The 45,004-nt window shown below is 27.6% G+C and carries 40 protein-coding genes and 1 pseudogene; 8 read left to right on the top strand and 33 right to left on the bottom strand.

The genetic code is table 11. The features are described from left to right. From H9660_RS08435 to H9660_RS08375, 13 genes are all read right to left on the bottom strand, one after another. A partial coding sequence (locus H9660_RS08435) for an ATP-binding cassette domain-containing protein (protein ID WP_191749938.1) occupies nucleotides 1-173 on the bottom strand: 173 nt, incomplete at its 3' end. 76 nt (nucleotides 174-249) lie between these two features. Next, complete coding sequence (locus H9660_RS08430; protein WP_191749937.1) at nucleotides 250-1,344, bottom strand: BMP family lipoprotein; 1,095 nt, start codon at nucleotides 1,342-1,344, stop codon at nucleotides 250-252. Nucleotides 1,345-1,728: 384 nt separating this feature from the next. After that, nucleotides 1,729-3,330 (bottom strand): CTP synthase, encoded by a 1,602-nt coding sequence (locus H9660_RS08425; protein WP_191749936.1) that lies wholly within the window; start codon nucleotides 3,328-3,330, stop codon nucleotides 1,729-1,731. 179 nt (nucleotides 3,331-3,509) lie between these two features. Further along, a complete protein-coding gene (locus H9660_RS08420; RefSeq protein WP_191749935.1) occupies nucleotides 3,510-3,812 on the bottom strand; it encodes a hypothetical protein in 303 nt (100 codons plus the stop codon). A 132-nt stretch (nucleotides 3,813-3,944) separates the two neighbouring features. Further along, nucleotides 3,945-4,361 (bottom strand): YwiB family protein, encoded by a 417-nt coding sequence (locus H9660_RS08415; protein WP_191749934.1) that lies wholly within the window; start codon nucleotides 4,359-4,361, stop codon nucleotides 3,945-3,947. Between the two features lie 108 nt (nucleotides 4,362-4,469). Then, entirely contained in the window at nucleotides 4,470-5,096 is a 627-nt protein-coding gene (gene spoIIR / locus H9660_RS08410) for a stage II sporulation protein R (protein ID WP_191749933.1), read from the bottom strand. Nucleotides 5,097-5,154: 58 nt separating this feature from the next. Then, nucleotides 5,155-5,997, bottom strand: coding sequence for a 4-(cytidine 5'-diphospho)-2-C-methyl-D-erythritol kinase (gene ispE / locus H9660_RS08405; protein WP_191749932.1), 843 nt, complete (start codon nucleotides 5,995-5,997; stop codon nucleotides 5,155-5,157). A 110-nt stretch (nucleotides 5,998-6,107) separates the two neighbouring features. After that, nucleotides 6,108-8,732 (bottom strand): cyanophycin synthetase, encoded by a 2,625-nt coding sequence (gene cphA / locus H9660_RS08400; RefSeq protein ID WP_191749931.1) that lies wholly within the window; start codon nucleotides 8,730-8,732, stop codon nucleotides 6,108-6,110. Next, nucleotides 8,713-9,549, bottom strand: coding sequence for a cyanophycinase (locus H9660_RS08395; protein ID WP_191749930.1), 837 nt, complete (start codon nucleotides 9,547-9,549; stop codon nucleotides 8,713-8,715). The genes cphA and H9660_RS08395 overlap by 20 nt, the downstream gene beginning before the upstream one ends. A 204-nt stretch (nucleotides 9,550-9,753) precedes the next feature. Beyond that, nucleotides 9,754-11,337: a DUF3794 and LysM peptidoglycan-binding domain-containing protein gene (locus H9660_RS08390; protein WP_191749929.1), complete on the bottom strand. Its 1,584-nt coding sequence runs from the start codon at nucleotides 11,335-11,337 to the stop codon at nucleotides 9,754-9,756. A 385-nt stretch (nucleotides 11,338-11,722) separates the two neighbouring features. Next, the gene (locus tag H9660_RS08385; RefSeq protein ID WP_191749928.1) at nucleotides 11,723-11,959 is read right to left on the bottom strand and encodes a Veg family protein; all 237 of its coding nucleotides are present in this window, start codon (nucleotides 11,957-11,959) and stop codon (nucleotides 11,723-11,725) included. Between the two features lie 192 nt (nucleotides 11,960-12,151). After that, a complete protein-coding gene (gene yabG, locus H9660_RS08380; protein ID WP_191749927.1) occupies nucleotides 12,152-13,042 on the bottom strand; it encodes a sporulation peptidase YabG in 891 nt (296 codons plus the stop codon). Between the two features lie 166 nt (nucleotides 13,043-13,208). Beyond that, complete coding sequence (locus tag H9660_RS08375) at nucleotides 13,209-14,210, bottom strand: CotS family spore coat protein (protein ID WP_191749926.1); 1,002 nt, start codon at nucleotides 14,208-14,210, stop codon at nucleotides 13,209-13,211. 105 nt (nucleotides 14,211-14,315) lie between these two features. Here H9660_RS08375 and H9660_RS08370 point away from each other — a divergent pair, with 105 nt between their 5' ends. Then, nucleotides 14,316-15,434 carry a glycosyltransferase family 4 protein gene (locus tag H9660_RS08370; protein WP_191749925.1) on the top strand — a complete coding sequence of 373 codons (1,119 nt, stop codon included), beginning with the start codon at nucleotides 14,316-14,318 and terminating at the stop codon, nucleotides 15,432-15,434. 40 nt (nucleotides 15,435-15,474) lie between these two features. Here H9660_RS08370 and H9660_RS08365 read toward each other — a convergent pair whose 3' ends face one another. Genes H9660_RS08365 through H9660_RS08355 form a run of 3 tightly spaced genes read right to left on the bottom strand, consistent with a single transcriptional unit; the run spans nucleotide 15,475 to nucleotide 18,291 of the window. Beyond that, nucleotides 15,475-16,521, bottom strand: coding sequence for a CotS family spore coat protein (locus tag H9660_RS08365; protein WP_191749924.1), 1,047 nt, complete (start codon nucleotides 16,519-16,521; stop codon nucleotides 15,475-15,477). An 11-nt stretch (nucleotides 16,522-16,532) separates the two neighbouring features. Then, on the bottom strand, nucleotides 16,533-17,285 hold the full coding sequence (locus H9660_RS08360; RefSeq protein WP_191749923.1) for a hypothetical protein: 753 nt from the start codon (nucleotides 17,283-17,285) through the stop codon (nucleotides 16,533-16,535). Nucleotides 17,286-17,295: 10 nt separating this feature from the next. Further along, complete coding sequence (locus tag H9660_RS08355) at nucleotides 17,296-18,291, bottom strand: CotS family spore coat protein (protein ID WP_191749922.1); 996 nt, start codon at nucleotides 18,289-18,291, stop codon at nucleotides 17,296-17,298. A gap of 124 nt (nucleotides 18,292-18,415) precedes the next feature. On the opposite strand from H9660_RS08355, the gene H9660_RS08350 reads away from it, so the two are divergent. Next, nucleotides 18,416-19,537 (top strand): glycosyltransferase family 4 protein, encoded by a 1,122-nt coding sequence (locus H9660_RS08350; protein ID WP_191749921.1) that lies wholly within the window; start codon nucleotides 18,416-18,418, stop codon nucleotides 19,535-19,537. Here the strand turns inward: H9660_RS08350 and H9660_RS08345 are convergent. Beyond that, a complete protein-coding gene (locus H9660_RS08345; RefSeq protein WP_191749920.1) occupies nucleotides 19,534-20,655 on the bottom strand; it encodes an ABC transporter substrate-binding protein in 1,122 nt (373 codons plus the stop codon). The two genes, H9660_RS08350 and H9660_RS08345, sit on opposite strands and share 4 nt — an antisense overlap. 169 nt (nucleotides 20,656-20,824) lie before the next feature. On the opposite strand from H9660_RS08345, the gene H9660_RS08340 reads away from it, so the two are divergent. Then, a complete protein-coding gene (locus H9660_RS08340; RefSeq protein ID WP_191749919.1) occupies nucleotides 20,825-21,712 on the top strand; it encodes a LysR family transcriptional regulator in 888 nt (295 codons plus the stop codon). 8 nt (nucleotides 21,713-21,720) lie between these two features. Here H9660_RS08340 and H9660_RS08335 read toward each other — a convergent pair whose 3' ends face one another. The 4 genes from H9660_RS08335 to H9660_RS08320 form a co-directional block, all read right to left on the bottom strand. Then, a complete protein-coding gene (locus H9660_RS08335) occupies nucleotides 21,721-22,686 on the bottom strand; it encodes a polyprenyl synthetase family protein (RefSeq protein WP_191749918.1) in 966 nt (321 codons plus the stop codon). Between the two features lie 44 nt (nucleotides 22,687-22,730). Next, entirely contained in the window at nucleotides 22,731-23,246 is a 516-nt protein-coding gene (locus H9660_RS08330; protein ID WP_191749917.1) for a Gx transporter family protein, read from the bottom strand. Nucleotides 23,247-23,255: 9 nt separating this feature from the next. Then, nucleotides 23,256-23,636, bottom strand: coding sequence for a NusG domain II-containing protein (locus H9660_RS08325; protein ID WP_191749916.1), 381 nt, complete (start codon nucleotides 23,634-23,636; stop codon nucleotides 23,256-23,258). Between the two features lie 113 nt (nucleotides 23,637-23,749). Then, nucleotides 23,750-25,627: an FAD-dependent oxidoreductase gene (locus H9660_RS08320; protein ID WP_191749915.1), complete on the bottom strand. Its 1,878-nt coding sequence runs from the start codon at nucleotides 25,625-25,627 to the stop codon at nucleotides 23,750-23,752. A gap of 315 nt (nucleotides 25,628-25,942) precedes the next feature. Between H9660_RS08320 and H9660_RS08315 the strand changes: the two genes are divergently transcribed. Then, on the top strand, nucleotides 25,943-26,356 hold the full coding sequence (locus H9660_RS08315; protein ID WP_191749914.1) for an FMN-binding protein: 414 nt from the start codon (nucleotides 25,943-25,945) through the stop codon (nucleotides 26,354-26,356). Between the two features lie 139 nt (nucleotides 26,357-26,495). Next, nucleotides 26,496-27,539, top strand: a pseudogene (locus H9660_RS08310) (FAD:protein FMN transferase). Between the two features lie 24 nt (nucleotides 27,540-27,563). Here the strand turns inward: H9660_RS08310 and eutH are convergent. From eutH to tsaD, 5 genes are all read right to left on the bottom strand, one after another. Next, nucleotides 27,564-28,664: an ethanolamine utilization protein EutH gene (gene eutH / locus H9660_RS08305; RefSeq protein WP_191749913.1), complete on the bottom strand. Its 1,101-nt coding sequence runs from the start codon at nucleotides 28,662-28,664 to the stop codon at nucleotides 27,564-27,566. Between the two features lie 99 nt (nucleotides 28,665-28,763). Next, nucleotides 28,764-29,165: a carboxypeptidase regulatory-like domain-containing protein gene (locus H9660_RS08300; protein WP_191749912.1), complete on the bottom strand. Its 402-nt coding sequence runs from the start codon at nucleotides 29,163-29,165 to the stop codon at nucleotides 28,764-28,766. 189 nt (nucleotides 29,166-29,354) lie between these two features. Then, nucleotides 29,355-30,590, bottom strand: a complete 1,236-nt coding sequence (locus H9660_RS08295; RefSeq protein WP_191749911.1) for a S1C family serine protease — start codon at nucleotides 30,588-30,590, stop codon at nucleotides 29,355-29,357. Nucleotides 30,591-30,681: 91 nt separating this feature from the next. Then, nucleotides 30,682-31,710, bottom strand: coding sequence for an alpha/beta fold hydrolase (locus H9660_RS08290; protein WP_191749910.1), 1,029 nt, complete (start codon nucleotides 31,708-31,710; stop codon nucleotides 30,682-30,684). 21 nt (nucleotides 31,711-31,731) lie between these two features. After that, complete coding sequence (tsaD, locus tag H9660_RS08285; protein ID WP_191749909.1) at nucleotides 31,732-32,742, bottom strand: tRNA (adenosine(37)-N6)-threonylcarbamoyltransferase complex transferase subunit TsaD; 1,011 nt, start codon at nucleotides 32,740-32,742, stop codon at nucleotides 31,732-31,734. A 253-nt stretch (nucleotides 32,743-32,995) separates the two neighbouring features. Here tsaD and H9660_RS08280 point away from each other — a divergent pair, with 253 nt between their 5' ends. Then, nucleotides 32,996-33,622 carry a RusA family crossover junction endodeoxyribonuclease gene (locus H9660_RS08280; RefSeq protein ID WP_191749908.1) on the top strand — a complete coding sequence of 209 codons (627 nt, stop codon included), beginning with the start codon at nucleotides 32,996-32,998 and terminating at the stop codon, nucleotides 33,620-33,622. A 14-nt stretch (nucleotides 33,623-33,636) separates the two neighbouring features. Further along, nucleotides 33,637-34,215, top strand: coding sequence for a GDSL-type esterase/lipase family protein (locus H9660_RS08275; RefSeq protein WP_191749907.1), 579 nt, complete (start codon nucleotides 33,637-33,639; stop codon nucleotides 34,213-34,215). A 50-nt stretch (nucleotides 34,216-34,265) separates the two neighbouring features. On the opposite strand, the gene H9660_RS08270 is transcribed toward H9660_RS08275, so the two are convergent. Continuing rightward, on the bottom strand, nucleotides 34,266-35,219 hold the full coding sequence (locus tag H9660_RS08270; protein ID WP_191749906.1) for an NAD(P)/FAD-dependent oxidoreductase: 954 nt from the start codon (nucleotides 35,217-35,219) through the stop codon (nucleotides 34,266-34,268). A gap of 170 nt (nucleotides 35,220-35,389) precedes the next feature. Here H9660_RS08270 and H9660_RS08265 point away from each other — a divergent pair, with 170 nt between their 5' ends. Beyond that, complete coding sequence (locus tag H9660_RS08265; protein ID WP_191749905.1) at nucleotides 35,390-37,255, top strand: LTA synthase family protein; 1,866 nt, start codon at nucleotides 35,390-35,392, stop codon at nucleotides 37,253-37,255. Nucleotides 37,256-37,398: 143 nt separating this feature from the next. Here H9660_RS08265 and H9660_RS08260 read toward each other — a convergent pair whose 3' ends face one another. From H9660_RS08260 to H9660_RS08235, 6 genes are all read right to left on the bottom strand, one after another. Beyond that, a complete protein-coding gene (locus tag H9660_RS08260) occupies nucleotides 37,399-38,742 on the bottom strand; it encodes a metallopeptidase TldD-related protein (RefSeq protein ID WP_191749904.1) in 1,344 nt (447 codons plus the stop codon). A 13-nt stretch (nucleotides 38,743-38,755) separates the two neighbouring features. Continuing rightward, complete coding sequence (locus tag H9660_RS08255; RefSeq protein ID WP_191749903.1) at nucleotides 38,756-40,135, bottom strand: TldD/PmbA family protein; 1,380 nt, start codon at nucleotides 40,133-40,135, stop codon at nucleotides 38,756-38,758. Between the two features lie 3 nt (nucleotides 40,136-40,138). Beyond that, entirely contained in the window at nucleotides 40,139-41,620 is a 1,482-nt protein-coding gene (locus H9660_RS08250; RefSeq protein WP_191749902.1) for a hypothetical protein, read from the bottom strand. Nucleotide 41,621: 1 nt separating this feature from the next. After that, nucleotides 41,622-43,025, bottom strand: a complete 1,404-nt coding sequence (locus H9660_RS08245) for a sensor histidine kinase (RefSeq protein WP_341479583.1) — start codon at nucleotides 43,023-43,025, stop codon at nucleotides 41,622-41,624. Further along, nucleotides 43,007-43,687, bottom strand: coding sequence for a response regulator transcription factor (locus H9660_RS08240; protein WP_191749901.1), 681 nt, complete (start codon nucleotides 43,685-43,687; stop codon nucleotides 43,007-43,009). Before H9660_RS08240 ends, H9660_RS08245 begins: the two co-directional genes overlap by 19 nt. A 136-nt stretch (nucleotides 43,688-43,823) precedes the next feature. Then, nucleotides 43,824-44,753, bottom strand: a complete 930-nt coding sequence (locus H9660_RS08235; RefSeq protein ID WP_191749900.1) for a polysaccharide deacetylase family protein — start codon at nucleotides 44,751-44,753, stop codon at nucleotides 43,824-43,826. Nucleotides 44,754-45,004 lie beyond the last annotated feature (251 nt).

Raw genomic sequence — 45,004 nt, 5'->3', positions numbered from 1 at the left:
CCATCTGGACTATACATTCCAAATAGCATTCCCATTAATGTAGATTTACCTGCTCCATTTTCTCCTAAAAGAGCATGGATTTCTCCTCTTTTAAGTTGTAAAGTAACATTATCATTTGCTATAATACCAGGAAATTCTTTTCGAATATTAAGCATCTCTACTACATAATCCATATAATTCACCACTTCCTTTTATACTAATAAGGAAATTTAAAGGATAACCCCTTAAATTTCCTTAAATCATCATTTATTAAGGTTCAATTAAATTGTCTGCTTTATCTGAAACAATAATTTTTCCTTCTTTAATTTGGTCTAAAACTTCATTAACTTTATCTTGTGTTTCCTTTGAAAGATTTGGATTTTCAGCTGGAATACCTACTCCACCACTCTTTGCATCAAAGACTAAAGTTTGTCCGCCCTTAAAGTTTCCATCAAGTTCACTCTTAATCATATCAAATGCTGCTGCCTCTACCTTTTTAACTGCTGAAGTTAAAATAATTGATTTATTGTTAGCTTCATCATAAACACCATCTTGATATTGATCAACGTCAACTCCTATTATCCAAGCTTCTTTACCATTTGTAGCTCTATCTTTAGCTTCTTTTATAGAACCAACTCCAACTCCACCAGCTGCAGTAAATATAGCTTTAACTCCATTATCGAACATAGTAGCTGCTATTTGTTGTCCTGCTGCTACATTATCAAAAGTTCCTTGGTAAACAACATTTTCTTTTTTTATGTTCATATTAGTTCCTAAATTTTCATTGGCATACTTAACTCCTTGTTGGAATCCCCAATTAAATTTTTGAACTGCAGGTAACTTCATACCACCAATAAATCCTAATTCACCTTCTTTAAGTTCAAGAGCTGCTGCAACTCCTACTGCAAACCCAGCTTCTTGCTCTGCGAAATATATAGCAATAGTATTATCACCAACTTTTTCTACTCTTTCTTCTCCATCCTTACCATTGTTAGGTGAGCCATCTATAATAACAAATTTTGCTTCTGGATATTTATCTTGTGCTTGGAATAAAGCAGTTTCAAATTTAAATCCAGGAGTTACTATAAACTTATAACCAGCATCATAAAGGTTTCCTATTTCCTTCATATAATCTGCCTCTGTATTTCCTGACGGCTTTAAATAACTACTGTCAATTCCAAGTTCTTCCTCAGCCTTTAAAATCCCTTCCCAAGTTCCTTGATTAAATGACTTATCATCAATAGTTCCAGCATCAGTAACCATACCTACCTTAAGGCTCTTTTTTGCTGTTTCACTATTTCCACAGCCTACCAAGCCTGTTATCATAAGAGCTGAAAGTGTTAGTGCTATTAACTTTTTTTTCATTAAAAATCCCTCCATAAAAATAATATATAGCAATACTCGTTAAACAAAGTACTACATAAAATTAATAATTTCTTCTTACACTTTATATTATATATCTATTTTACTTACTTATACTAGAGTTAAATCTACTTCTCATATCTTTTAATAACTTTCTCAATAAATGCTCGATATTATTGAAAATTTTTTAAATTATTTATATAAAATTTATTTATTTGATGTTAATTTCAAAACCTTTTCTTATTTTTCTCATTTAACTTTCGTTTTAAAACAAACTTTACCCCATGATTTTGCATTTAATGTGCGTGTTTTTTCTTTTGTATTTTTATATTTTTACTATAAATATAAAATTAAGGAGCTGAATTTTCCAGCCCCTTAGTTTTGTTATTATTTTTGTTTTAATGCAGCATTTACCAATCCTACGAAAAGAGGATGAGGTCTATTTGGTCTAGATTTTAATTCCGGATGGAATTGAACAGAAACATACCATGGGTGATCTTTTATTTCAACAATTTCCACTAAACGTCCATCTGGACTAGTACCTGTAATACTCATACCATTTTCTATTACAGCTTTTCTATACTCATTATTAAACTCATATCTATGTCTATGTCTTTCATAAATTAAATTTTCTTTATATACATCGTACGCTTTACTCTCTTCATCTAATTTACACGGATAAAGCCCCAATCTCATTGTTCCACCTAAATCTTCAATATCCTTTTGATCTGGCATTATATCTATAACAGGATACTCTGTATTTGAATCTATTTCCGCACTATTAGCACCTTTATAACCTAGTACATTTCTTGCAAATTCAATTACTGAACACTGCATACCAAGACATATACCAAGGAAAGGCTTCTTGTTAACTCTTGCGTATCTTATCGCTTCTATTTTACCTTCTATCCCTCTATCACCAAAACCACCTGGAACTAATATCCCATGACAATCTCCTAATAATTCCTCACTATTTTTTTCATTAACTTCTTCCGCATTAATCCACTTTATTTCTACATTAGAATCATTAGCTAATCCTCCATGATTTAATGCTTCAACTATAGATATATAAGCATCATGTAATTCTACATATTTTCCTACTAATGCAATTTTTACATTTTCTTTTAAATTTTTAACTTTTTTAACCATATCAATCCATTGACTATTATCTATATCTCTACATCCTAGTTCTAATTTTTCACAAACTAATCTGTCTAAGCCTTCTTTATGTAACATTAATGGAACTTCATATAAATGTTCAGCATCTAAGTTTTGTATAACACACTTTGCTTCTAAATTACAGAATAATCCTATCTTAGCTTTTAAGTCATCAGTTAATTCCTTTTGTGATCTACATACAATTATATCTGGTTGAATACCAATACTTCTTAATTCCTTAACAGAATGTTGAGTAGGTTTGGTTTTTAACTCTCCAGCCTTTCCAAGATAAGGTACTAAAGTAACATGAATGAAACAAACATTTTCTCTTCCAACTTCATACTTTATTTGTCTTATAGCTTCTAAAAAAGGTTGGGATTCTATATCTCCTACAGTTCCTCCTATTTCAGTTATAACTACATCTACTTCTTTTTCTTTAGAAACTCTATATACTCTTTCTTTAATAGCATTAGTTATATGAGGAATTACTTGAACTGTTCCACCTAAGTATTCGCCTCTTCTTTCCTTGGATATAACAGACCAATAAATTCTACCTGTAGTTACATTGTTGTTTTGACTTAAATTTTCATCAATAAATCTTTCATAATGACCTAAATCTAAATCTGTTTCCGCTCCATCATCAGTAACAAAAACTTCTCCATGTTGATATGGACTCATAGTACCTGGATCAACATTTAAATATGGATCAAATTTTTGTATAGATACTTTTAATCCTCTATTTTTTAATAAACGACCTAATGACGCTGCTGTTATTCCTTTTCCTAATGAAGATACAACTCCTCCAGTAACAAATACATACTTAGTTTTCATTCTCTTCCTCCAAAAAAATAAAATTTATTTATTTTCTTGACACTAATCCCCATATTTGATATAATCATAATTACCTCACTATTTATGATGGGTTTATAATGTCTAAATTCAATAAGTGATATGATATCATATATAAAACAAAAAATCTATATTTTTTTGTTTTATTTTTGTTTTTATTTTTATATTATCTTATTTAATCCTTCTTGTATTTCAAAATACCTTTCTCTAAATTCTTTATTCACAAGAAACTTCTCTTGAGCTTTATCCATATTGCTTTTATAACTTTTATCGCTTATTATTTCCAAAGCTTCCTTCGCCCTATCTTTTTGTAGACACTTATAATTTTTAAGTAATAAAAGAAATATATACCTATTTTCTCTTTTTCTTAACTCCTTTGACATCTCACTCATATCAACTTCTAAATAAGAAGCTAATACATTCATCACTATTGTAACTTTATCAAGACCATTACTATATCTCAAAAGAAATTCACCCCCTTATTTTTCTATATTATCCCCAGCTATCACTTAATTTATTCACAAAATTATAATCTTATTTTTAAAAATTATAATTAAATAAAAAATAAGTCGCCATAAAGACAACTTATCTTTTATTTAATTTATTTTAACTTTTACTGCTAATTTAGTTGTAATAGGTGGTTGTCCAGCTAATTCCATAGAATATTCAGCTGTAATGTCTCCTCCATTTTCATTTATATTAACATTCAAATCTTCAGTATGAATTTGTAGGTCTAAAACTCCATAAGGAGTATTATATAAAGATACAGAAGTTTCTCCTTTTTTAAAATCCATTTTAGCACTTATGTTTCCTTCTCTTTCAAGAACTAACTTATCATCTAGCATAGTTAGCGTTGTTGTAGTTCCACTCATTCCTGATAACTCTGTTTCTTCATATATAGCTTTAAATCCATTATCAGTCACTAAAAACTCACCTGGAGTTACAACTTCTATTACATCATCTTTATCTAAATCATTAAAACTTCTTAAAGATATAACTGCTTTTTTTCTCATATAGATTCTAGATAAACAATAAAATTTATCTAGGTCCCCCTTTCATTAAGCTCTTGCTTTTTTTTCCTTTATACATATCATATAGTTTAATTATTTATTCTAATTTAATCAAGCTTTATTTTTAAACAAAATTTCAAATATTTTAAACTTAAATTTTACTTTATTTTTATTAGAATCTTCATCTTTATTACTCTCTAAAGAATTTATTATCTTATTAGAATCTACAACTTCTTTAGTACCATCAACAAAACACAAAGGCGGAAACATAACACACCACCAATTTTCTCCCTTTGCCTCTCCTATAAGAATTCTATAAGCTTCATATTCTCCTTGAGGAAAAATTACATCTCCATATACTTTATCCGGAAAATTTTCTCTTGATAAAGCACTAGTAACATCGTATGAATATCCATTTTCTTTTACTACTTCTTTAGCTATTTCTTCTATTTTTGATTTATTATCTATAATAAATTCCCTAGATTCATCTATGCTTGTACAATCTTTCAAATTATATGAAACAAACTCAATTACTTTATCCCTAACCTTTAACTTTAAGTTTTGATCCTCTTCTGAATTGCTATTAGCTATAACATGAAATCTAATAATCTCATTAACTATATCCTCATATACTAATTCATCATTATAACTTACATTTTCTCTACCATTTAAATTTGTACAACTAATAAAACCTGTATTTATTAACATAACTATAATTACTAAAATAATCTTCTTCATATCAAAACCCCCTATAGAATTAATCTTTGCCACTTTTAAGGAGGTTTATACTTACTTTTTAAATTGTTCTTGTTATAAATACATCATTGTATCTAGTTTTCATTTTTTCAAAACACTTTTGAGCCTTTAACATATCATCAAAGAAAGCAAAAACAGTCGGGCCACTACCACTCATCATAGTCCCACTTGCTCCGTATCTTTTCATTTCTTCTTTTATATTAATTAAAATTTTATGCTTTCTCAATGTTACATTTTCCAATAAATTTTTCATATTATTTGAAACTAAATGTAAATCATTATCCTCAATAGCTTTAATTAACAAATCCGTATTCGGATGGCTTCTTACTTTATTTAAATCAAATTCTTGATATACGCTTTTAGTTGAAACTCCAAAAGGTGGTTTAACTAAAACCACAATTTTATCCTTAAAGCCACTTAATTCTGTTACATCTTCACCAATCCCCTTACATAAAGCAGTTCCACCCTTTATGCAATAAGGAACATCAGCACCAAGTTTCAACCCTAATTCCATAAGTTCTTCATCACTAGCATTAACATTAAAAAATTTATTCATAAGTTTTAATACAGCAGCTCCATCCGTACTCCCACCAGCTAATCCTGCACATACAGGAATATTCTTTTTAATATTTATAGAGACTCCACTATTTATATTGTATTTTTCCATAAATATTTTTGCTGCTCTATAAGCTAAATTTCTTTCATCTGTAGGTACATAAGGTTTATTACATTTAATTGAAATACCTTCTTTTTGCTTTTCTATATTAATTTCATCATATAAATCTATAGCCTGCATTATCATCTCTAATAGATGATATCCATCTTCTCTTTTACCTATTATATCTAAGGATATATTTATTTTAGCATAAGCCTTTATTCTCATACTTTTATTTCCTTTCAACTAAATAATTTTAAATAAACTTCAGAGTTTAACTCTGAAGTTTATTTTTATTATATATTTTTTTAATAATATAGTAAACTAGAAGACATTGTTTAATTTAACGCTTCATACCTATTATTTAATATTTTATTTTTATAACTAATATATTCTTCAATTATATCTGTTAAAGATTTCAAATCTTCAAAGAAAATAACTACAGTATCTCCTTTAGTAGCCATACTTAAAACTTTTATTAAAGCTTCTTTTTCATTTAAAATTACTTCATATTTTTTATTTTTATCTTCTTTAACTATTCCATTAACAATTAACCCTGCTATTTCCCCTGAATTTCTTCCTCTTAAATCTTTATCTTCTTTAACCATAATATAATCAAAATATCTTGCAGATATTGCACCAATTTCTTCTGCTGATTTATTCAATCGATCTCCTGGTATTCCAACTATTCCAAATAGTTTTTTACTTTTCATCTTTTTTACACATTCTAATACAGCATTGTACCCATCAGCATTATGACCATAATCTAATATAACATTCACTCCATTTACATCATAACAATTAAATCTTCCAGAATTCATTTTAGAATTCAATAAATAAGTTGTAATTCCATTTTTTATCATACAATAATCTATTTTCATTGCAACTAAAGCACTTGTTGCAGCCAAAATATTCTCTATATTAAACTTTAAAATTCCATTTATTGTTATAGGCACTTCATTAACATTACATAAATTATATTTTTTCTTCTCATTTATTATAACTATTTCATCATTTTCTAAATATACATAAACATCTTCTTCATTTATATTTTTTAATACTTCATTATTAGAATCTAATGTAAAATATACCTTTTTACTCTTTATTCTATTTAAAATAGTCTTACTCAAATTATCATCAGCATTTATTACAACATATCCATCACTTTTAACTGCTTCTCCAATTAATGATTTTACATAACAAAGATCTTCCATAGTATTTATTTCATCAATTCCAAGATGATCTTCTCTTATATTGGTGATTACAGCAACGTCAGCTAAATCATAAGCTAAACCTTTTTTAATAATGCCTCCTCTAGCAGTTTCTAAAACAGCAATATCTACTTCAGGGTTTAAAAGAATTGACTTTGCACTTTCAAAACCTGTATCATCTCCACTATCCATACACTCATCATTTATATAAATTCCACTGCTACTTGTCATCCCAACACAATATCCCATTTTAGAAAGAGTATGACTTATTAATCTGGTTGTAGTTGTTTTTCCATTAGTACCAGTAACTGAGATTACAGGAATATTATAAGGCTTATCGTTATACATCATATTTACAATTTCTTTTCCTATATTCCTTGGTTTTCCTTTACTAGGATTTAAATGCATTCTCAAACCCGGAGCAGCGTTTACTTCCATTACAACACTATTATTATCTAGAGGTTTACTCAAACTATCAGAACATATATCTATCCCACATATATCTAATTTTAAAATCTTAGCTATTCTCTCACATAGTTTTATATTTTCAATACAAATTTCATCTGTATAGTCTATAGCTTCTCCACCAGTAGATAAATTTGCATTTCTTCTTAAATAAATTTTTTCATCCTTATTTAAAACTTCCATTAAAGTTTTTTCTTGTTCTGATAAACATTCTATTACATCTTCATCTATTTTTATTTTAGTTAAAGGCTTTTCATGATCTTCGCCTCTCATACTATTTTCATTTAATTTATTTATAAGTTCAAATACTGTATCTATCCCATTTCCTATTACAAATGGAGGTATTCTAAGAGATGCAGCAACAACTTTATAATTAACTACACAAACTCTAAAATCACTTCCACTATGATACTTTTCTATAATAATATCCTTAAATTTATCTTTAATCTTTCTATATGCATTTAACAATTCTTTTTCATTTTTTAAATTTAAAAAGACACCATTACCCTTATTCCCAAATTGAGGTTTAAGAACTACAGGGTATCCTATTTCTTCTGCTTCCTTTAACAAATTAATTATATTGTTAACTTTACTTCCTCTAGCTACAGGTATGTTTTGAGCACTTAATAACTCTTTGGTTAACATTTTATTACAAGCAATATCAACTGACACACAATTTGTATTTGGTCCTATAGAAGCTTCTATTATTTTTCCCTGCTTTCCATACCCTATTTGATAGTACTCACCATTACCCAACTTAATTATTGGAAGCCCTATTTCTTCAGCATAATCACAAATCGATTTAGTACTCGGCCCAAGAATTTCATTACTTAAAATTTCTTTTAAAAATTCTACTCTTTCTTCATAATTAATTGGCACTTTATTAATTAAAGCATTGATAATATCTATAGCCAAATTAGCTATTTCCAAGGCTGTATTTTCATAAATGTATTGAAAAACTATATAATAGTGGTCATCTTTTATTTCTCTAGACTTTCCATAATGAACATCTATACCTAACTTATTTTGAATAGCTATAATTATATGCTCACAAATATGAGCTAAATACGTGCCTTCTTTAAGCCTTTTTATAAATCCTTCATCCTCATCAATCCCACATCTATGAGTTCTTAATTCCGGAATCATATTAACTAAATTAAAATTAAAATCCTCAATATCTTTACTAGGTGTTTCACAATACCCCTGTAAATCAACATCCATTCTAATACATTTCTTAAGGGAATAGATATTTTTTCCTTTAAAGACTCTAGTGTCTATTACTTTCATTTTTACTTTTATCCTCCTCAAAAGGTAACCTACTTAAGAGATTATATTTATCTCCTTCTTTTAATACATGTAATTTCACATTAAACATACTTAATACTTCATTATAATTTTGTTCTGAAACATTGCTATAAGTTATATTTCTAGCATCTAAAAAATAAACTGCTCCACTTCCTATAACTTGTGCATCTCCATTATCTCTTACTAATAGAGCTGTATCCTCATCAATACCAACCCCTAAAACTTCAGGATTTTGAGCTATTCCTGTTAATAGCCTCCCTATTCTTCCTCTTTGAGCAAAGTGTTGATCTATCATCACACCCTCTAAAAGTCCTAATCCTGGTGCCATCTTTAATGTAAATTTTCTTGGAGATTCTTCATCCTCTCCATTAACAATCATAGTATCACTCATAACAGATGCTCCTGCTGAAGTACCAACTATCATACATCCATTTTCACTAGCTCGTTTTAAAGCATCATAAATAGAAGTTCCACCAACTAAGCTAGTTATTCTTAATTGATCTCCACCTGTAAAAAATATAAGCTCTGCTTCCTCTATCAATCTAATATTATTTTCATTTAAAGAATCTTCTCTTTCTTCTACATTTAAACCTTTTATATTTTTAACTCCTAAATTTTCAAAAATCTTCTTATATTTCTTAAAAGCCTCTTTAGGATATTCAGTTGCAATTGTTGCAATCAGTATGATATCTTTATCCTTATTTATAGAATTACATACCTTTTTTAAAATTTCTTTATCGCCTTCTTTATCCTCAGCGCCACCTATAATAATTAAATCACCTTTTATTTTTTCTGCCATATTTTCACCTCTTATCATGCATTTCTTATTTTATCCACCTAAAGTCAATATTATTCACAATAACACTTCAAAACTTAATGATGAAAAGTATAAATAGTTAATAACAAGACACAACTCTTTATACTTTCATATAAATAAAAAAAGACCATAATGTATTCTTAAGATTACATTACAGTCTTTTTAAATTTAAATTATATTATAATTTTAAAATATTGCTCTTCCTGGAATAATTAGCTTAGTTCCAGAGATTATTTCTCCATTTTCTTCTAAGTCATTTAATCTTTCTAATTCAGTAATAGTTGTGTTATATTTTTTAGCTAAATCCCAAAGAGTCTCTCCATCTCCAACTACATATATTATTACAGATGCTTTTTTTTCTTTTATTTCATCAGACCCTTCAGAAATTCCTATTATATAATCTTTAGTAATGTTATGATAGGTTTTAATACAAAGCCCTATAGTAGCTTTAACAGATACTGCATTACCTTCTACTCCAGCATCTATATTTTCTAAGTAAGGTTTAATAACAACATTCATATCCCTTTTTAATCCTTTAACGTCAATATTAGAATTAAAAGGAATCTCCCCTACTAAAACTCCATAATTAAAATCTTCTCCTGATATTTTATATACTATATAAGACTTAACTACACCTTCTATTTTTACTCTGTCATCTTCCACTATCTTATCTTTTATAATAGGCTGTCCAGATACTATTATTACATCCTCTACCCTATCTTCTTTATTATTAATTTCTAATATTCCCTTTGCCGTAACTTCTGAATTAAATATAGAATGGATTAAAGTAAGTTCCTTATTTCCTTTATCTAATTCAAAATTCATTGTTGGCGAGTAAGCATCTTTTAATATTTCAACTTGTTCATTTGAATAAACTTTAATATTACCCTTCACAAGGAATTCAACATTTATAACTCTATTTTCACCAACATCATCTAAATTTACAGTATATTGTTCATCTACAATTGCTAATTCTAATGTACTTATCATTTCCCCATTTATTCCTGTTAACTCTTCTTCTTTAGATAAATATATATCATCTTCTATATATTCAAACTCTTTATTATCTTTCCCTCTATAAAGTACAGATATCTTACAATAGCAGCCTACATAAACTTTTCCTTCAACTGCTTTAATTTCCTTTTTATGCAGATTCATCTCGCACTTTAATATCTCATCTATTTCAGGTTTATCCATTGTAACTTTCAACATGGACTTACCCATTAAATCCATATCTTTTTCGCCTTTAATTCCATTTAAAGTTTCAATTTCCTTTTTTGTTTGAACATCTTCTTTTCCTTCAATATCCTTAACATATTCAAACTCACCATTTTTATAAAGTTCCCATTTTAAAGTTAATATTCCATCAATACTAACTTTTCTTTCATTCATCCAGTTAGCTTCAATATGTTCTAATTCACACTCAACATTACATACAGTATTATGTTCATCGTTATTAAGATCCAAGTAATTCGAAAACTTATCATTAAAAATAACGGAATGTATTTTATTTGTTGGTGAATCATCAGTAATTTCTTCTTTAGATACATAAAAAATTATATAATCTAAGTTCCCTTCTACCATAACCTTATCTCCAACTATTTCTTGGTTAGTTATAGTAGCTTTTGCATCTACTCCTAATACTTCTTTCATATCAGGATACTGTGAATCTCTTAATAAATGCTCACCTTTTACAGCTTGATTTTTTAAACCTTCTCGTAGTAATTGCTCATAGCGGACACTTTCTTTTATTACATCTATTTGTGACATATAATCCCTCCCATACGATACCTATTAATAAATATATTGCTGACTATATATATTTATTCAATAATTATCCATTTGCTTCAAAAATATTTTTTTCAAATTTCTACATTTTTATTACTCTTTTTTACATGAAAGTACTATTTATCTAATTATATGTCGAATTTTACGATAAATATTATATATTTTCTTTTTACTTCTAATTTTTTTTAAAAAATATGTTGACACCAGTTTAAATATGTCGTATTATAAATATGGTTATTGACCATATAACCTCTCATAAATTCTCAATACCCTTTTATACCATAGTTGAAAGATGGAAACCCACCATCTTTCTTTTTTTTATTAAAAAAAAGAAAAAAATTAGAGCTCTATATGTTGAGCTCTAATCCTATAATGCAAAATATAATTGTACTGTCTTTGTTAATACATCCGAATAACTATATGTTACCTTTCTCGGAATATCATTGTCTAATCTCACCACAAAAATGCTTGGATGTGCACTTTCTATTACTCCGTTGTTTATAAGGATCTTTTTTCTTCCACCGTTTGCCTTTAAAGTTACTTTTTCTCCTATATGATTCTCTATGTTTCTCTTTATAGACTCGATAGTCTTAACACTTTCCACATAAACACCTTCTTTCTTAATTATAATTATACACTTTAATCCAATTTGTGTCAAGTAAAAGTTATAATTTTACCACCTTACAAAAGAATTGTCAATGTTAAGTTTTGCCTTTTTTTCTCTCTCTTTTATACATTTACTATTATTCCTCATTTCTATGGTTTTATACATTTAATTTTTATATATCATTATTTTTTAAATATATGGAGATCTAGGATATCCTTCTCTATACTTTCCTCTAGTTTGTAATCCACCTATTCCTTTTATACCGGTTATTGTATTATCTATAACATCTGTTATTGAAACTACTTTATCAATTCTTGTAAAGGCTATTTTTTCACATACTAATACAGGATCTAAGCAATGAATTAAAACTCTATTTGGTGAGCTTGCAAAATTAGCTCCAGCATCTAACATACATTCATAACAACTTTGACAGGCTCCTGCAAAAATAACTAATTCATCATAACTTGAGTTATAATTCCTCAATGCTTTAACTGCATCTATATAATACTTAGAGTTTCTGTAATTCTCTAAGTTCAAATAATCATCAGGAATTCTTAATACACTGTCATGTCCTGTTAATACAACTATATCTGGTTTAATTTCTTTAACTAAATCAACTATAATTTCTGGTTGTTTACTTTCTGGCACAGCTCTTCCTACAGCATCTAAGGATAATTGTTTATATACTTTTAAGCATGTTTCTAAATATTCACTATCTCCATCTATATGAAGAATTTTTCCCGGTCTTCCAAATATCAATTCCTTTTTAGGCTGGTATTTTGATGACTTATTACCTCTACATGCATTATTTATTGCATTTGTAGCTTCAACATCTCCTCTCATAGAAACAGCCTTCTTTATAGCCTCCTCAACTCTTCTATTTAATATTTTCTCCTTTGTTCCTGCACTTTCATCCTCTACAATTTCTAAATCCTCACTTCTTGAATCAGCAATTATCCTTATACTTATTCCCTTTAAAATATATATCTTTTTCCCAAATCCATCTTCTTTAATATCAATAATTCTAAATGTTATATCTTTATCATAAGATTTTCTTACTACTAAGTCCCCTACTTTCATTCTTCTACCTCTTAGTATTGTTTTATAATATCTTATGTCGAATTTTCTCCATTGGTACATAAATAAATTAATGATATTTTGAATATTTTACTATCTTAAAGTGATTTTTAATTTTTACACTATTAATTGTTTTAATCTTAGAATAAGAGCTGTCTTTCGACAGCCCTTATTCTAAATTATATTTTTCTTTAAATTTATTTAAGAAATTAAGCATAACTTCTTGTTCGTCTATAATAGATTGTAACTTTCCTCCAAAGGTATTTTGACCCCAGTTAACTTCATTATAATAATATCTATTAGCAAGTCTCCAATATCTTTGTGGAAATTGTAGATAAGCATATAACACTTTATATTCACTATTTAACAATGGTGAAACCTCATTATATGAATCTATAATAGCAATTGCAAAATCAATATCCCAATCTACTCTTTTTAATACTTTAATCATAAAATTAGATATATCGAAGGTTCTAACTTCTCTTTTACAATAATCAAAATCTATTACATTACATTCATTGTTTCCATCTAAAATTATATTGTGATAAGTAAAATCATGGTGACAAAAACTCTTTTCCTCTTGTGCTATTTCACACAACTTTTCATAATCTGACTCCTCTAAAGTTTTTAAGGCTTTTTTACCAATTCCCTTGTAAAACTCTAAGGACTTTATATATAGTAAATCAAATTCATTTTTATTATTCTTCTTTCTTACCATATCTCTCATCTTATCTAAAGACTTAATTCTCTTACTCATAAGATGGGTCCATCTTCCTAAATCACTCTTTAATTTAGAGTTATCAGGTGGATCATATCCCTTAGATGCCTCATGTAGCTTTGCTAAAGTTCTCGCTGCTAATTTCACCTCGTCTATGTTATGGAAGTCACACTCTCTTCCTTCAATCCATTCTGATAAAGTATAGAGATCTTCATTTACTAGGGCATAAGGTTCCCCATCTATGTTCAAATGATATTTATCAACAGCACTAAAACCATTGTTTATTAAATGTTCCTTTGCACCGTAAACAAACAGCAACTTTTGTGGCCCATAATTAATTTTTTTCAAACACTTTTCACCTTTATTTGTTTTTAAATAGTAAACTCCTTTATTAGCTTTTAAAGTTTCTATTTTGATGTCAAACTGTCTTTCTATTTCAAATTCTCTCATCATAACCATCACCCCCTTTATATTTATATGACTATATTTACTCTTTTATTAACATTTTATTCCTAAGTTTAATATAATAAATTAAAAACAATGTGAAAGGATTAAATCATGAAGATAGGCGTAGACGGTAGAGCTGCAAAATGGTATAGAGGAACGGGTATAGGAACATACACTTATCAGCTTATCAATAGTATTAATAAAGTTGATAATAATAATGATTACTTAGTTTTTTTGCCGGAAAATTCAGCTCTAGATTTAAGTGATAATTTCAATATAGAGTTAGTTAGAGCTACAGCTTCAACAAACTTTTGGGATGAAGTTAGAGTACCAAATATTTTAAATGATAATAATATAGATCTTTACCATGTTCCTCAAAATGGAGTTGGTCTAAACGCTAATATTAATTGTCACAAGGCTATTACTTTGCATGATATAATCCCATTGAGAATGCCAGAAACAGTTAGCGATCGTTATTTATATATTTTTAACAATGAACTTCCTGAAATTATTAATAATTGTGATGGAATATTAACAGTTTCTGAATTTTCAAAGCAAGATATAGCAAAAGAATTTAATTTTCCTAAGAATAAAATTTTTGTAACACATCTTGCTGCTGAGGATATATATAGACCTTTAGATAAGTGTCAATGCAAAAAAATATTAGAAAAAGAATACAATATTAAAGAAGATTTTATACTTTATGTTGGTGGTTTTAGTCCCAGAAAAAATATCACAGGATTAATTGAAGCCTTTTCCCTCCTACCAAAAGATATAAGGAAAAATCTTAAATTGGTCATAACAGGGAAGAAAGGTATTTCATATAATCTCTATAAAAATAGAGCTATAGAACTTCATATTGAGGATTCAGTTATTTTTACAGATTTTATACCTCTTGAAAATTTACCTATTTTCTATAACGCTTCAGAACTATTAGTTTACCCTTCTTTTTATGAAGGATTTGGTCTTCCTCCTTTAGAAGCAATGGCTTGTGGTACTCCTGTTATAGCTTCTAACGTAACTTCTCTTCCTGAGATATGTTATGATTCTGCTTTATTAATTAACCCTTACGATATTAATGAATTAAAAAATTCAATAGAATTAGTCTTAAAAGATAATATTCTTAGAGCTAAAATGATTAAAAAAGGACTTATTCAAAGTTCAAAATACTCATGGAATATAACAGCTAAATCTACAATAAAAGCTTATAGTGAAATTATTAAAGGTTAGTATAAATTTAGGAGCTGTAAAAAAACAGCTCCTAAATTTATTAATAAAAATATTCATTTAAATCTAATATAAACTTATTTATAAATTCTTTTCTATGCACTTCATTTTTAACTTTATCATTTAATCTATTTAAGAAAACTTCATACTCCCATTTTTTTTGCTTATAATAATAATCTCTAACTATTGTTATAAAATCTCTTGGGAAACTTAAAATTGAATAAATTAATTTAATTTCATCTTTAGATAATTTATCTATAGAATTATAATTGTCTATTATAATCTTAAAAGTGTCCATATCATAATAAGTGCTTTTTATCACCTTTAAAGCAAAATTAGATATATCAACAGCTCTTGTATCTATTTTGCAATAATCAAAATCTATTATCTTTATCTTATCTCCATCTACTATAAAATTATGATGTGCTAAATCATTATGACAAAGAACCCTTTTATTAAAATCTTCTAATAAGGTGTTATAATTACACATAGCCATAAGTTCTATAGATTTTTGTATTTCATCAATTTTATTATCAACATTTTCTAAAAATATTTCATCAAACTCAACTTTGTGCCTAAATCTTAATACATATTCCTTTATACTCACAAGATCATCTTTTGCCTTGCTAAATTCATAAGGTAAATATTCTCCTAAATTCCCCTTTACTATGTCAGCTTGTAATACATTAAATATTCCTCTTGAAGCTATATGCATGTTTGCCATAGCCTTAGTGCACATTTCTATTTCAACAGGATTGCTAAAGGTAACCTCTCTCCCCTCTATCATATTTAAAATAACATATTTATTTTTTATAGATTCATAAATTATTTTCCCTTCTTTGTTTTCATAATAACTTAATAAATCTTCATATTTAGAAGAAGTGTATTTTAAAGCTTTATTTATAAATTCTATTCTTTCTTCTGAGGAATCTATAAGTTTTAATATTTTTTTACCTTCATTGGTTATTAATATGAAAACCTTCCTTAAAGGTATCATATCTTCTATATCAAAATCTAACTTACTAAAGAACTCTTCACTTAAATCATATTTGCATAATATATCATTGTCCACATATCTAAACTTATTCATATTTACCCCCATTAAATAATTATTCCCTTAGCATCTATATTTCTAGCCACATATAAATTTTCTAATATTTCCTTATCATCACAAATAAATTTTCCTTGAATATATTTTTCTATTATTCTAAGCTCCTCATTTGGAAATGATGCCAAAGCCTTTAAATATTCTCTACTATCATCTTTTAAATTACTTAATTCAATATAATAATTTATAACTTCTTCTACTTTTAAATTTATTTGACGCCTTTTTAGCTTTTTTATATAAGAATACACATCATGTTCTTTTAAATTGTATGTTAAGTACCTTATAGTCCCAATTACTATTTTCCCATCTATATCTACTTTCAAATTTCCTTCATCTACTCTAGTTAAACAAACTTCATAATTTTTCATACTTCTTTCAATAAGACCTCTAAAATTATTCAAATATATATTATCTAAAACTCTTCTCCCTAGCTTAATTAAACTTTCGCCCCTATTTATAAAATAAAAATCTAAAGAATTTAAATCTTCCTTTTTTTCAATAATGTTTAAATATTTATCTAGCAATATTATTTGATTATAATAATTATTTATTTCCTTACCTATAGCCCCTCCTATTCTAGGTAGTAAATTCTCTTTATATGGACCTATTTGATTATGAAAATAAACTATATTCTCTATTTGCTTAAGTATATTATTATCTTCTTCACTTTTATCCCTAGGTATCTTTTTATTTGTTATATAAATCCCCTTCTCTTCTAAGTATGAATTTAACTCTATTCTTTGCATTTTCTCCCCCCTATGGAATAAAATCTATCAAGAACTTATCTCTATTTTCTCTATCACTTAAATACTTATTTAATTTATTTATCAAAACCTCTTCTCCCCAAGGTTGTTGTTCCCAATACTTTTGAAGTCCAATTTGCCAAAATCCTTGTGGAAATCCTATAAAGCCCTTCATAAGCTTTACTTCTTCATCAAATAAACTATGAACATTTGAATATGCATTTAATATAACTCTTGCCTTTTCCTTACTCCAGCCTCCATCCTTCATAGCTCTAATTAAAAGAGATGATAAATCATGTATATGTGTATCTAATATGCAATAATCAAAATCAATAATATTAATTTCCTTATTTTTATTTATAAGAACGTTATGATAAGCATAATCATGATGGCAAAATCCTCTTTTAAGGACTTCCTTTTCCATAATTTCAACATATCTATTTCTTTTAAGTTCCTCTATAGCTTTTTTTCCTCTCTCTATTTCTTCATCTAAATTATTTAAATAAATTTCATCAAATTCTGTTTTATAAGCTTTTTGATATATCCTTTTCTTAAAATCTAATATTTCATTGCACCTTGTCTCGAAAACATTTATCCAAGAAAACCATCCTACTCTAGGCTTCATAAATTTATTTAATGAAAACCCCTGACTTTTATTGTGTAAAATCCCTAAGGTTTCTGTAGCTAATTTTAATTCTTCTAAATCTTTATAATTACAGCTTCTTGAATCAATCCATCTATTTAAATAAGCATAATTATTTCCAAGCTTTATATAACCTTGATTATTTTTAGTTCTAATTATTTCTGGTATATTTTCAAAGCCTCTTTTCTTCAAATGATTCATTGCTGAAAATATAAAATAAAAATGAGGATGCTGATATTTAATTACTTTAATACCATAATCCCCTTCATTAGTTTTTATCTTATAGCTATTTTTCACTTTTTCAATTGTTCTTAATTCCAATAAATAATTATCTTCAATTTCATTCTTTATATATGAAAGATCCATGGGATTCTCCTTAAGATTTCTTCTATGCTATTATATGACAACCCTTATTTTATTGTGTTTATAATCATAGAATTAACCCATTCATAATATCTATAATATATATTATAAAATTAGGAGGAGAACTATGAACATATCTATAGATGCTCGGGGGATTAATTTATATAACGGAACAGGTATTGGCACTTACACCGAAAACCTAGTTAAAGAACTTCTTGATATAGATAAAAAAAATAATTATTTACTTTTTTGGACAGGTAAAAATTATGAAAATTATAAAAGGGATAACTGTAAAATAGTTTTTACATCTAAAAAACATGGAGTATTTTATGAAAATTACTATTTCCCCAATTTTTTAAAGAATAATGATATAGATATACACCATATCCCTCAAAACGGAATTGGTTTTTCTGATACTTATGTTACAAATTGTATAGTAACAATTCATGATTTAATTCCTTATGTATTACCCGAAACTACTGGAAGGGGTTATTTAGAAAAATTTCTTAGATTAATGCCTTCAATAATAGATAAATCAAAGGGAATACTTACAGTATCTGAATATTCTAAGAAAGATATTTTAAAATTCTTTAATCATATTCCTGAGGATAAAGTTTTTGTTACACCTTTAGCTGCTAACTCTAACTTTAAACCCTTAGATAAAGCTAGCTGTAAAAATTTTATAAGAGAAAAATATAATTTTAATAAACCTTATATCTTATACATAGGAGGATTTAGCTCAAGAAAAAATGCAAAAGATCTGATTTTATCTTTTGATAAAATTTCTAAAGATTTAAAAGAACCTCATGTTTTACTTTTGGCTGGATCTATCAAAGATGAAGGAAAAAAATTAGTAGAGCTTACTAAAGATTTATCTTCTAAAGATAATATTATATTCACTGGATTTGTAGAAGATGACTTACTTCCAACTTTGTATAATGGAGCTGAGGCCTTTATATATCCATCTATTTATGAAGGATTTGGGCTTCCACCTTTAGAAGCTATGAGTTGTAAAACTCCTGTAATTACCTCTAATATTACATCTATACCTGAAGTTACTGGAGATGCTGCAATTTTAATTAATCCATTTAATAAATTTGAATTAGAAGAAGCCCTTATTAATTTATTGAATAATGATTCTCTTAAATTAGATTTAGCTAATAAAGGATATGAAAGAAGCCTCCAATTTTCATGGAAAAATACTGCCATGAAAACTTTAGAGGCTTATGAAAAATTTTATAAATCTTAATTATTATTAATTTCAATTAACTTTTCTTTAAACTCATCATAATTTTCTATTCTTGGAGCCCTTTCTACAATATTCATAAGTATTAAGAAAGGGCTAGTCCCTTCTATGTTTTTATTATCTTTTTCTCCATATCTTCCCCTTAATGCATAAAGAGAACTTGGAAAAAAGTTTCCCTCTAATAATTCTTTAGAAAGTAGCTCTTTATTTGTAGCTGAATAGGCTATAAATTCTTTAATCAGTTCTGTATTTTTATTATTTATATTTAAAGCAACAATACTATCTCCACCTAAATCATAAAACTTATTTTCACCACTTTTAAAGCTAGGTGGATTTTTACATATCCATTTCCCATCAATATCTTCATTTATTAAATCATTATAAAAATCTAAAGAATCAATTCTAAATAAATAATTATTATCTTCTGTTAAATATTCAACTTTATATATATTACTAATTTCTTTTAAAACATCCTCATTATTTTTTATATTACCTTCACTATTAATTAGTTCTGCTAACATTAAAGAATAAATATTATCTCTATCCTTACTAAAAAATATATTTATTTTTCCTGAAGTTTTAGTTTTTATATCCGTTCCTATATTAATTAATTGATTCCAAGTGTTTATATCCTCAGCTTCATATCCATATTTCTCTAATATGTCCCCCCTTACATATAAGGCTAGTGGCTTAGATTCAAAAGGAATACCATAATAATTATCTTCAAATTCAACTTCTTGCAATCTTGCATCACTAAAATTTTTCTTATATATTTCAATAATATTTTTATTTTCTTCAAAGAAATAGAATTTATCTCTAACTTCATTAATTTCTTTTAAATTTAACTGAACTATATTGGGCAGTTCTTTCTTTTCTGTTGTTAATAGCTTATTTAAATACTCTTCTTCATCTACATTAACAATCTTTATATCAACTTTCTTATGAGTATCCTTAAACTCCTTAGCTATGTTTAAAAAATAAGAATAATATTTATCTTCACTCCATAGAATAATTTCACCTTTTAAATAATCCTTATTAGTTTTACTTAGAAATAGTGCGCCTAAAATTATAACTAAAAATATTGATAATAAAAAAGTTACTTTTTTGCTTTTTGCTAACATATTATCACATCCTAAATATATATATTATATCTATATTTCAATTAATAATCTACTTATTACTATTCTTTATAACATATACTTATATTATATAACCTACTAAATTCTTTGCTTTTTGTAAATTATTATAATATAATAATTTAATATATAAATTATTGAATAGGAGATTGTTATGCATATTGATAGTTTAAATTATTTTTTTCAAGTTGCTAATTCTAAAAGTATTTCAACTGTTGCAAAAAATTCGCATATTTCACAATCTGCACTAAGTCAACAAATTTCTAAGTTAGAAAATAAGCTTAATGTAAAGTTATTTGATAGAACAAATAAGGGGGTATCTTTAACTCCTGAAGGCGAAATAGTTTTTAAATATACAGAATCAATATTAAACTCTTATAATAAAATGCAAGAAGAACTATTAAACTCAATAAATAAGGAAAAGTTTATTTCTATTGAATCAGTTGAATCTATAGGTTTAACAATTTTACCTATGACTATTTCTAAACTAAAAAAACAATTTCCATCTCATACAATTAGTTTGAAAAATGTAGATTGTTGTTCTAAAGTAAGCTTATTAAATAATCTATGTGATATTTTTATATGCTATAATGAACCTGGAAATGTTCCTGGAGTTGTTTCCAAACTAATAGGTACTGATAAGATAATATTAGTTGCTGATAAAAGTTTTCCTATTAATAGCATAAAAAAAGAACAAATATTTGAATTACCATTAATATTTACTTCAAATAAAAGTTGTTTACGAAATAAAATATTTGATGAATTAAATTGCAATGCTCAAACTTTTAATAATGCTAATATTCTATATAGCACAAATTCTTATTTTTCTGCTTTAAATGGAGTTTCTTCTAGTAAAGCTGCTACTTTCATACCAGCAAGTATTTATTATAATTATAATTCGTTATCAAATATTAAAATTATTGATATAGAAGATTTAACAATTTCTTTGCCTCTTTATATGTGTTACTTAGATTCTTTTTATAAAGTTAACTCTGAATTTGTTAAAAAATTAAAAAACATACTAAAAGGTTACTTAAATTAAGTAACCTTTTAGTATGTTCTCTTTAATAGCCACTCTGCTATTTCTTTTAACACATATTTATATTCATTATCAGGAAGCTTATCAATTCCCTTAAAGCATTTTTTCATATATTTTTCTGCTAATTCCTTAGCGAATTCTATTCCTTTATTTTCTCTGACTAAGTTTATTATTTCCTTTACTTCTTCTTCAGAGTAATATTCTTTCCCTAACACATCTTTAAATACATCTTTATTATTTTTAAAGGCATAAATTAAAGGAAGTGTATATATACCTTGCTTTAAATCATTCGCTGCTGATTTTTTTATACTTTTATCGCTACCTTCATAATCTAAAATATCATCTATTATTTGAAATGCCATTCCTAAATTATGTCCTATATTTCCAAGTTCCTTTGCAAGCTTAGTATCAGCACCACACTCAGCTGCACCTAAATATAGTGAAATTGAAAATAACTCTGCTGTTTTTCCAGATATTCTACTTAAATAATCTTTAACAGATAGCTTCATAGAAAATCTAGAATTTAATTGGTTTACTTCTCCCATACATATCTTAGACATTGCTCTTGAATCAACTTTTATTGATTGTAATGAGGAATTTGTTGCAAGTATTTTAAAGCATACACAAAAAAGATAATCACCTATATATACTGCATAATCCTTTCCATATTTAGATTGGATAGTTTCTTTCCCCCTTCTAAGCTTTGAATCATCTATTACATCATCATGAACTAAAGTAGCCATATGTAGCATTTCTATTACCGCTGCAGTAGGAATTGATTTTTCTATATCATTATCACCAAATTTTGCTCCTATTAAAACAAAAGCAGGTCTTAATAGCTTACCACCCGATTCAATTAACTCTATTATTGAATTTTCTATTTTTTTATCTTTACATTTAACATTTTTCTTCATTAAATCTACAACATTAGTAAGCTCTTGTTTTAACTCAGGATAATTGTTCCAAATATTGTCCATTCTAATCCCCACCTTCTTAGTGATTTTATCTATATCATAGATATTTATACTTTAAACATTGGAATTTTTCTTAAGTGTGATACAGCATAATTAGCTGTTATTCCTATAAATATACCCGTTCCTATACCTATAGTTGATAATATAGGTAAATATAGCATCACACCTATATTCTTTACTATTGATGATGCAATTATTAATTGTCCTACATTATGAAATATAGCCCCTGCAGAACTTACCCCAATTATACTAACCTTATCTTTAAATAAATCTTTTACTATGCACATAGATAGAAAACTTAATATTCCTCCAGATGCACTATACATAAATGATGATAAATTACCGCCAAACATAGTTCCAAGTGTAAGTCTTAAAAATAATACTAAAAACGCATCCTTTTTGCTATCTAATGTATATAAAGCAATTACAGTAATTAAGTTTGCGAGCCCTAATTTAGCTCCAGGTGTTATAAATGGGACAGGAATTGATCTCTCAACTATATGTAAAACCAGTGCTTGAGCTACTAATAATCCTATATATACTATTCTACTAGTTTTTTTCATAACTTCTCCTTAATACGATAAAATAATATCCTCTTCTAATTCACCCTTAATTTCTATCATTACTTTATGAGGAAGACACACTAAACTTTCTCCTGCCTTCTCAATATATGCTGGATTCATACAAACCTTATCAGGGCAATCAGCATCTATTATACCTATTTTATTATCTTTTACTTCAACAATATTAGTACCCCATTTTGTGTTTACTTCTATTATCTCTTCACCAGTATGAACTGATAAGGGTACTCTTTTGTATAGCTTCCCTGCCACTGTTATTTCTGCATATGTATTATTTAAGCCTTTTCCAACAGATGCTCCTAGTATTATCTCAGGTAAAAAGGAAAGCACCATTAATACAGCAATAATAACAAAATCTAATTTTTTAAACATAATAATAATCTCCATTATAAATATTAGATGAATATATAATTCAACTTTATAAGGCTGCCACAAGGCAGCCCTATAAAGTTCATTATACATGTATTATCAAAATATTTCATCTATTATTGTGCTTTTTTATACACTGGTGTTTTCTTTCCATGCCAGAAATTATCTGCTAATTTTGTAATCCAAGGCATAACATAATAATCTAATCCAAATGTTCTACCAGCTCCACCCATTAATGCAATTGAGCCAAATGTGAACCATAATATGTCCCAACCAGCCATAGCACATAATATAAAGTTAACTGTCATTCCTGCTGAAACTGCACTACATATAAATGTAAATAGACCAGCTATTAAGCATAATCCCATACCAATTTCCATTAATACTACTATTCTTTGGAACCAAACTGCAACTTCAGGATTTGGCATCATAATTTCCATTATTGCTGAATACCATCCTGGTACTTCTTTAAGTATTGGAGTTAAAGTTTCAGTTGCTGCTTCCCCAGCTGCTGACGCACCTGATGTTGCATCTTGTAACCAAGCAAAAGGCATTTTTACATTACCTGCTTTAACCCAGCTATCTGAACCAATAGTAATTTTATTAAAGAATCCATTTATACTACTAGCATTCCACATAGATTCCCAAGTAGAATCTCCAAGTAATTTCTTTAAACCTTCAATTAACCATAAGCAACCAATATATACTCTTAATGGAACTAACCATAATCTATTTGCTTTTGATGATAAATGACCTCTCATTACAGATCTCTTATCTTCCATTGTGAAGAATTCATGTTGTAAATAATTATATACAGCATTTATATTATTTACTCCCCATAGGTAGTACATATTAACTAAATGCTTCATTACCATAGCTATGAAGCCTGATAATTTTACTCCCATTAAGTTAGCAACACAGTATCTTCCACCAATTGAAACCATAAATCCATGGTAGCTGCTCTTGAATTTTTCCATTTCTTTATTTTCTATTGAAGCAATTATATTTTTAACTGCAGTGTTTGCTGTTTGCTCTGCTGCTTCAACTATTTGTGGAGTTCCTTTTCCTGGCTCTTCTTCAAAGTAAGCCATATCTCCAACTACGAATACGTCTTTTTTACCTACAGCTTGCATAAATTCATTAGTTTGTAATCTTCCTGCTCTAGCTGTTTCTAATCCATATTCTTTAGCATCTTGATTTCCTTGAATACCGCATGTCCAAATTAATGTTCTAGTATCAATCTTTTCTCCACTCTTTAAGATTACTTGATCTTCAGTAACTTCAACTATTGGAGAATTCTTTAATATTTCCATTCCATGCTTAACCATGTACTTTTCAGCTTTATCTGCTTGCTTTCTATCTAACATATTTAAGATAGTTCCCATAGCTTCTACAACTTTTAAAGTAACTTCTGATTCATCTACATTGTATTCTCTAGCTAGTCTACTTTTCCACTCAAGAAGTTCTCCAGCCATTTCTATACCTGTAAACCCTGAACCTGCTACTATAAACGTAAGCATTGCTCTTCTCTTCTTTTCATTTCTTTCTAAGCTTGCCTTAGCAAACATATCTTCAATATGATGTCTTATTTTCATAGCATCTTCAAATGACCAAAGAGTAAAACCATTTTCCTTTACTCCTGGAACCCCAAAGAATGCTGGTTCACTACCAGTTCCAACTATAAGATAATCATATGAAAACTCTCCATGAGTAGTTTTTACAAGCTTTTTATCTGTATCAACCTTTTCTATTAAATCTGTAACAACATTAACCTTTGTTTTACCAAAAATTTTACATAGTTCAACTTGAACTGATTCAGGGTGAACTCTTCCCCCTGCAACTTCATGTAACTCTGTCATTAAAGTATGATATGGGTTTTTATCAATTAAAGTTATTTCCACATCATTATTTTTCTTGTATTTTTTAGCTAATTTCTTAGCAGCGTGAACACCACCATACCCAGCTCCAAGAACAAGTATCTTATTTTTTGACATGTTGCACCCTTCCCTTCATTTAAAATTCTAAAATAGCATATTTAATTCTATACACTATTTCTTAATATGTCTACATTATAACATATACTTTTTTGTAGTTTTTTTAACAATTTTTTTCGGTATTTTTTTAGTTTTTTTCTTTGTAACCCCTTATATTTAGCCAATTATAGATGTTTGTTTATTATTTAACGGTATTAGCATTACCTTATATATCATAAGAAAGTTGAATATCAAAACTTATTTATTTTGTGTATAATGAACTAGTAATTGAAAACAATTCAATATTATTAACCGAAATTTAAGGGGGATTTTATTATGAAATCAAGAAGAATTGTAAGTTTATTAGCAGTTGCTGCTTTAGCTACTACTGTATTTGTAGGATGCGGAAGTAAAGAAGCTGGATTAAAAGACGGAACATATACAGCTCAAGGTCAACCAGATGATAAAGGTAATACTGCTTCAATAGAAATAGAAGTTAAAGATGGTAAAATTGCTACTGTTAAATACGATGAAGTTTCAAGCGAAGGCGTTAGCAAATTAGACAATGAAGAATACAACACAAAAATGAAATCAGTTAGTGGAACTAATCCAATAGAAGCATTCCCAGCTTTAGAAAAATCATTAGTTGAAAAGCAAGATGTTGCTTCAGTTGATACTGTAACAGGTGCTACTAGTACTTCTAACAACTTCAAAACTTTAGCTGAAGAAGCTTTAAAAAGCGCTAAATAATTAATTATTATATAAAAAGACTTTAGGGAATTTCCCTAAAGTCTTTTGTTATTTTTTATTTTTTTACTTATAATATAAATATAAAACAATAGTTTAAAAAATTAATTATAATAATAAAAAAAATAGGAGGATGTTTATGATTAAAAATTTGAGAAAAAACTTGATATTTTTGACCTTGTTAATTTTTTCTCTTGGAATATTGGCTGGTTGTTCAAAAGATAACAAAGTCACTACTCCTTTATCAAGAAGTGAGGTTCTAATGGGTACTGTAGTAGATGTATCTCTTTATGATAGTAATGATGAGAAAATTTTAGATAGAGTTTTTGAAAAAGTTAAAGATTTAGAAAAAACTCTAAGTATTAATGAAAACGGAACTTTGGTTGATGAAATAAATGCAGAGGCAGGTATTAAACCTGTTAAAGTAGATGATGATACATATACTATAATAAAAAAGGGTATTGAATATGCTAAACTTTCCAATGGTTTATTTGATATATCTGTAGGACCTATAGTTAAGCTTTGGAATATTGGACTTCCTGAGGCTAAAGTTCCTACTCAAGAAGAAATAAATGAAAAACTTCCTTTAATAGGATATAGCGATATTGAACTTAATGAAAATGATAAAACTGTTTTCTTAAAAAGACCTGGAATGATGATTGATTTAGGTGGAATTGCTAAAGGTTACACTGCAGATGTAATTTCAAATATACTAACTTAAGAAGGCGTTGAAAGTGCCATAATAAATTTAGGTGGTAATGTATTTACTCATGGTAAAAAAGTCAATGGAAGTGACTGGAATGTAGGCATCCAAAATCCTTTTTCTGATCGTGGAAAGATAATTGGAAGTATTAAAACTAGTAATAAATCTATTGTTACTTCAGGAATATATGAAAGATACATTGAAAAAGATGGAATCAAATATCACCATATTTTAAGTCCTAAAACTGGTTATCCTTATGACAATGAAATTGCAGGTATAACTATAATAAGCGATACTTCTGTTGATGGAGATGCATTATCTACATCAGTATTTGCTATGGGTGTTGACGAAGGTATGAAATTTGTAAATTCTATAGATGGTATCGATGCTATATTTGTAACTAAAGATAATAAAATTTATATAACTGATGGTATAAGATCAGTATTTACGTTAACTAATACAGATTTTACATTAGCTAACTAAAAAGTTATAAAAAAAATCGATCTGTTAATTATTAACAGCTCGATTTTTTTCCTCTATCACACAATCTTTACTAATTTTCATAGCTAAAATAATTGCTAAAAATCCACTTATAAGCTTTACTAATATATAAATAAATACCACTTCTTTAGCTTCTGTAACTACATATCCTAATTGTCCACCAAATACATATGCACCTGATACTGAGAAAGCTGAGCATATTATCTTCCCCCTATTGTCCAGCTTATCAAAGTCAGTAAATACTATTACTGCAGATGCTAAACTACCTATGAGAGATGTAACTGATTCAGTGTTTATTCCTAGTGCTTCTTTTAACTTATTTATTTTTTCAGCAAATATTATTTTTATTACTTTTAGCATTACATTTGCTCCAGCTAAGAATATTGCAATTTTCCCTACTATAATTATAGATTCTTCTATTGGTAGTAATCCTTTAATTATAACTACTCCTGTTATTGATGTAATTCCTTGAATTCCTAGCCCTATTAACCCTATTATAAATATAAATCTTGCCAGTCTTTCAAAATAGGCTATCATTTTATTCGGAATTTTTTTTAGACCAATTATTATAAATAATGATATAACTATTATTGGTAATAAATTTTTAAAAATAATCATTATTGGTATTCTAAGTAAAATGCCGCCTATAAATAACCCAACAGGTACTGTAACTATTCCACAAAGTACCCCTTTGCACAAAACATCCCTATCCTCTTCTTTTATTATCCCTAGCGCTAAAGGTAAAGTAAAACTTATTGTACATCCTAAAATAGAAGATATTAAAATCCCAGAAAAATATACTTCTGCACTACTTCTTCCTATTGCTTCAGCTATTTTATATCCTCCCATATCTACTGCTATTAAAGAAGATGATATTATACTTGGATCTATTAAATTAATATTTAATCTTGGAATTATGTATTTATTTAATCCCTCTGAAATTATAGGTGTAATAGAAATAATTCCAACCATTGATATCGCTAAAGATCCCATACTTTTTATTCCATTTTCTAATTCTTTACCTAATCCAAATTTTCCACCTAGAATATAATCAAATATTCCTATAATAAAAAATGCAGATATTATGTATAACATTATTTTTTCCATTATTATTCTACTCCTAACTCAAGTTAAGCTAATTCTATCAAAAACAGACAAAACAAAAAAGCCCCTAAAAGGAGCTTTTTTTGTTATTTAAGTTAAAACTTAACAATTACAGCAACCAGAGCCATTATCTCCAGGTTTATTATCACAATTATTGTCAGGTTTTCCTATACACTTACCATTATAAGAAGTTGTTTCTAATTCTGTATATCTTATTACTATATTATCTTTATATATCTTTAACATATACTTTGTATTTGGGCATAATGGTCCTAATAAAAATTGGCCGTGACAATCTGTGAAAGTATGAGTTAAAGGATAAGGATATCTAGATCCTTCAACTACTTGTAGTAATTTTACTACTGCATCAACTACAGGCATTCTATTGCAGTCTAAAACTGTTCCAAATATAACTGATCTCTTTTCCTCCGGTAATCTAACGATTGCTTCAATTTGTTCGTTGCATCCTGTCTTTAATTCACATGATGTTATTCTTCCGCTCATAATCTTGCCTCCTAAGTTTTATAAATATAAGTTTTATTTATACTATAGTCTATTCCATTAATAACAAAATGTGATTTATTAATTCTATTTTTGCAAAATAAAAATAAGCAATTTTTTTAACATCATATATTTATATCTATTTATTATTAAAGGGGCTGCCTTTGTGAGACAACCCCTTGTTTTATTTATCTATTCTTTTGCTTCTAGCTGAACATTAAATGTTTTAGTTTCTCCGTTTCTTATAACTTCAACACTAACAACATCGCCTTCTTCTTTAGTATCTCTTATTTCCTTTAATTCTTCAAAAGTTTTAATTCTCTTACCATCAAATTTAACTATTAAATCTCCACCTTTTAATCCTGCTTTTTCAGCTGGTGAAAACTCTGTAACTTCAACTATATATAATCCTTCTTCTAATTTAAGTTGTTTTGAAAGATCAGAAGTAATTTCTCTTATTGAAATACCTAAGTTTAATATTGGCTTAGATAATGCTTCTATTCTATCCTTAATTTCATTTATTGGAATTGAGAAACCTATTCCTTCAACAGAATCAGATGCAATTTTCATATTGTTAATTCCAACTACTTCTCCCTTTGTATTAACTAAAGGACCACCACTATTACCTGGATTTATAGCTGCATCAGTTTGAATTAAGTTTACTTGTTGACCTGAACTTGTTTCAACATTTCTATTAACAGCACTTACAATTCCACTAGTTACAGTTTGATTAAACTCCTTAGATAAAGGTGTTCCGATTGCTATAACTTGTTCACCTGGCTTTAATGCATCCGAATCACCAAGTTCAGCTACTGCTGGTACTTTAACAGTATCATCACTTATTTTAAGCATTGCAACATCTCTATTTGAATCATAATTTACAACCTTTGCCTTAACTTCATTTCCATCAGATAATGTTACTGTAACTTCTTTAGCGCCTTCTATAACGTGATAGTTAGTTAATATATATCCTTCTTCATTTATTATAAATCCTGATCCTATTCCTTCAGTTTCTTGAGGTATAATTCCACTATAATCAATTACTCCACTAACTGAAACTATAACTACCGCTGGTGCTACCTTATCAAAAGCTTCACTAGCAGTTAATGCTTCTGAATCAGTGCTAAATGTTTGAGGATTAGCTGTTATAACCCTATTTCCTGATTGATTATTCTTTGTTAGGTAATAAACACTTCCGCTTCCAATAGCTCCACCAATTAATCCTGCTATAAGAGCTAATGCTATAATTTTAAAAGTGCCTTTTCTTTTCTTTTTCTTAGGTTTATCTGATATATTATTTATTGGATGTACATATGAATCACTTTCAAAAGTCTTATGCTCTTCACTAAAACTTTCTTCAAATTCTTCATTATCCCCCTTATTCACACTTTCATAGTTTTCTACGTCATATATATTATCTTCATTCATTTTGAAATCCTCCTAACTATTAATAATTCCTTACTATAATTATTAATATAACCCTTCTTTGTTACAATTATATGACAATCATCCAATAATTTTAACTTGTTTTATTTTTCTTTTGGAGTCTTTCTATTTCGTTTGCTTGTTTCATAACTTGTCTTATTCCTGTTATTACAGTATCAGGCTCATACATAGCTATTATATTATTTTCATATTTGATATTATAAACTTTAGTTAAATTTTCATCTCCTAAATTTGCCAAAACTTCTTGACCTGGTTTGGCTATTAAATAATATGGCTTTCCACTAAAAATACCTTCTTCTTGGCTAGTATTATTTCCAGAAGTTATATTTTTGTACTCATTATTAACAGCTTGATTATAACTAAATTTTGTTCTATGTACTTTAAATTCTTCAAGTTCTCTTTCATCTAACATGTTTTCAAACTCATCAGTATTTAAACTTAAATTCATTTTATCAAGTAAAGTTGTAAATCCAACTTGAGAGCCTAATTTTTCAATACTAGATCTTATTTTTTTTAAAATTAAACTCTTTTTAAAATTATCTGTATTAATTTCATCTTCTACTAAAGGATTAACTAAAACTATACCTGCTACTAAATCTGGATAAGCTTTTGCAAATTCAGTTAAAACCAAACTTCCATATTCCTCTCCTACTAAAATATATGGAGATGGAACAGCTGCTTTTTTCAATAATGCTCTTAAATCTTCTGCTTGTTCCTTTGGACTTCTAGATTGTCCACCATCACTAAATCCATATCCTCTTCTATTATATGTAAATGTCACTACATCGTCATACTCTGACACTAATTTATCTGTAATTATACTCCACTGATTTAAGTTAGTTCCTATATTTCCATCGAAAACTACTGTATATTTTCCTTCTCCATCTGTTACATAATCTAATCTTTTATCTTCTACCCTTGCATAATCCACTCTTTCTTTTAAAGTTTCTTTTGCTATAAAATTACTTACTCTCTGATATATAAACCCTATAAATAAAATAACTACTATACTCAAAATTATATTTTTAGCTATATCCTTAGGCTTTAACTCTTTTTTCATGTTTACCTTACGAACCCCATTTGAATGTGGTAAAAGTTTCAATCTCCCCATCCCCCTTACAAACTATAATTTTAAGTTTGGCTTAGCATTTATATTTAAAGGAGCTTCTAATCCTCTTATAAAGTTAAAGTAAGCTGCGCTTCCAATCATTGCAGCATTATCTGTACATAATATTTGTGATGGAAATAACACTTCTATGCCTTCCTTAGATGCAGCATTTATTAAAGCTTCTCTTAATGCAGAATTAGATGCTACTCCCCCTGCTATTGCTATCTTATCTACATTTTTTCTTTTACAAGTTTTTAAAACATTTTGCTTTAATACTTCTATAACTGCTTTCTGGAAAGATGCTGCAACATCAGCCTTATTTACTTCTATATTTTGCATTTTACATTTATTTAAATAATTTAAAACTGCTGATTTAACTCCACTAAATGAAAAATCTAATGTATCATCATGGAAGTTTGCCTTTGGAAACTCAATAGCATTTTCATTTCCTTCCTTTGCAAGCTTATCTATTTTAGGACCTCCTGGATATCCAAGGCCTAAAGCTCTAGCAACCTTATCATACGCTTCTCCTGCAGCATCATCTCTTGTTTGGCCTATAACATCATATTCACCATAGTTTTTAACATGTACTATAAATGTATGACCACCAGATACTACTAAAGATACAAAAGGTGGTTTTAAATCCTTGTGTTCTATATAATTTGCACATATATGTCCTTCTATATGGTTTACTCCAACTAAAGGCTTCTTTAATGAATATGATAATCCCTTAGCATATTGTAATCCTACTAATAATGCACCAACTAATCCTGGTCCATAAGTAACTCCTATTGCATCTATATCATCTAATTTTACATTTGCCTTATCTAAAGCTTCTAATACTACTCCATTAATAGCTTCTATATGCATTCTAGATGCTACCTCAGGAACTACTCCACCATACTCCTTATGAGTTTCTATTTGTGATGCTATAATATTTGATAGTACTTCTCTACCATCTTTTACTACTGCTGCTGAAGTTTCATCACAGCTTGATTCTATTGATAAAATTAATTTACTTTCCATATTTTTAACCTCGTAGCTTAATCTTTCTATTTCTTTATAACATTGTGAAACTAATCTAATTATTGTATATTAAAGATGTATATATAATTTGAGTTTATAAATTATATATCTTAATTTATTTGATTTTTACAATATCCTATATATTTCTTTTGTTTCATTGTTTATTATATAATGAATAAAAAAATTATTCATTATTTTTTATTAGAATTAATGGATTTTTAAGGATATATTAATTTTTGAAGGAGTTTTATTAATGAATACATATGCTAAAGTAGTTGTACCGGGATCACCTATTACAAAATCTAATTTTAAGTTACATAACAAAGATGGTAGGGCTATTTTACCTAGCAATACTGGAACCTCTAATGATAGGTATGCTATCTATGAAGAAAAAATAGCTTATTATGCTAGATTACAAAATCCAGGTGTTATTCTTGAAGAATCTTTAATTGCAATATTAAAAGTTTATTATAAAAGTGAAAAAAGACATCCTGATACTGCAAACATAACTAAAAGTATTTTTGATGGTATAGAGAAAAGTGGCCTTATTGTTAATGATGCCCAAATAACTAGAATAATTACAGAAGAGTTCTATGATAAAGAAAATCCTCGCTTTGAGCTTGAATTTTTTGGTGAAAGTAAATATAAGATTTCATATTCTGTAGAAGAAAAAATTGAGCCTAGTGAGAAAAAGCTTTATACAAGTCTTAGAAAATCTCCTGCTAGTAAATTACTTAAAACTACTAAAGATAAAAAAGAAGAAAATACCAATTCTTCAACCTGTGAGTTTTGTAATAAGAAAGTTAAAGAAGACAATTTAATAAAAGGTAATGGTGGAAAAACACTAATATGCAGAAATTGCTTTAATAAATTATTTTAGAGGATGTGATTTAATTGAATAATAATTTTGTTCTTATAGGTGATAGTTTAACCTTCGGATATGGAGTAAGTAAAAGTAACTCCTGGGTTGAAGGTTTAAAAAATTATATCATATCTAAAAATATAAATTATACTATCTTTAATAAGGGTATAAATGGTAATACAACTACAGATATGCTAAATAGATTTACAGAAGATGTTATAAACTTAAATCCTAATAAAATTTTTATAATGGGTGGAACTAATGATTTATTATCTAATCGCCAAGTAAGTTCAATTGTAGATAATATTGAATTGATGATAAAAGAATCCTTATCTAAAACAAATGATATAATTATAGGAATACCTCCTAGAATTATAAAAGAAGATGCTAAAAGATTATTTATGCCCTCATTAACTTATGATTATTGCGAGAAAAATCTTGAGAATCTTAAAGTAGCTTTAATAAATCTTTGTAACAATTATAATGTAAAGTTTATAGACTTCTATTCTCTTACATTAAATAATAATATTTATATAGATGGAATTCATTTTAATAATGAAGGTCATAAAATTTTCTTAGAGGAATTTATAAGAAAAATATTCCCTAATTAAAATAAATATCATATTGCTAAACTTAATATTTAGCAATATGATATTTTTATTTAATAAAAATACTTCTTTAAATAATTTGAAACTATTTCTCCTGTTTTAAATCCATCTTCACCACTTTTAAATATTTCTGTATCTTTAGTTAAAACTGTTCCGCAAGCAAAAATCCCTTTCGCAGAAGTTTCATTGTTATTTACTAAAATTTCCTTTTTATCATTTAAATAAATATTAGCTTTTTTAATAAAATTAACTTCTGGAAAATGTCCTACAGTTAAAATTAAAGAATCACAATCAATTTTAGTTATAGTACCATCTTTATTATTCTCAATATCTATACTTCCAATTCTTTCATTTCCATTTATATCAACAACTCTACTATTCTTTATTATATTAATATCAAAACCGCTAATAAAATCTTTTCCTTTTTCATCTAGGAAACCTTTATTAGAGCCATCTATTATAGCCTTTACCTTAGCACCTTCAACTAATAGCCTTCTTGCTAGTATTAAGGACCAATTATTTTTACCTAGTATAACAACTTCCTTCCCAGGTAAATATCCTTGAAAGTTAACTAATTTATGTGCAGAAACCAAAGTATATATACCAGTATACTTATGAATTGGTATATTTATATTACCTGTGAATTTTTCTCTACAACCAGATGCTATTATTATAGCTTTCCCTTTAATATCTTGGATTCCATCAATAGGATTAACATAAGTAACTACTTTACTTGTAGTTAGCTCTAACACTTCTGTATCAAGCTTATATTCTCCACCTTGAGCTTTAAATTCTCTAATTAATTCACTTGCTAGTTCTGGTCCTGTAACTTCTTCTCCTAAGTAATATTCCCCAAATCCACCATGAATAAATAAATTTAAGTTTCCACCTAAATCACTATCTCTTTCTAATATTAAAACCTTTTTAATTCCATTTTGAAGGGCTGAAACCCCAGCTGATAATCCTGCTGCTCCCCCTCCAATTATTATTAAATCATATTGAAGCATATATAACCTCCGTTAATGTTAACTAAAACATATATATTGTATCATAAAAATTTAATAAATTCTTGTTTGCTTTATAAAATTCTCTATACTATAATTTAATTGTTTCAATATTTAAAGAAAGGAAATATAATGCCCTTTTAAAATTAAGTGCGTTATATACGGTGAAATGTATGTTGGACAAGTTTTTAAATAGACTAAAAGAAAAATTACATAATATAACTAGCTTTGATGGTGTAATGCGAGCTGTGTTATTCTTAATTCCATTTATCGCTATAGTACTGAAATGTATTATGTTCCAAGGTTATGTTGTTAATAAAGATCCATACAGCTTTAACTTTTCTCTTGGCCTTGATTCAGCAAAACCTTTTATAAATTATTATTATGCTTTTATATTAGTGATTCTTAGCTTTTCACTATTATTTAAAGGTAAAGGAAGAGTTATTTATTTATTTATAATTGACATAATAGCTACGGCATTAATACTTTTAGATTTAGGATACTTTAGAGGTTTCTTAACTATGCCATCAGCATTATTATTAACTCAAACAGCTAACCTTGATAATATGGGAGGAACAATATCATCAATGTTTAGCTCTACAGATTTTCTATTAATAATAGATTTTATAATTTTAGGTTTATTTGTATTCTTTACTAGAAAATCTTATTCAAAAGTGAAAAGAAGAGCTCCTATAAGCTTCTTATTAATATTTATATCGAGCATAGTATTTTTAGCTTATGTTCCTTTTAATTTACATATTTTAAAAAATGAAGATGTCAAAAATGGTTATATTTTTTCAAATTATGATCCAACAAATACAGCTAGATATTTTTCTCCAATAGGATATCATATATTCGATATCTACAATGTTTATAAAGATTCTATGCCTTATGAACTTACAGAGGAAGATACTACTAAAATAAATGAATTTTTTGAGCAAAAGGAAAACTTACCTGATAATGAATATGCAGGAATGCTAGAAGGAAAAAATCTTTTAGTTATTCAAGTTGAATCATTAGAAAGCTTTATTATTGATAAGGAAGTTAATGGACAAAAAATAACACCAGTTTTAAATGAATTAGTAAATACAGGCCTTTACTTCCCTAATATTTATGAACAAGTAAATGAAGGTACAAGTTCCGATTCAGATTTAATGATAAATACATCAATGTTTCCATTAAGAAGGGGTAGTACTTTCTTTAGATACCCATCAGCTAAATATAATTCTTTACCTAATCTTTTAGAGGAAATGAATTATGATACTATTGCTATTCATCCTGATAAAGGATCCTTCTGGAACTATGTTAATGGTCTTAAAGGAATAGGATTTAATAAATTTGTTGATTATTATTCCTTTGATGTTGATGAAGAAATAGGTCTTGGAATATCTGATGAAAGTTATTTTAGACAAGTAGTTCCTATGCTTAAAGAATTACAAGAACCTTTTTATGCATTTACTGTAACATTAACAAGTCATGGACCTTTCGATTTACCAGAAGAAAAAAGAGTTCTAAACTTAGAGGATGAATTGGATAAAAATGAACTAGGTGGTTACTTTGAAAGTATAAAATACACAGATACTCAAATTGGTAAATTCCTTGAGCAGTTAGATGCAGAAGGTTTATTAGATAATACTGTAGTTGTAATAGAAGGAGATCATACAGGTGTTCATAAATACTACAATAGCTCAATTGAAAAATTATCTAATAAAGAAGATTGGTACTTAGATAATGGTAATCATACAATACCATTTATTATTTGGTCAAAAGATATGGCTCAAAGCAAGACTTTTGAAACAATAGGTGGACAAGTAGATATTATGCCAACACTTTTATACCTTATGGGAGTAGATAATGACAAATATTTAAATACTGCTTTAGGAAGAAACTTATTAAATACAAATAAATCCTTTGCTGTTCTTACTAACCTTGATGTTGTAGGTGAAAATCTTACAGATGAAGAAAAAGAATTATATAAAAGTATTGTAGAACTTTCAGATAAAATGATAAGAGCAGATAATGCTATTTTAAAGAGATAAACATTATATTTCTTGTTCAGTCGCATATGCTCCAAGTCACTGTCATACAATGTTTATCTCTTTGCAAACTGAAGGAAATTATAAAAGAAAAAGAAGAAATTCAACATTACGTGAATTTCTTCTTTTTTATATTTAAGTTTAAACTATTTTCCTGCTATACTTAAGCCTTCAACTCTTATTGATGGGCTTCCTACACTACTCATTGGGAATTTTAAGTCAGATCCAACTTCTACAATATTTTTTAATAAATCAAAGAAGTTTCCAGCTACTGTTATTTGTTCCACAGGGAAATCTTTCTTACCATCTTTAATATAAAAACCTTTTGTTGCTAAAGAAAAATCTCCTGTTATAGAATTTGCCCCAGAGTGAAGTCCTGCAAATTCAGTAATTAATAATCCTTCCCCTACCTCTTCTAATAATTCATCAAAGGATTTACTTCCTTTTTGAATATAAAAGTTTGTTGGAGAAACTCCTACTGAAGAAGCATATGAAGCTTTAAATCCATTTCCTGTTGATTTTGTATTTCCTTTATATGCTGTTTTTAAATTATGAAGTAATGTGATTAACTTTCCTTCGTGGATTATATTCTTCTTTTTAGTAGCTACCCCTTCATCATCAAAAGATACTGATCCTAATCCATCTTCTAAATGTGGATCATCTAATAGTGTTACTTTATTACTTGCTATTATTTCGCCCTCTTTATCTTTTAGTAAGCTTAATCCCTTTTGAGCTGCATCCCCACTAAATACTCCAGCAAATGTTGATAATAATGATACCATAGCTTCGTTATTTATTATAGTTTTATACTTACCAGAAGGAATTGATTTACCACCTATTCTTGATATAGCTTCATTTATTCCATCTTCAGCTAATTTCTTAGGATTTACTTCATCTAAAGATTTTGCAATTGCATATCCCATACCATCATGCATATTTTCTCCCTCTTTTATAATCGGAACTACATATGCACTTAGTAAGTTAGATTTATTTTCTAAATTTAATCCCTTAGAATTAATAATTCCATATTTAGATTTATTGTATCCTATTCCACAACCTCCAAAGCTAGAAACTCTAGAATCTAATTCTTTAGATTCCTTTTCCATACTTAATGCTAACTCTATAAGTTTATCTGCTGGAATGTTTTCTAAATCCTTATAATAAGAATTTACTTCTACATAATCTTTATCACCTTCATAAATAAACTGAACATCATCATTTTCAATTGCTAATGCACTTTGCTTAGAATTTCTAACTAACATTTTTATAGCATCTTCATCTAATATTTCAGTATATGAATAACCTATTTTTCCATTTATTTTTCCTCTAAAGGATAATCCATAAGATGTAGTTAAATTATATTTTTCTACCTCTTCATTATAAACATTTATACTTAAACTTTCTCTATCTACATAATAAACTTCATATTCATCAAATCCATTTAACTTAGCTTCTTCAAATAACTTATTTATAAATTCTTTTAATTCCACTTTTCTTCCCCCCTTATCTTCCACCTACTGTAATTTCTTTTACTCTTATCATAGGCTGACCTACGTTAGTTGGAATACTTCCTGATATAGAACCACACATTCCTTGTCCTTGTTCTAAATTTTTTCCAACCATATCTATATTCATTAATACTTCGCTACCTTTACCTATAAGACTTGCTCCTCTTACAGGCTCTTGTATTTCACCATTTCTTACTATATATCCTTCAGATACTGCAAAGTTAAATTCTCCTGTTACTGGGTTTACTGAACCACCACCCATTTTCTTTGCATATAATCCATCTGAAATTGACTTTATTATTTCTGCCTCATCATCATTTCCTGCTGCAATATAAGTGTTCGTCATTCTTGATGTAGGAGCATATTTATAATTTTGTCTTCTTGAGCTTCCTGTTGCTTCCATGCCCATTCTTCTACCATTTAATTTATCTATTAAGTATCCTTTTAATATTCCATTTTCAATTAATACATTTTTTCTAGTTTTATTACCTTCATCATCTATATTTAATGAACCCCAAGCATTAGGAATAGTTCCATCATCTATAGCTGTAACCTTTGTTGATGCTATTTGCTTTCCTAGCATATTAGTAAATACTGAATTTCCCTTTGCAACAGCAGTAGCTTCTAATGAATGGCCACAAGCCTCATGGAAAATAACTCCTCCAAATCCATTATCAATAGCAACTGGCATTTTTCCTGCTGGGCAAGTCTTTGCATGTAACATTGTATGAGCTACTCTTGATGCTTCTCTTCCATAATATTCAGGATCTATATCATCAAATAATTCAAATCCCTTATGAGCTCCTGGTCCCTCAAAACCTGTTTGATTTTCACCATTAGCTGATGCAACAGAACTTATTGATAATCTTGTTCTAATTCTTCTATCTTCAGTTAGTAAACCTTCAGTATTAGCTATTAATATATTTTGTTCCTTATCTAAATATCCAACAGATACTTGAGAAATTTCATCATGATATTCCTTTGCTGCTTTATATCCTCTCTTCATTACTTCAATTTTCTTATCTATTGAAATTGAAGATGGAACATATATAATCTTATTATTATTAAATACTTCTCTTCTATTTAGAACTATACTTATATCCTCTTTTAATTCTCCAAGAGCTAACGCAGCTTTTTCTGCTGTATCTAATAAAGAAGCTAAGCTAGTATTATTAGTGTAAGCATATACACTTTTAAATCCTTTAAAAATTCTAATTCCTATACCATGAGTTCTTCCGGATATAGAATTTTCAACCTTTCCATTTAAAATACCTATAGAAGTATCTATAGTATCTTCTTCAAATATTTCTGCAAAATCTCCACCAGTTATTAGACATCTAGCTAAAACGCTAGATAATATATCTTTTTTCAACATAATCTAATCCTCCTCCATATTTATTTCTATACCATCTTTAAAAGCTTTTGACCATGTATCAACGTAAGAGCCACTTGACCACTCTGACATGATAACTTTCTCATCTTGATTTAAATTTATATAACATAATGGGCTACCTTTTATATTTCTATCTTCCATTTCATAAATTAAAAGTTTATTATCAAATATTATAAGTGCAATCCTTCCTGTAGGAGATGTATAAGCATCATCTATAAAAGGAAATCTCCCCTTTAAATTCTTCCATGGAATTAATAATCTATCATAATTTAATATTTTCTTACTTGGACTTATAGATATTTTATAGTCAATATTTTCTTCATTACCATCATTTTTAAGTATTGATCCTATTAATGTCCACTTTCCTTCAACTCTTCTTAGGGTAAAATTAGTAAAATCAACTATATTAATAGATTTTTCTGCATTTTCCTTTGTTAAATTTTCAAAGGCCTCATTAAAATCTCTTTCATACTTTTCATTTACTTCATTTGAGTATATTTCTTCTATACTTAACCCATGCTTAGAATTTATATTATCAATAGGAATTGTCTGATATATAGAGAATTCATTACTAAATTCATTTCCCTCATATTTTTCTATTGATATGTAGTCATTTGAAATAAAATTAATATTTTTATATATACTTACATTCGAATCTTCTACTATATATGAATCTAATTTACCATCAATAGGTCTAGATAGAAAATATTCAATATGCTTGTCATTCTTCTCTTCAACCAGTTTCTCAATTGTCCATATTCCATTTAATCTTGGAAAAATAATATTATCCTTTTGAATTACTGTTTGAATTTCATTATCTTTAAAGGATATCCAAAGTGTCCTATAAGTCTCATTTGTGTATGTCCCATCTTCATTTTTTGTTCTAGGTGTCTTTAAAGCAAGCATGACTCCAACATCGCTATTATAATCTTCAACTAAAACTTCTGCTTCAAATTTACTATTAGCCATATCAACTTCTGTTGGATTTATATCTTCTTTAGATAACTTTAATAATATTCCAGAATAAAATAAATATCCACTATTCTCATCTAATACTATAAATTCACCAATTAACTTATTGGAATCAATTAAGGATATTACATCTACTGTTTCTTTAGATTCAACTATATCACTTATTTTTAAATTTAATTCGTATGATAAAACATATTCATCTTTTACTACCTTAAGCTTAAAACTAGGATTGCTATATATATTATTAAAAATTGAAATCTTAGTATTAGATATGCTAATTATAGTGTTCTTAAGAGACAATGTTTCTTCTTTATTTTCTATTTTATCATCTAAGATATTTATATCATCTATTTTCCAAGTACCTCTTATACTTAAATTTTCATTATCTGGAGCTTTTATTGATTGAGTATCTTTTCCATTTACTTTACTACAACCTATAGATAATGTAAATATAAAAATAACCATTACGAATACTATTCTTTTTATAATATTCATATTATTCCTCCTCTATTAACGGAATAATAATCTCTACTTTTGTACCTATTCCGAGCTTACTATAAATATTAAATTCTCCATTATGAAGCTTTATTATTTCATCACATATTGATAAGCCTATTCCATTTTTAGAATTAGAATTTTTACCTTTAAAAAACTTTTCTTTTACTCTTGGTAAATCTTCCTCAGATATTCCACAACCATTATCTTCTATTATAAACTTGATATTTTTATCTAAGATAAATGTTTCAAACTTGATATTTCCTCCAGCTTCAGTAAACTTTAAAGAATTATCTATTAAATTTATAAAAACTTGTTTTAATCTATTACTATCTATACTTATATTTACATCATCCTTTGTAATAAATTCTAAATTAATACCCTCCTTTTTAGCTCTTGGTGCCATAAATGATTCTATATGCTTTAGAAAATCTCCAATATTAATTTTTTTCAACTCTAATCGTACATTCTCGTTTATTAATCTTGAAAAATCTAAAAGTTCTTCTACCATTAATGAAAGCCTATCTGTCTCTTTTTCTATAATATCAAAACCTAGTTTTAAGGTTTCTTTATCTGTTTCATCATTATTTAGAGTTATAGTCCATCCTTTAATAGCTGTTAGTGGAGTTCTTAATTCATGAGAAACTTGAGAAATAAATTCATTTTTTAATTGTTCTCTTCTTGATATTTCATTAGCCATAAAATTTAATGTATTTGATAATTGACCTATTTCATTTTTACTATCTATTTTACTTCTAACACTTAAATTTCCACTTCCCATTTTTTCAGCTACTTTGTTTAAATATTTAATTGGATTTATTATACTGTTTGCTAATATTATGCTTAATGTAACTCCTATTAATAGTACGCCAATTGATATGCTAACAAATATAATCATTATATTCGTTATAATTCCATCTATTTCCTCTAATGATGTTATAAATCTCATTATTCCTATTATTTCACCATCAATTTCTAGTGGATATGATACAGCCATAACCTTTTTATCGTAATAATTTACTTTTCCTACCCACCTTGAAACTTCTCCTTTTAATGCTTTACTTACATCTGGCGCATTTATAAGTTTCTCATCCTTTATACCTATTGAATCCATAAGCAAGCTACCATCTACATCAAATATTTCTACTTGTGCATTATTTTCATTCCAAAATGCATCTACATTATCATAAACATTTTCAATTAATTCTTGCGAAGAAAAATATTTATTATAAAAATTCATAGATACTTCTATTCTACTTTTCAATATATTTTCCATATTATCATAATAATACTTTCTAATAAAAACCATTAATAATATATTTAATACCACTACTGTTGAGAAAATTATTATTACAATTCCTCTTAACAATTGATTTCTTATACTTTTTAATCCCTTGCTTTCCACCTATAACCTATCCCCCATACAGTTTCAATATAATCAGGCCTTGAAGGTTTATCTTCAATTTTAGCTCTCAATCTTCTTATATTTACATCAATAATTTTTGCATCTCCAAAATAATTTTCTCCCCATACTAAATCTAGAAGTTCATCTCTAGTAAAAGCTTTATTGGGATTTTCTAAGAATATTTTCATAAGTAAATATTCTTTTGGAGTAACATCTATTTCTATATTATTTTTCAAAACTTTTTGTGAATATAAATCTATTATAAAAGGTCCTAGCTCTAGCTTTTCCTTTTCATCTTCTCCTAATCTTCTAAGTAATGCTTTAACTCTTAAAACTACTTCTATAGGATTAAAAGGCTTAATTATGTAATCATCTGCTCCATACTCTAATCCCATAATCTTATCCATATCCTGCCCTTTTGCTGTAAGCATTACAATTCCCATTTCAGGATAATCATTTCTTAATTTACTACATACCATAAATCCATCTATCCCTGGTAACATAACATCTAAGATTGCTATTTTAGGTCTCTCTTTTTTAGCTAATTCTATACCTTCTTCTCCACTGGATGCTTCTATAACATTAAAATTATTTCTTTGTAAATTTATTTTTAAGAATCCCCTTATGCTTTCTTCATCTTCTACTAATAAAATTTTATTCATTAACTCACCTCTTAACTAAGTTTTATATTATGTCTAATTAAATTATACCCTAAATATAGAAATAAGAAGCTAAATTTACCATAAAAAGTAACTATTTAGTTTATATTTTTTCTAATATATTAAATTTAACATCTTACTATTTTAATGTTCTAAATTCAAATCCTTGAGATTTTAAATAATCTATTGCACTTTGTAAATATTCCACAGTTCCCTTTTTATTATCTGTATCATGCATAAGTATTATTGCAATATCTTTATCTCCAACAGTTTCTTTTAAATTCTCTAATAGTACATCCTTAGGAAAATCTATTCCCTCAGCATCTCCATTTAATGCATTCCAATCTACTTGCCATATTCCCATCTCATTTAGTACATTATCTAACGCTTCTGTCCCCTTCCAACTAGAATGTCCTCCTGGTAACCTAATTAATCTTGTTGAAAAATCTTTTCCTAAAACCTCTTTTAAAAGCATATCATTCTTTTGAAAATCTTCTATAACTGCTTTTACATCAACAATTCTATTTGGATAAAGCTTAGAATAATTATGCGAGTATCCATGACTTCCAATAGCATGTCCTTCTTTTGCTATTCTCTTTAATATTTCAGATGAATTATTATTATTTTCTATAGATGAACCTAACACAAAAAATGTTGCCTTAATATTATTCTTTTTTAATATATCTAATATCTTATCAGTACTATGTTTTGATGGTCCATCATCAAAAGTTAAATAAGCTATTTTTCTATTATCTTCTCGATAAAAGTTCCATTTATACATAGTCTTAGGTAAAATATCAGAGACATCATCTGCATTTATATCATCTTCTAATCTAATGTATCCTGAATTTTCTACGGTAGATATATCTTCTTCTATTTTTTCATTTATTTCTTTATTATTACTAGTTAAAACTTCTACTTTTTTATAGGCTTCTCCATTACATTTATTTAATCTATCAAAAAATTGAAATATAATGGTCATACTTACTATAATTGATATAATAAATATTATAGATTTTCTTATCATTCTTATTTTTTTAATTCTTCTTTTTACTTCTTTTGCTATCATCTTAATGCCTCATTTCCTAACTACTTATCTTTAATAAAATTATATAAAATCTATATTTATTAATCTTTACAATAAGTTAAAAAATGGTTACGAAATAATTACATCATTCAAAGCAAAAAAAGAACTTTATAACAATAGATAATTTATCTACTCTTATAAAGTTCCCTAAAATATAAATGGCTCCGTGGAGAGGATTCGAACCTCCAACCTATCGGTTAACAGCCGAGTGCTCCACCATTGAGCTACCACGG

It is taken from the genome of Clostridium gallinarum, from assembly GCF_014836325.1.
Classification (GTDB): domain Bacteria; phylum Bacillota; class Clostridia; order Clostridiales; family Clostridiaceae; genus Clostridium; species Clostridium gallinarum.
This window is presented reverse-complemented; position numbering and strand designations above follow the sequence as displayed.

Excerpts from the sequence above, each read along its gene's own strand:
- H9660_RS08255 (WP_191749903.1), bottom strand. The coding sequence starts at position 40,135 with ATGTTGAAAAAAGATATATTATCTAGCGTTTTAGCTAGATGTCTAATA.
- yabG (WP_191749927.1), bottom strand. The coding sequence starts at position 13,042 with ATGAAAGTAGGGGACTTAGTAGTAAGAAAATCTTATGATAAAGATATA.
- cphA (WP_191749931.1), bottom strand. The coding sequence starts at position 8,732 with ATGAAAGTAATAGACACTAGAGTCTTTAAAGGAAAAAATATCTATTCC.
- H9660_RS08345 (WP_191749920.1), bottom strand. The coding sequence starts at position 20,655 with ATGTTAGCAAAAAGCAAAAAAGTAACTTTTTTATTATCAATATTTTTA.
- H9660_RS08325 (WP_191749916.1), bottom strand. The coding sequence starts at position 23,636 with ATGTTTAAAAAATTAGATTTTGTTATTATTGCTGTATTAATGGTGCTT.
- H9660_RS08365 (WP_191749924.1), bottom strand. The coding sequence starts at position 16,521 with ATGAATAAGTTTAGATATGTGGACAATGATATATTATGCAAATATGAT.
- H9660_RS08320 (WP_191749915.1), bottom strand. The coding sequence starts at position 25,627 with ATGTCAAAAAATAAGATACTTGTTCTTGGAGCTGGGTATGGTGGTGTT.
- H9660_RS08265 (WP_191749905.1), top strand. The coding sequence starts at position 35,390 with ATGTTGGACAAGTTTTTAAATAGACTAAAAGAAAAATTACATAATATA.
- H9660_RS08430 (WP_191749937.1), bottom strand. The coding sequence starts at position 1,344 with ATGAAAAAAAAGTTAATAGCACTAACACTTTCAGCTCTTATGATAACA.
- H9660_RS08315 (WP_191749914.1), top strand. The coding sequence starts at position 25,943 with ATGAAATCAAGAAGAATTGTAAGTTTATTAGCAGTTGCTGCTTTAGCT.
- H9660_RS08360 (WP_191749923.1), bottom strand. The coding sequence starts at position 17,285 with ATGCAAAGAATAGAGTTAAATTCATACTTAGAAGAGAAGGGGATTTAT.
- H9660_RS08395 (WP_191749930.1), bottom strand. The coding sequence starts at position 9,549 with ATGGCAGAAAAAATAAAAGGTGATTTAATTATTATAGGTGGCGCTGAG.
- H9660_RS08295 (WP_191749911.1), bottom strand. The coding sequence starts at position 30,590 with ATGAATGAAGATAATATATATGACGTAGAAAACTATGAAAGTGTGAAT.
- H9660_RS08335 (WP_191749918.1), bottom strand. The coding sequence starts at position 22,686 with ATGGACAATATTTGGAACAATTATCCTGAGTTAAAACAAGAGCTTACT.
- H9660_RS08425 (WP_191749936.1), bottom strand. The coding sequence starts at position 3,330 with ATGAAAACTAAGTATGTATTTGTTACTGGAGGAGTTGTATCTTCATTA.
- H9660_RS08375 (WP_191749926.1), bottom strand. The coding sequence starts at position 14,210 with ATGATGAGAGAATTTGAAATAGAAAGACAGTTTGACATCAAAATAGAA.
- H9660_RS08250 (WP_191749902.1), bottom strand. The coding sequence starts at position 41,620 with ATGAATATTATAAAAAGAATAGTATTCGTAATGGTTATTTTTATATTT.
- H9660_RS08390 (WP_191749929.1), bottom strand. The coding sequence starts at position 11,337 with ATGTCACAAATAGATGTAATAAAAGAAAGTGTCCGCTATGAGCAATTA.
- H9660_RS08270 (WP_191749906.1), bottom strand. The coding sequence starts at position 35,219 with ATGCTTCAATATGATTTAATAATAATTGGAGGGGGAGCAGCAGGATTA.
- ispE (WP_191749932.1), bottom strand. The coding sequence starts at position 5,997 with ATGAGAATAAAGGCTTATGCTAAAATAAATATATCCTTAGATATAATA.
- spoIIR (WP_191749933.1), bottom strand. The coding sequence starts at position 5,096 with ATGAAGAAGATTATTTTAGTAATTATAGTTATGTTAATAAATACAGGT.
- H9660_RS08355 (WP_191749922.1), bottom strand. The coding sequence starts at position 18,291 with ATGGATCTTTCATATATAAAGAATGAAATTGAAGATAATTATTTATTG.
- tsaD (WP_191749909.1), bottom strand. The coding sequence starts at position 32,742 with ATGGAAAGTAAATTAATTTTATCAATAGAATCAAGCTGTGATGAAACT.
- H9660_RS08330 (WP_191749917.1), bottom strand. The coding sequence starts at position 23,246 with ATGAAAAAAACTAGTAGAATAGTATATATAGGATTATTAGTAGCTCAA.
- eutH (WP_191749913.1), bottom strand. The coding sequence starts at position 28,664 with ATGGAAAAAATAATGTTATACATAATATCTGCATTTTTTATTATAGGA.
- H9660_RS08340 (WP_191749919.1), top strand. The coding sequence starts at position 20,825 with ATGCATATTGATAGTTTAAATTATTTTTTTCAAGTTGCTAATTCTAAA.
- H9660_RS08350 (WP_191749921.1), top strand. The coding sequence starts at position 18,416 with ATGAACATATCTATAGATGCTCGGGGGATTAATTTATATAACGGAACA.
- H9660_RS08300 (WP_191749912.1), bottom strand. The coding sequence starts at position 29,165 with ATGAGCGGAAGAATAACATCATGTGAATTAAAGACAGGATGCAACGAA.
- H9660_RS08235 (WP_191749900.1), bottom strand. The coding sequence starts at position 44,753 with ATGATAGCAAAAGAAGTAAAAAGAAGAATTAAAAAAATAAGAATGATA.
- H9660_RS08415 (WP_191749934.1), bottom strand. The coding sequence starts at position 4,361 with ATGAGAAAAAAAGCAGTTATATCTTTAAGAAGTTTTAATGATTTAGAT.
- H9660_RS08370 (WP_191749925.1), top strand. The coding sequence starts at position 14,316 with ATGAAGATAGGCGTAGACGGTAGAGCTGCAAAATGGTATAGAGGAACG.
- H9660_RS08280 (WP_191749908.1), top strand. The coding sequence starts at position 32,996 with ATGAATACATATGCTAAAGTAGTTGTACCGGGATCACCTATTACAAAA.
- H9660_RS08240 (WP_191749901.1), bottom strand. The coding sequence starts at position 43,687 with ATGAATAAAATTTTATTAGTAGAAGATGAAGAAAGCATAAGGGGATTC.